The organism is Vibrio splendidus 12E03, assembly GCF_000272105.2.
Lineage (GTDB): Bacteria > Pseudomonadota > Gammaproteobacteria > Enterobacterales > Vibrionaceae > Vibrio > Vibrio splendidus_I.
The window spans coordinates 1-57,671 of the sequence record NZ_AJZD02000354.1 but is presented as its reverse complement, the minus strand read 5'-3'; the positions used below and the strand labels follow the sequence as shown (position 1 = coordinate 57,671).

Annotated in this window: 58 protein-coding genes and 1 pseudogene (1 of these 59 running past the window's edge); 39 read left to right on the top strand and 20 right to left on the bottom strand. The window is 45.6% G+C overall.

All coding sequences use genetic code 11. From position 1 onward, the window contains the following. The 3 genes from fadB to A142_RS23300 all read left to right on the top strand — a co-directional run. Positions 1 to 309, top strand: the 3' portion of a protein-coding gene (gene fadB, locus A142_RS23310) for a fatty acid oxidation complex subunit alpha FadB (protein WP_019825594.1). The gene continues 1,863 nt to the left of window position 1, outside the view; only the last 309 of its 2,172 coding nucleotides appear in the window; its start codon lies beyond the left edge, outside the window; it ends in the stop codon at positions 307 to 309. A 26-nt stretch (positions 310 to 335) separates the two neighbouring features. Then, positions 336 to 1,499, top strand: coding sequence for an acetyl-CoA C-acyltransferase FadA (fadA, locus tag A142_RS23305; protein ID WP_019825592.1), 1,164 nt, complete (start codon positions 336 to 338; stop codon positions 1,497 to 1,499). A gap of 241 nt (positions 1,500 to 1,740) precedes the next feature. Beyond that, positions 1,741 to 2,721, top strand: coding sequence for an MDR family oxidoreductase (locus A142_RS23300; protein WP_019825590.1), 981 nt, complete (start codon positions 1,741 to 1,743; stop codon positions 2,719 to 2,721). 134 nt (positions 2,722 to 2,855) lie between these two features. On the opposite strand, the gene A142_RS23295 is transcribed toward A142_RS23300, so the two are convergent. Further along, a complete protein-coding gene (locus tag A142_RS23295) occupies positions 2,856 to 3,797 on the bottom strand; it encodes a LysR family transcriptional regulator (RefSeq protein WP_019825588.1) in 942 nt (313 codons plus the stop codon). A gap of 156 nt (positions 3,798 to 3,953) precedes the next feature. Then, entirely contained in the window at positions 3,954 to 4,139 is a 186-nt protein-coding gene (locus A142_RS23290; RefSeq protein WP_004736674.1) for a hypothetical protein, read from the bottom strand. Positions 4,140 to 4,288: 149 nt separating this feature from the next. On the opposite strand from A142_RS23290, the gene tusA reads away from it, so the two are divergent. Further along, entirely contained in the window at positions 4,289 to 4,540 is a 252-nt protein-coding gene (tusA, locus tag A142_RS23285; protein WP_004736675.1) for a sulfurtransferase TusA, read from the top strand. An 83-nt stretch (positions 4,541 to 4,623) separates the two neighbouring features. Here the strand turns inward: tusA and A142_RS23280 are convergent, their stop codons facing one another. Both A142_RS23280 and A142_RS23275 read right to left on the bottom strand, forming a co-directional pair. Continuing rightward, positions 4,624 to 4,878 carry a hypothetical protein gene (locus A142_RS23280; protein WP_017058818.1) on the bottom strand — a complete coding sequence of 85 codons (255 nt, stop codon included), beginning with the start codon at positions 4,876 to 4,878 and terminating at the stop codon, positions 4,624 to 4,626. Positions 4,879 to 5,029: 151 nt separating this feature from the next. Further along, entirely contained in the window at positions 5,030 to 5,584 is a 555-nt protein-coding gene (locus tag A142_RS23275) for a TMEM165/GDT1 family protein (RefSeq protein WP_019825585.1), read from the bottom strand. A gap of 421 nt (positions 5,585 to 6,005) precedes the next feature. Between A142_RS23275 and glyQ the strand changes: the two genes are divergently transcribed. From glyQ to A142_RS23255, 4 genes are all read left to right on the top strand, one after another. Then, complete coding sequence (gene glyQ, locus A142_RS23270; RefSeq protein WP_017632669.1) at positions 6,006 to 6,920, top strand: glycine--tRNA ligase subunit alpha; 915 nt, start codon at positions 6,006 to 6,008, stop codon at positions 6,918 to 6,920. A 2-nt stretch (positions 6,921 to 6,922) separates the two neighbouring features. Next, positions 6,923 to 8,989 carry a glycine--tRNA ligase subunit beta gene (gene glyS / locus A142_RS23265; protein WP_019825582.1) on the top strand — a complete coding sequence of 689 codons (2,067 nt, stop codon included), beginning with the start codon at positions 6,923 to 6,925 and terminating at the stop codon, positions 8,987 to 8,989. Positions 8,990 to 9,191: 202 nt separating this feature from the next. Then, complete coding sequence (locus A142_RS23260; RefSeq protein ID WP_019825579.1) at positions 9,192 to 11,279, top strand: alpha-amylase; 2,088 nt, start codon at positions 9,192 to 9,194, stop codon at positions 11,277 to 11,279. Between the two features lie 254 nt (positions 11,280 to 11,533). After that, positions 11,534 to 12,784, top strand: coding sequence for a valine--pyruvate transaminase (locus tag A142_RS23255; RefSeq protein ID WP_019825577.1), 1,251 nt, complete (start codon positions 11,534 to 11,536; stop codon positions 12,782 to 12,784). 230 nt (positions 12,785 to 13,014) lie between these two features. Here the strand turns inward: A142_RS23255 and A142_RS23250 are convergent, their stop codons facing one another. After that, complete coding sequence (locus tag A142_RS23250; RefSeq protein WP_019825575.1) at positions 13,015 to 13,449, bottom strand: Hsp20 family protein; 435 nt, start codon at positions 13,447 to 13,449, stop codon at positions 13,015 to 13,017. A gap of 142 nt (positions 13,450 to 13,591) precedes the next feature. On the opposite strand from A142_RS23250, the gene A142_RS25600 reads away from it, so the two are divergent. Beyond that, on the top strand, positions 13,592 to 13,714 hold the full coding sequence (locus A142_RS25600) for a hypothetical protein (protein WP_277815635.1): 123 nt from the start codon (positions 13,592 to 13,594) through the stop codon (positions 13,712 to 13,714). Positions 13,715 to 13,953: 239 nt separating this feature from the next. Here the strand turns inward: A142_RS25600 and gyrB are convergent, their stop codons facing one another. The 4 genes from gyrB to dnaA all read right to left on the bottom strand — a co-directional run bounded on the left by gyrB (position 13,954) and on the right by dnaA (position 20,125). Further along, a complete protein-coding gene (gyrB, locus tag A142_RS23245) occupies positions 13,954 to 16,371 on the bottom strand; it encodes a DNA topoisomerase (ATP-hydrolyzing) subunit B (RefSeq protein ID WP_019825573.1) in 2,418 nt (805 codons plus the stop codon). Between the two features lie 17 nt (positions 16,372 to 16,388). Continuing rightward, positions 16,389 to 17,468 carry a DNA replication/repair protein RecF gene (recF, locus tag A142_RS23240; protein ID WP_019825571.1) on the bottom strand — a complete coding sequence of 360 codons (1,080 nt, stop codon included), beginning with the start codon at positions 17,466 to 17,468 and terminating at the stop codon, positions 16,389 to 16,391. 53 nt (positions 17,469 to 17,521) lie between these two features. Continuing rightward, the gene (gene dnaN / locus A142_RS23235; RefSeq protein ID WP_017058809.1) at positions 17,522 to 18,622 is read right to left on the bottom strand and encodes a DNA polymerase III subunit beta; all 1,101 of its coding nucleotides are present in this window, start codon (positions 18,620 to 18,622) and stop codon (positions 17,522 to 17,524) included. 81 nt (positions 18,623 to 18,703) lie between these two features. After that, positions 18,704 to 20,125, bottom strand: coding sequence for a chromosomal replication initiator protein DnaA (dnaA, locus tag A142_RS23230; RefSeq protein WP_019825569.1), 1,422 nt, complete (start codon positions 20,123 to 20,125; stop codon positions 18,704 to 18,706). Positions 20,126 to 20,436: 311 nt separating this feature from the next. Between dnaA and A142_RS23225 the strand changes: the two genes are divergently transcribed. From A142_RS23225 to glmU, 23 genes are all read left to right on the top strand, one after another. Further along, positions 20,437 to 21,186 carry an amino acid ABC transporter substrate-binding protein gene (locus A142_RS23225; RefSeq protein ID WP_009848135.1) on the top strand — a complete coding sequence of 250 codons (750 nt, stop codon included), beginning with the start codon at positions 20,437 to 20,439 and terminating at the stop codon, positions 21,184 to 21,186. Between the two features lie 135 nt (positions 21,187 to 21,321). Continuing rightward, a complete protein-coding gene (locus A142_RS23220) occupies positions 21,322 to 21,993 on the top strand; it encodes an amino acid ABC transporter permease (RefSeq protein WP_009848134.1) in 672 nt (223 codons plus the stop codon). Further along, the gene (locus tag A142_RS23215) at positions 21,990 to 22,727 is read left to right on the top strand and encodes an amino acid ABC transporter ATP-binding protein (protein WP_019825565.1); all 738 of its coding nucleotides are present in this window, start codon (positions 21,990 to 21,992) and stop codon (positions 22,725 to 22,727) included. The genes A142_RS23220 and A142_RS23215 overlap by 4 nt, the downstream gene beginning before the upstream one ends. A gap of 206 nt (positions 22,728 to 22,933) precedes the next feature. Continuing rightward, on the top strand, positions 22,934 to 23,068 hold the full coding sequence (gene rpmH / locus A142_RS23210; RefSeq protein ID WP_004735800.1) for a 50S ribosomal protein L34: 135 nt from the start codon (positions 22,934 to 22,936) through the stop codon (positions 23,066 to 23,068). Positions 23,069 to 23,113: 45 nt separating this feature from the next. Beyond that, entirely contained in the window at positions 23,114 to 23,437 is a 324-nt protein-coding gene (gene rnpA, locus A142_RS23205) for a ribonuclease P protein component (RefSeq protein WP_017055478.1), read from the top strand. Next, a complete protein-coding gene (gene yidD, locus A142_RS24615) occupies positions 23,404 to 23,661 on the top strand; it encodes a membrane protein insertion efficiency factor YidD (RefSeq protein ID WP_004735802.1) in 258 nt (85 codons plus the stop codon). Before rnpA ends, yidD begins: the two co-directional genes overlap by 34 nt. 2 nt (positions 23,662 to 23,663) lie before the next feature. Further along, the gene (gene yidC, locus A142_RS23200; protein ID WP_017058806.1) at positions 23,664 to 25,286 is read left to right on the top strand and encodes a membrane protein insertase YidC; all 1,623 of its coding nucleotides are present in this window, start codon (positions 23,664 to 23,666) and stop codon (positions 25,284 to 25,286) included. Positions 25,287 to 25,416: 130 nt separating this feature from the next. Continuing rightward, complete coding sequence (gene mnmE, locus A142_RS23195; RefSeq protein ID WP_029405667.1) at positions 25,417 to 26,778, top strand: tRNA uridine-5-carboxymethylaminomethyl(34) synthesis GTPase MnmE; 1,362 nt, start codon at positions 25,417 to 25,419, stop codon at positions 26,776 to 26,778. 50 nt (positions 26,779 to 26,828) lie between these two features. Then, the gene (mioC, locus tag A142_RS23190) at positions 26,829 to 27,263 is read left to right on the top strand and encodes an FMN-binding protein MioC (RefSeq protein WP_029405666.1); all 435 of its coding nucleotides are present in this window, start codon (positions 26,829 to 26,831) and stop codon (positions 27,261 to 27,263) included. A 482-nt stretch (positions 27,264 to 27,745) separates the two neighbouring features. Then, positions 27,746 to 29,641, top strand: a complete 1,896-nt coding sequence (mnmG, locus tag A142_RS23185) for a tRNA uridine-5-carboxymethylaminomethyl(34) synthesis enzyme MnmG (protein WP_019825557.1) — start codon at positions 27,746 to 27,748, stop codon at positions 29,639 to 29,641. Continuing rightward, positions 29,641 to 30,273: a 16S rRNA (guanine(527)-N(7))-methyltransferase RsmG gene (gene rsmG, locus A142_RS23180; RefSeq protein WP_017058801.1), complete on the top strand. Its 633-nt coding sequence runs from the start codon at positions 29,641 to 29,643 to the stop codon at positions 30,271 to 30,273. Before mnmG ends, rsmG begins: the two co-directional genes overlap by 1 nt. A gap of 14 nt (positions 30,274 to 30,287) precedes the next feature. After that, on the top strand, positions 30,288 to 31,061 hold the full coding sequence (locus A142_RS23175; RefSeq protein ID WP_019825554.1) for a ParA family protein: 774 nt from the start codon (positions 30,288 to 30,290) through the stop codon (positions 31,059 to 31,061). A gap of 23 nt (positions 31,062 to 31,084) precedes the next feature. Further along, the gene (locus tag A142_RS23170) at positions 31,085 to 31,966 is read left to right on the top strand and encodes a ParB/RepB/Spo0J family partition protein (RefSeq protein ID WP_019825553.1); all 882 of its coding nucleotides are present in this window, start codon (positions 31,085 to 31,087) and stop codon (positions 31,964 to 31,966) included. A gap of 192 nt (positions 31,967 to 32,158) precedes the next feature. Beyond that, positions 32,159 to 32,548 (top strand): F0F1 ATP synthase subunit I, encoded by a 390-nt coding sequence (locus A142_RS23165; RefSeq protein ID WP_017058798.1) that lies wholly within the window; start codon positions 32,159 to 32,161, stop codon positions 32,546 to 32,548. An 8-nt stretch (positions 32,549 to 32,556) separates the two neighbouring features. Next, complete coding sequence (atpB, locus tag A142_RS23160; RefSeq protein ID WP_017632650.1) at positions 32,557 to 33,354, top strand: F0F1 ATP synthase subunit A; 798 nt, start codon at positions 32,557 to 32,559, stop codon at positions 33,352 to 33,354. Between the two features lie 50 nt (positions 33,355 to 33,404). After that, complete coding sequence (gene atpE / locus A142_RS23155; protein ID WP_004411110.1) at positions 33,405 to 33,662, top strand: F0F1 ATP synthase subunit C; 258 nt, start codon at positions 33,405 to 33,407, stop codon at positions 33,660 to 33,662. Between the two features lie 58 nt (positions 33,663 to 33,720). Beyond that, positions 33,721 to 34,191: a F0F1 ATP synthase subunit B gene (atpF, locus tag A142_RS23150; protein WP_010433231.1), complete on the top strand. Its 471-nt coding sequence runs from the start codon at positions 33,721 to 33,723 to the stop codon at positions 34,189 to 34,191. Positions 34,192 to 34,206: 15 nt separating this feature from the next. Beyond that, positions 34,207 to 34,740: a F0F1 ATP synthase subunit delta gene (gene atpH / locus A142_RS23145; protein ID WP_009848122.1), complete on the top strand. Its 534-nt coding sequence runs from the start codon at positions 34,207 to 34,209 to the stop codon at positions 34,738 to 34,740. A gap of 13 nt (positions 34,741 to 34,753) precedes the next feature. Then, positions 34,754 to 36,295, top strand: a complete 1,542-nt coding sequence (gene atpA, locus A142_RS23140) for a F0F1 ATP synthase subunit alpha (RefSeq protein WP_010433235.1) — start codon at positions 34,754 to 34,756, stop codon at positions 36,293 to 36,295. Positions 36,296 to 36,343: 48 nt separating this feature from the next. Further along, positions 36,344 to 37,210 carry a F0F1 ATP synthase subunit gamma gene (gene atpG / locus A142_RS23135; RefSeq protein ID WP_016794171.1) on the top strand — a complete coding sequence of 289 codons (867 nt, stop codon included), beginning with the start codon at positions 36,344 to 36,346 and terminating at the stop codon, positions 37,208 to 37,210. Between the two features lie 34 nt (positions 37,211 to 37,244). Further along, complete coding sequence (gene atpD, locus A142_RS23130; protein ID WP_019825544.1) at positions 37,245 to 38,648, top strand: F0F1 ATP synthase subunit beta; 1,404 nt, start codon at positions 37,245 to 37,247, stop codon at positions 38,646 to 38,648. Between the two features lie 18 nt (positions 38,649 to 38,666). Next, the gene (locus A142_RS23125; RefSeq protein WP_004735742.1) at positions 38,667 to 39,089 is read left to right on the top strand and encodes a F0F1 ATP synthase subunit epsilon; all 423 of its coding nucleotides are present in this window, start codon (positions 38,667 to 38,669) and stop codon (positions 39,087 to 39,089) included. 182 nt (positions 39,090 to 39,271) lie between these two features. Then, positions 39,272 to 40,633: a bifunctional UDP-N-acetylglucosamine diphosphorylase/glucosamine-1-phosphate N-acetyltransferase GlmU gene (gene glmU, locus A142_RS23120; RefSeq protein ID WP_029405665.1), complete on the top strand. Its 1,362-nt coding sequence runs from the start codon at positions 39,272 to 39,274 to the stop codon at positions 40,631 to 40,633. 124 nt (positions 40,634 to 40,757) lie between these two features. On the opposite strand, the gene punC is transcribed toward glmU, so the two are convergent. Beyond that, positions 40,758 to 41,969 (bottom strand): purine nucleoside transporter PunC, encoded by a 1,212-nt coding sequence (punC, locus tag A142_RS23115; protein ID WP_019825540.1) that lies wholly within the window; start codon positions 41,967 to 41,969, stop codon positions 40,758 to 40,760. A gap of 163 nt (positions 41,970 to 42,132) precedes the next feature. Here punC and punR point away from each other — a divergent pair, with 163 nt between their 5' ends. Then, positions 42,133 to 43,047 (top strand): DNA-binding transcriptional activator PunR, encoded by a 915-nt coding sequence (gene punR, locus A142_RS23110; RefSeq protein ID WP_019825538.1) that lies wholly within the window; start codon positions 42,133 to 42,135, stop codon positions 43,045 to 43,047. 97 nt (positions 43,048 to 43,144) lie between these two features. On the opposite strand, the gene ilvA is transcribed toward punR, so the two are convergent. From ilvA to ilvG, 5 genes are read right to left on the bottom strand one after another with little or no spacing between them, the layout of a single operon-like run. Beyond that, positions 43,145 to 44,689: a threonine ammonia-lyase, biosynthetic gene (ilvA, locus tag A142_RS23105; RefSeq protein ID WP_019825535.1), complete on the bottom strand. Its 1,545-nt coding sequence runs from the start codon at positions 44,687 to 44,689 to the stop codon at positions 43,145 to 43,147. Positions 44,690 to 44,691: 2 nt separating this feature from the next. Beyond that, positions 44,692 to 46,533, bottom strand: a complete 1,842-nt coding sequence (gene ilvD / locus A142_RS23100; RefSeq protein ID WP_019825534.1) for a dihydroxy-acid dehydratase — start codon at positions 46,531 to 46,533, stop codon at positions 44,692 to 44,694. A 33-nt stretch (positions 46,534 to 46,566) separates the two neighbouring features. Further along, positions 46,567 to 47,535: a branched-chain amino acid transaminase gene (locus A142_RS23095; protein WP_019825532.1), complete on the bottom strand. Its 969-nt coding sequence runs from the start codon at positions 47,533 to 47,535 to the stop codon at positions 46,567 to 46,569. Positions 47,536 to 47,547: 12 nt separating this feature from the next. Further along, positions 47,548 to 47,832: an acetolactate synthase 2 small subunit gene (ilvM, locus tag A142_RS23090; protein WP_017055442.1), complete on the bottom strand. Its 285-nt coding sequence runs from the start codon at positions 47,830 to 47,832 to the stop codon at positions 47,548 to 47,550. A gap of 1 nt (position 47,833) precedes the next feature. Continuing rightward, on the bottom strand, positions 47,834 to 49,480 hold the full coding sequence (ilvG, locus tag A142_RS23085; protein ID WP_019825528.1) for an acetolactate synthase 2 catalytic subunit: 1,647 nt from the start codon (positions 49,478 to 49,480) through the stop codon (positions 47,834 to 47,836). Between the two features lie 472 nt (positions 49,481 to 49,952). On the opposite strand from ilvG, the gene A142_RS23080 reads away from it, so the two are divergent. Continuing rightward, positions 49,953 to 51,476 (top strand): YifB family Mg chelatase-like AAA ATPase, encoded by a 1,524-nt coding sequence (locus A142_RS23080; protein WP_019825526.1) that lies wholly within the window; start codon positions 49,953 to 49,955, stop codon positions 51,474 to 51,476. A gap of 64 nt (positions 51,477 to 51,540) precedes the next feature. Here the strand turns inward: A142_RS23080 and A142_RS23075 are convergent, their stop codons facing one another. The 5 genes from A142_RS23075 to A142_RS23055 form a co-directional block, all read right to left on the bottom strand. Then, complete coding sequence (locus tag A142_RS23075; protein WP_019825524.1) at positions 51,541 to 52,494, bottom strand: DUF2860 domain-containing protein; 954 nt, start codon at positions 52,492 to 52,494, stop codon at positions 51,541 to 51,543. Positions 52,495 to 52,699: 205 nt separating this feature from the next. Next, positions 52,700 to 53,299, bottom strand: a complete 600-nt coding sequence (locus tag A142_RS23070; RefSeq protein ID WP_019825522.1) for a thiol:disulfide interchange protein DsbA/DsbL — start codon at positions 53,297 to 53,299, stop codon at positions 52,700 to 52,702. Positions 53,300 to 53,354: 55 nt separating this feature from the next. After that, positions 53,355 to 54,341, bottom strand: coding sequence for a serine/threonine protein kinase (locus A142_RS23065; protein ID WP_019825520.1), 987 nt, complete (start codon positions 54,339 to 54,341; stop codon positions 53,355 to 53,357). Positions 54,342 to 54,437: 96 nt separating this feature from the next. Then, a complete protein-coding gene (locus A142_RS23060; RefSeq protein WP_019825518.1) occupies positions 54,438 to 55,466 on the bottom strand; it encodes a phage integrase in 1,029 nt (342 codons plus the stop codon). Continuing rightward, complete coding sequence (locus A142_RS23055; protein WP_029405664.1) at positions 55,463 to 56,173, bottom strand: phage repressor protein; 711 nt, start codon at positions 56,171 to 56,173, stop codon at positions 55,463 to 55,465. Before A142_RS23055 ends, A142_RS23060 begins: the two co-directional genes overlap by 4 nt. A gap of 108 nt (positions 56,174 to 56,281) precedes the next feature. On the opposite strand from A142_RS23055, the gene A142_RS23050 reads away from it, so the two are divergent. From A142_RS23050 to A142_RS23045, 5 genes and pseudogenes are all read left to right on the top strand, one after another. After that, the gene (locus A142_RS23050; RefSeq protein WP_019825514.1) at positions 56,282 to 56,536 is read left to right on the top strand and encodes a hypothetical protein; all 255 of its coding nucleotides are present in this window, start codon (positions 56,282 to 56,284) and stop codon (positions 56,534 to 56,536) included. A 9-nt stretch (positions 56,537 to 56,545) separates the two neighbouring features. Then, positions 56,546 to 56,722, top strand: a complete 177-nt coding sequence (locus tag A142_RS25255) for a hypothetical protein (protein ID WP_019825512.1) — start codon at positions 56,546 to 56,548, stop codon at positions 56,720 to 56,722. Further along, a complete protein-coding gene (locus A142_RS25595) occupies positions 56,722 to 56,856 on the top strand; it encodes a hypothetical protein (protein WP_019825510.1) in 135 nt (44 codons plus the stop codon). Before A142_RS25255 ends, A142_RS25595 begins: the two co-directional genes overlap by 1 nt. Further along, positions 56,853 to 57,044 carry a hypothetical protein gene (locus tag A142_RS24605; protein WP_081324739.1) on the top strand — a complete coding sequence of 64 codons (192 nt, stop codon included), beginning with the start codon at positions 56,853 to 56,855 and terminating at the stop codon, positions 57,042 to 57,044. The genes A142_RS25595 and A142_RS24605 overlap by 4 nt, the downstream gene beginning before the upstream one ends. An 18-nt stretch (positions 57,045 to 57,062) precedes the next feature. Beyond that, positions 57,063 to 57,671 (top strand): annotated as a pseudogene (locus tag A142_RS23045) (hypothetical protein); the annotation flags it as partial.

The window sequence follows — 57,671 nt, the reverse complement described above, 5'->3', positions numbered from 1 at the left end:
GACTTTGATGACCAGACAATTATCCAACGTGTGATGATTCCAATGATCAACGAAGTAGTGCTTTGTCTAGAAGAAGGCATTATCGCAACACCGCAAGAAGCGGATATGGCACTGGTTTACGGTTTAGGCTTCCCTCCATTCAGAGGCGGCGTATTCCGCTACTTAGACAGTGTGGGCATTGGTAACTTCGTTGAAATGGCGAAAGGCTACCAAGACTTAGGTGCAATGTACCAAGTTCCTCAACTATTGCTTGATATGGCTGCGAAAGGCGAAAGCTTTTACGACGCTCAACAAGCCAGTTCTCTGTAACCCACATTTGGAAAAGGAATAGCAAAATGAAAAATGTAGTTGTTGTTGATTGCCTTCGTACCCCAATGGGACGTTCCAAAGGTGGAGCTTTCCGTCACACTCGCGCTGAAGATCTGTCGGCACATTTGATGAAAGGCATTTTAGAGCGCAACCCAGAAGTAAACCCTGTCGAAATTGAAGATATCTACTGGGGTTGTGTACAACAAACGCTAGAGCAAGGCTTCAACGTTGCACGTAACGCTGCTTTGCTTGCTGGTCTACCGATTGAGATTGGTGCGGTGACGGTCAACCGTTTATGTGGGTCATCTATGCAAGCTCTGCATGATGCAAGTCGCTCTATCATGGTTGGCGATGCTGAAATCTGCCTGATCGGTGGTGTGGAGCACATGGGCCACGTACCAATGAACCACGGTGTTGATTTTCACCCTGGCATGTCTAAACACGTAGCGAAAGCGGCGGGCATGATGGGCCTAACCGCTGAGATGCTAGGTAAAATGCACGGTATTAGCCGTGAAGACCAAGATGCATTCGCAGCACGCTCACATGCTCGTGCTCAGGCAGCAACAGTTGAAGGTCGTTTCAAGAATGAAATCCTGCCAACCGAAGCTCACGCTGCAGACGGTTCTCTGTTCACTCTGGATTACGATGAAGTGATTCGTCCAGAGACAACAGTTGAAGGCTTATCTCAGCTTCGTCCGGTATTTGATCCAGCAAATGGCACGGTAACAGCAGGTACTTCATCAGCCCTGTCTGATGGTGCTTCAGCAATGCTTATCATGAGCGAAGAGAAAGCCAACGCACTTGGCCTTAAAATTCGAGCTCGCGTGAAATCGATGGCTATCGCAGGTTGCGATCCTTCAATCATGGGTTACGGCCCAGTACCAGCAACCCAAAAAGCACTTAAACGTGCAGGGCTAACCATTGAAGATATGGGTGTCATTGAGTTAAATGAAGCGTTTGCTGCTCAATCTCTTCCATGTGCGAAAGACCTAGGTCTACTGGATGTGGTCGATGAGAAAGTAAACCTTAACGGCGGTGCGATTGCGCTTGGCCACCCACTAGGTTGTTCTGGTTCTCGTATCTCTACAACCCTAATTAACCTAATGGAAGCACAAGACGTGAAATACGGCTTAGCGACTATGTGTATTGGCTTAGGCCAAGGTATTGCAACGGTATTTGAACGCCCATAGCGATCACTGACTGTAATACTTGAAGGATAATCTTATGTGCAGCTATATTTATATAGCTGCATTTTTTATTACTCAACGTTCAACAATACGTCGATTCATTCAGCGAACTCAACGAAAGAGAAACCAGCACCAACATCTATGCACAAAACGCATAGATTCAATGTTGATGTTTCATTATTTTTTCTCGGATTATTCAACTAAAGTTACTTCAGTTTCCTAATATTCCTCCACGGAGCAGATCATGTTTAAAGCACTTGTACTAAACCAAGAAGACAAAAAAACTATCGCGTCAGTTTCTCAAATTGAAGAGTCTCAATTACCGGAAGGTAACGTGAAGATCGATGTTAGCTACTCTTCTTTGAACTACAAAGATGGTTTGGCGATTACAGGTAAAGGGCGCATTGTTCGTAACTTCCCAATGGTTCCTGGTATCGACCTTTCAGGTGTTGTTTCACAATCTGATGACCCTCGCTATAAAGCAGGCGACGAAGTTGTTCTAACTGGCTGGGGTGTTGGTGAAGGTCACTGGGGCGGCATGGCTGAAAAAGCGAGCCTAAACGGTGATTGGTTAGTGCCAATGCCAGCAGGTCTAGACGCTAAGAAAGTCATGGCGATCGGTACAGCTGGCTTCACAGCAATGCTTTGTGTGCAAGCTATCGTAGATGCAGGCATCAAACCAGAAGACGGTGAAATCCTAGTAACGGGTGCAAGTGGCGGCGTAGGTAGCGTATCTATCACTCTACTAAACCAACTGGGCTACAAAGTGGCAGCTGTGACTGGTCGTGCTTCTGTAAATGGTGAACTACTTAAATCACTAGGCGCGACACGTATTGTAGAGCGTGCTGAACTAGAAGAACCAGCAAAACCACTAGAAAAACAATTGTGGGCTGGCGCTATCGATACAGTAGGTAGCAAAGTACTTGCCAAAGTGTTGGCGCAAATTGATTACAACGGTGCAGTTGCGATGTGTGGTCTAGCAGGCGGTTTTGACTTACCAACAACAGTAATGCCATTCATTCTGCGTAACGTTCGCCTACAAGGTGTTGACTCGGTAATGTGCCCTCGTGAAAAACGTATTAAAGCATGGGAACAACTGGCTGAACTACTACCAGAATCTTTCTACGCTCAAGCAACCAAAGAAGTATCTTTAGACGGTGCAATTCAAGCAGCAGAAGACATCACTAACGGTCAAATCACTGGTCGCGTAGTCATTAAGCTATAGATTCTCAAACATAAAGTTATCAAACCTTAAGTAACTGCTTTAGGCTTGGATAACCCAAAACAACAAAGGGCTGATTTTTATCAGCCCTTTTGCGTTTTTGTCATTAGGGTCAGTGAACCCAGACTCAGTCCTAGTTAGCCCAAACCGACATCCGCAATACGCTTCTGAATCAACTCACCACACTCTTCTTTTACCACTCTTCTTAACCATTGTTGTGAAGCAGAAGAATCGCAACGCGAGTGCCAGATCAGTGAGTAATCAAACGGCATAAACTCGAATGGTAGCGGTTTAACGACTAAGTCATAACGCTCAGCCACCAAATAAGCCAAATCAGCAGGTACCGTAATCACTAATGGCATTCTATCGACAATCGCCAATGCAGCTTCAAGGTGATAAGCACGCAACACCATTTTACGAGGCTGTTGATTGGCTAATGCGTTGTCTAATAAAGCCTTAACACCATCACTGATCGCAATCATCGCATGCGGGAGTGAAACATAATCTTCAAGGCTTAAAGGTTGATCGGCTAATGGGTGGTTTTTAGATAACAGACACGACACACCAACCGGCCCCAATACTTCTTGATGAAGTGGTGTAATGCTGCCACTCGGACGACAGATCGCCATATCAACGCGTTCTGTGCTGAGTTGTTTAAACAAATGCTCATGCTGCAACGGAGCAAACTCCAAAGATATATTGGGTGCTTGTTCATAAATCTTCGGCAACGCATAAGGCAAGATGGTTTGCATCGCATAGTCGGTGGTTGCAATCAGAAAACGTTCGCTGCAATAGTAAGGATCAAAGTCACTCGGACTCAGCAATTGGCGAAAAGACTCCAAAGGCTGATCAATACGCTGACTGATCTCGAGTGCTTTCTTGGTAGGAATAAGGTGCTGACCTTGGCGTGTAAACAGCGGATCGTTTAGTAATTCTCTTAAACGCCCTAGTACTCGACTGGTTGCCGATTGGCTTAAGTTAAGACGAAGCGCGGCCTGGCTTACGCTGCCCTCTTCAATCAATACCTTTAAAGCGACCAATAAATTAAGGTCTCTACGATAGATGTCTTCTAATTCCACGCCACTTACCTAGCTGTCTACGATTGCCATTAGTCACTAAGTTGTTTATAGCATGCTTTAGATAAAAAAAATCCCGCAATTACGCGGGGAAGCCCAAGAAAATTTGGGGATAGTGTCGGAATGTTGTCGTATCGGAATTCGCTTGCTGTATTCGGGTTAGTGCTCTTGCTCTTCGGCTATGCCTTGCCAACGGCGCATCTCTACCCAAATACCAATAATCGTTGCTACTATGCCAAAAATAGGCATCAGTGAGGTCTCTGTCGATGAGCGTAGTACTAACGCACAAAAAGAAATAAAACAGAGAACCGAATAAATTGTTAATCTATCTAATCCTGTCAACATCGCCACTCCTTAGCTAGTTGCCTTTGCTTTAAGTTGTTATCAACTTGTTAACTAAGTTATAGGAAATGATTCTGTTTGCCAAGCACTTATTGCATATTTTTTCTGCAGACGTATTATTCACTCGTTAGATAGATATAGAGATACAAACCATGACATTCAAACCTGAACTGGCAACCCATACTTTAGAAGCTGAAGGCCTGCGTTGCCCGGAACCAGTAATGATGGTCAGGAAGACAATTAGAAACATGCAGGATGGCGATGTGTTACTGGTAAAAGCTGACGATCCTTCGACAACTCGAGATATTCCGAGCTTTTGTCGATTCATGGATCACCAGTTGGTAGGCCAAGCAACAGAAACCTTGCCTTACCAGTATTTGATCAGAAAGGGATTGGAAGCGTAACGCCCCACCGACTATCAAGTATCAAAAAAGCCGCTCGTACCTTATGTTCTTAAACAGAACTCAGAGTACGAGCGGCTTTTTGTTTATTCGCTTCTAGACTTGTTTTGCAGATGCTCCAGCTGATGCTGAATTTCTCGGATATCTTTGCGCATCGGAATAATATGCGCGACCCGAATCCAAGCCTCTACCGCAAGCGCAGTCATGATGATGGCACCCGCGACCATTGGCAGCCACATGTCCGTCAACACCATGCCTAATAGTGTAAGTGCAAGACCAAAGGTAAATAGATAGCTTTGGCTTTGTGGAGTAATACCCATATAACGCGTCAACATAATCATGCCCTCGTGTTCTTAACTCACAAGATTAAAATATCATGACAAGTATGACAGTTATATGTCCATTCGCTCGATAAACCCCACAATACTGTAAGAGTATGACCTACAACACATTACTCTACTGATTGAGTATAATAAGACTCAATACCACCTGTTAATAGAAAGCCGCAGCGATAGCTAAACCCACGAATAACAAGGCTGTGATCTTACGAATCAGATCAAGAGGCATCTTATCCGCAGACAGTTTACCGATGATCACCACAGGCACATTCGCCAGCAACATACCGATCGTAGTACCCAGAATCACCCACGTTAATGCATCAGAGTATTGAGCCCCTAGAATAGAGGTCGCAATCTGGGTTTTATCACCGATCTCAGCAATGAAGAAGGCGATGAAGCTAGCGACAAATGGGCCTCGGTTAGAGATCTGCTCATCGTCATCCAACTTATCCGGAATCAGAATCCAACCCGCCATAGCGATGAAACTAACCACCAGCACCCACTTTAATACTTCAGGTGAAAGATAGTCGGCGACCACAACCCCGAGCCATGCAGCAAGGGCATGATTGGCAATGGTGGCAAAGAAGATAGCCGTAATGATAGGTATCGGTTTTCGATATCGACTGGCTAATAAAAGGGATAGCAACTGGGTCTTATCACCGATCTCGGCTAAGGCGACAGTTGTAATTGAAATGGCTAAAACGCTCACGACATGCTCATTTGGGATGGAGATTATTATATTTAACCAAAGACAAACCTCGCGCCCCATCCCGGTTCACGATGCTTGTCTAAGGTCTTGCTAAGCGCCACCAAGGTGGTGGTTGCCTCGAACGCCATGATGATTTTGCATCAATTGTGTTGACGAACGAACTCATTCAATAGGGTATGAATAAGTAAGCTACTCCCCAAAGACCGCAAGATTTTAATCACCCACGCTTTCAAACACAAGTGTCAAACTTATCAAAATATCCACTTGTGCCAAAAAACAAACATTAAAGGCAAAAAAAATCCACTAAACGACATTTTAGACCACTAATTAAACAAGATTACCTCTACTCGCTTTACGAATATCTCGGTATACTCAGAGGTTATTTTTCTCATTCATTTAAAAGAATCGCGCGAACCTGACTATGCAAAAATACGATATCAAAACCTTCCAGGGAATGATCCTCGCGCTGCAGGATTACTGGGCTCAAAACGGTTGTACCATTGTTCAACCTCTAGATATGGAAGTAGGTGCAGGCACCTCTCACCCAATGACATGTCTACGAGCACTTGGCCCAGAGCCAATGTCTACAGCTTACGTTCAACCTTCTCGTCGTCCGACCGATGGCCGTTACGGTGAAAACCCTAACCGTCTGCAGCACTACTACCAATTCCAAGTAGCGCTAAAACCATCGCCAGACAATATCCAAGAGTTGTACCTAGGCTCCCTAGAGGTTCTTGGTGTTGACCCACTTGTTCACGACATTCGCTTCGTTGAAGATAACTGGGAAAACCCAACACTAGGCGCATGGGGCCTTGGTTGGGAAGTATGGCTAAACGGCATGGAAGTAACTCAGTTTACTTACTTCCAACAGGTTGGCGGCCTTGAGTGTAAGCCAGTAACTGGCGAGATCACTTACGGTATCGAGCGTCTAGCAATGTACATCCAGGAAGTAGATTCTGTTTACGACCTAGTATGGAACGTGGCACCAGACGGTTCTAACGTGACTTACGGTGACATCTTCCACCAAAACGAAGTTGAGCAATCAACATACAACTTCGAGCACGCAGACGTAGATTTCCTATTCACTTTCTTCGACCAGTGCGAGAAAGAGTGTAAAGAGCTACTTGAGCTTGAGAAGCCACTGCCGCTTCCAGCTTACGAGCGCATTCTAAAAGCAGGTCACGCATTCAACATCCTTGATGCGCGCAAAGCTATCTCTGTAACAGAGCGTCAACGTTACATCCTTCGTATCCGCAACCTGACTAAATCAGTTGCTGAGGCGTACTACGCGTCACGTGAAGCGCTTGGCTTCCCAATGTGTAAGAAGGACAAATAATCATGGCGAAGAATTTTCTAATTGAACTAGGTACGGAAGAGCTTCCACCAACAGCACTTCGTTCTCTAGCAGAAGCATTTGCTTCTAACTTTGAAGCGGGTCTTAAAACGGCTGAACTTTCTCACGAAGGCATCAAGTGGTACGCAGCACCTCGTCGTCTAGCACTTAAAGTAACTGCACTGGCTGAAGGCCAAGCAGACAAAGTGGTTGAGAAGCGTGGCCCTGCTGTTTCTGTTGCATTCGATGCTGAAGGCAACGCGACCAAAGCAGCACAAGGTTGGGCTCGTGGTAACGGTATTACTGTTGAGCAAGCTGACCGTCTGAAAACAGACAAAGGCGAGTGGCTTCTTTTCAAACAAGAAGTGGCTGGCAAACCAGTTCAAGAATTGGTGATGGACATCGCTGCGAAAGCACTGGCTGGCCTACCAATTCCTAAAGCAATGCGCTGGGGTAACTCAGACATTCAATTTATCCGTCCAGTGAAAACACTGACAGTACTGCTAGGCGATGAGCTTGTTGAAGGCGAAATCCTAGGTGTAGCATCTGCTCGTACTATCCGTGGCCACCGTTTCATGGGCGAACAAGAGTTCACAATCGATTCTGCTGACCAATACCCTGCGATCCTAGAAGAGCGCGGTAAAGTAATGGCAGATTACGAAGCGCGTAAAGCGATCATCCTTGCTGATTCGCAAAAAGCGGCAGCTGCGGTTGGCGGTACAGCTGACCTAGAAGATGACCTTGTTGAAGAAGTAACATCTCTGGTTGAATGGCCAGTAGTACTTACAGCGAAGTTCGAAGAAGAGTTCCTAAAAGTCCCTTCTGAAGCGTTGGTTTACACCATGAAAGGTGACCAAAAGTACTTCCCTGTTTACGATGACAACAAGAAGCTACTACCGAACTTCATCTTCGTATCAAACATCGAGTCTAAAGAGCCTCGCCACGTTATCGAAGGTAACGAGAAAGTGGTTCGCCCACGTCTTGCTGATGCTGAATTCTTCTTCAACACAGACCGTAAGCGTCCGCTGATCGACCGCCTGCCTGAGCTAGACCAAGCTATCTTCCAGAAGCAGCTTGGTACTATCAAAGACAAAACAGACCGCATCACAGAACTTGCTGGCTACATTGCTGAGCAAATCGATGCTGACGTTGAAAAGTCTAAGCGTGCTGGACTACTGGCTAAGTGTGACCTAATGACATCAATGGTATTCGAATTTACGGATACTCAAGGTGTAATGGGCATGCACTACGCAACTCACGATGGCGAAGACGAGCAAGTTGCACTAGCACTTTACGAGCAGTACATGCCTCGTTTCGCTGGTGACGACCTACCAAGCACTGGTATCTCTTCAGCAGTAGCAATGGCAGACAAGCTAGACACTATTGTAGGTATCTTCGGTATTGGCCAAGCACCAAAAGGTTCTGACCCATTCGCGCTACGTCGTGCATCATTAGGTGTGCTGCGTATCATCGTTGAAAACGGCTACAACCTAGACCTAACCGATTTGATCGGTAAAGCGAAAGAGCTACTAGGCGACAAGCTAACCAACGACAACGTAGAAGCTGACGTTATCGACTTCATGCTAGGTCGTTTCCGCGCATGGTACCAAGATGCTGGTTTCAGCGTTGATATCATCCAAGCGGTACTAGCACGTCGTCCAACTAAGCCAGCTGACTTTGACCAACGTGTTAAAGCGGTTTCTCACTTCCGTGAACTGGAAGCAGCAGAAGCACTAGCAGCAGCGAACAAGCGTGTAGGTAACATCCTTGCGAAATTCGATGGCGAGCTACCAGCTGAAATCGACCTAACGCTTCTTCAAGAAGACGCAGAGAAAGCACTGGCTGAAAACGTTGAAGTAATGACTGAAGCACTAGAACCAGCATTCGCAACAGGCAACTACCAAGAAGCCCTAAGCAAGCTGGCTGATCTACGTGAACCGGTTGATGCATTCTTCGATAACGTAATGGTTATGGCTGATGACGAAGCGCTTAAGAAGAACCGTCTAACGCTACTGAACAACCTACGTAACCTGTTCCTACAGATTGCTGACATCTCTCTACTGCAAAAATAAGCACAAGTGAGACAGTTACTCTAAGTCATACTCTGAGTAATTAACGGTAAACACCCAAAGGGAAGCGAAAGCTTCCCTTTTTGTTTTTGTGAACCAAGCATTTGTTTGTAGAGGTATTATTGATTAACTGAATGAAACAGCACTCAGACTGTAGAGGGCATTGTTTGCTATAAATAACCTGTTTATTCAGGGGAAGGGAACAATGAAAAAAACAGTACTCGCGCTTTCAATACTCGCACTCAGCGCATGCAGCCAAACCAGTGATGACAGCTTATTGCTGACGATTGATAACAACACTGTCGTATTTGAATCGACAGGAAAAGGCACTGTTATTGCTGAACAGGAACTCGCTAAAGGTAGCTATACCTTCTCTATCAGCGATACTCAAAATACCTGTGGCACCAACTATGCGCTGGCTGAAGAAAACCGCATCAAATTCAATAAACCCCTTCGCCTAGACGACTGTGCCGAGAAGTCTGAATTAGATATCAAGGTCTTTCGCGCTAACACCTATCAGTTTACGCTCAACCCACAGACCAATGAACTCACGGTTCAGATAAAACCGAAGCAACAACAAGTTCAAAGCTTTGCCTGTCCTGTACCCAGTGACCAACCAACCACCATCGATGTTACTCAAACCTTTGATGATGGCACCGTGGTAAGAGACGCTCTTTCAGGCAAACAAGTCACAGTAACTAATGGCAGTGTCACCATGCAGCCTGCAGAAAACAGCCAAGGTGTTCTGCTACTAGAGAAAGTAGAACCAGAAACCAAAGCTGGCTTTAGTTGGGATAACGCCACGGTTTACTTCGTAATGACTGACCGTTTCCATAACGGTAACCCTGATAACGACAACAGTTACGGGCGCAGCCAAGACGGACAAGATGAAATAGCCACCTTCCACGGTGGTGACTTAGCCGGTTTAACCGAAAAACTCGACTACATAGAATCACTCGGTGCTAATGCTATTTGGATAACGTCTCCGTTAGAACAGATCCACGGCTGGGTTGGCGGTGGTGACAGAGGTGATTTCAAGCATTATGGCTACCATGGTTACTACCACCAAGATTGGACCAAGCTTGATGACAACATGGGCACAGAAGACGAGCTGAAAACCTTCATCGATACCGCACACAGCAAAGGCATTCGTGTCGTCTGGGACGTGGTAATGAACCACACTGGTTACGCCACACTCGCCGACATGCAAGAGTTCGACTTTGGTAAGCTCAACCTCACCGATGAAGAAGCAACAAAAACACTTGGTGAAAACTGGACAGACTGGCAACCCACTAAAGGTCAGAACTGGCACTACTTCAATAACTACATCTCTTACAGCGATAAAGAAGCGTGGGAAAAATGGTGGGGTAAGGCATGGCTGCGCAGTGATATCGGCGCTTATGATTCACCGGGTTACAACAACCTCACCATGTCTTTGGCGCACCTGCCCGATTTCAAAACAGAATCGACAGAAACCACCGGGCTACCGAATTTCTATCGCAACAAATCCACCAGCGCGACCGATGAACTTAAAACACCTCGTGAACATCTGATCACTTGGTTGTCTGACTGGGTGCGTGAATACGGCGTTGATGGCTTTAGGGTCGATACCGCTAAGCACGTTGAACTGGAAGCGTGGGCAGAACTTAAAGAGAGCACTAACCAAGCACTCGCTGAGTGGAAACAGAACAACCCAGATAAAGCCTTAGATGACTTACCCTTCTGGATGACAGGAGAAGTGTGGGCGCACAGCGTGGTGAAATCAGACTACTTCGCTAACGGCTTTGATTCGATCATCAACTTTGAATTCCAGAGCGATATCGCACCAAAAGCGCTTAAATGCCTATCCGATCTCGATGCTGATTACCTTCGTTATGCAGAGAAGATCAACAACGACAGCGAATTCAACGTGTTGAGTTACCTATCGTCTCACGACACCTCACTATTCTGGACACAACACGGCAGCGACTTTGCGAAACAGACCAAGGCAGCAAACGCATTAATGCTTGCTCCGGGTGCAGTACAGATCTATTACGGCGACGAAATTGCACGAGACTTTGGCCCAACGGGTTCCGACCCTATGCAAGGCACACGCTCAGACATGCCTTGGGATCAAATCACTGGCGAACGTGCAGAGCTGCTAGAACACTGGCAAGCGCTTGGCCAATTCCGCCAACGTCACCCAGCGGTAGCCCAAGGTAAGCACATAATCCGTAACAGCAAGGGCTACTATGCGTTCGAACGCCAATACCAAGATGACAAAGTATTAATCGTTTATACCGGCTCGAACTAAACCTTCATTAACATAAACACCAGAAACTAAAGGGGAAGCTTAGGCTTCTCCTTTTTTTATCGCTAATGGTACGTTCAATAAGCAAGCTGTTACTCATTAACCAAACTTTATAGAAGTTTTTTACGTGTTAGAGCATTTGGCGCTATGCGTCGCAAAAACATTGCGGTATGTTCAAGGAATACACTGATGGCAGACATAAGGTCTGCCTTAATGACACGTAACAAGCAATCACAATGAATTAGGTAAAATTAGTAATGCAGTTCTCTAAGTTTGGCGAAAAGTTTAATCGATACTCTGGAATCACTCGTTTAATGGATGATTTGAATGATGGCCTGCGCACTCCAGGCGCAATCATGCTCGGTGGTGGTAACCCAGCCGCTATCCCAGCCATGCTCGATTACTTTAACCAAGCCAGTGCCGACATGCTCGCCAATGGAGAACTCATCGCCGCCCTCGCCAACTACGATGGCCCGCAGGGTAAAGACAGCTTCATTAAGTCATTAGCTGCAATGCTAAAAGAGACTTATGGCTGGGACATCAGCGAGAAGAACATCAGCCTAACTAACGGCAGTCAAAGCGGCTTCTTTTATCTATTCAACCTACTAGCAGGCCAACAACCTGACGGTTCGCACAAGAAGATTTTGTTACCGATCGCGCCGGAATACATCGGCTACGGCGATGCTGGCATTGATGACGACATCTTTATTTCTTACCACCCAGAGATCGAGCTGCTAGAAAACCGTCAGTTCAAATACCACGTCGATTTTGAACAACTAAAGGTTGATGACTCAGTCGCAGCTATCTGTGCATCTCGTCCAACCAACCCAACGGGTAACGTACTAACCGACGAAGAAGTACGTAAATTGGATAAGCTGGCGCGTGAAAACAACATCCCATTGCTGATCGACAATGCTTACGGCCTGCCGTTTCCAAACATCATCTTTGAAGATGTCGAACCGTTCTGGAATGAAAATACCATTCTGTGCATGAGTCTTTCTAAACTTGGTTTGCCGGGTGTGCGTTGCGGTATCGTGATTGCGAGTGAAGAAGTCACCCAAGCGCTAACCAACATGAATGGCATCATCAGCTTAGCGCCAAACAGTGTCGGCCCTGCGATTGCCAATCACATGATTGAAAAAGGCGATTTACTACACTTGAGCAGTGAGGTGATCAAACCTTTCTACAAAGATAAGTCACTACGTGCAGTTGAACTGTTACAAGACGCTATCGACGACCCTCGCTTCCGTATTCACAAGCCTGAAGGCGCTATCTTCTTATGGCTATGGTTTGATGAGTTGCCGATCACCACAATGGAACTGTACGACCGCCTTAAAACTCGCGGCGTGTTGATTGTTCCGGGTGAATACTTCTTTATCGGTCAAGAAGACGAGTGGGATCATGCTCACCAGTGCTTACGTATGAACTACGTGCAAGATGATGAAGCGATGCAGAAAGGCATAGCGATCATCGCTGAAGAAGTGAAAAAGGCTTACTCAGAGCAGTAATCAGGGCTTTTAGCTTACTGTAGACCAAATACAAAAAGAGCACCGACCTTCTTCAAGGTACTGGTGCTCTTTCACTTTTACTTCCCGATAGTTTTTGTCACTTGAATACCCTAAATAATTGGGGGTTCAGCTAGGCGACTAGAAAATTCAACCCTATGAGCATAGGGAACCTATGTGATTAGGGGGAATTTACGACGTCAACAACGCTGTAGCTTCAAGTATGACGGGTATTAGCCTTCGATTAGACCATTACCATTAATAGCAATCTTACGCGGTTGCATCGCTTCTGGGATTTCGCGTTCTAGGTCGATGTGAAGAAGACCATTTTCCATGCTTGCACCTACCACTTTTACGTAGTCAGCCAGTTGGAATTTACGCTCGAAATCGCGCTCTGCGATACCTTGGTATACGAAGGCTTTCTCTGCTTCAGCTTTACGCTCACCTTTCACAATTAGCATGTTCTCTTTCTGAGTTAGATCTAATTGGTCATCAGCAAAACCAGCAACTGCCATAGTAATACGGTAGTTGTTCTCGTCTTTTTGCTCGATGTTGTATGGAGGGTAACCGCCAGAAGAGTTCTTCGATGTGTTCGCTTCCATCATGTTGAATAGACGATCGAAGCCGATTGCGTTGCGGTAAAGTGGAGTGAAATCTACAGTTCTCATAATGCTATCCTTTTAGTAAGCAATAGTCTTAGCTGCGAATTTTACTGAGATCGAACCTGTGTGTGACCCAGTAAACAGCTAAGAGATTCAATTCGCATTCCTCGGGTTTCACCTCTATTGGCGACAACGCTGGGACATGGCAATGAATCAATTTTTAAGTTGTGTGCTGCCAAAGTTATCCTCTGTTGAGCGATACTTCGTCAGCGTTAATGAAGGTTCTGTTTCTTCTCTTGTAGAGCAAGACAGTCATCATCTTCACAAATAGATATATGGATTGAACAAAATAGTTTCAAGGGATTATTTTTAATTATTTTTGCAACTCAATATTTTTCAATACCTTACAAACATAAAAAAGCACCATCCAAAGGATAGTGCTTTAAAATGATTTTAGTTTTTTGAGACGAAGCTATTTGGCTTTAGTTCAGGGAACAGGCGCGGAGCATACGAATGTATGTGAGCACCTCTGACACAGAAATTAAGCGAAAGAGCGAAGTATCAAAGAGACTAAACGTCTAGGTTTGCTACTTTAAGTGCATTCTCTTCGATGAAGTTACGACGCGGTTCTACTTGGTCGCCCATCAACGTTGTAAACAACAGATCAGCACCAACAGCATCTTCAATCGTTACTTGCATCATACGACGAGTTTCAGGATCCATCGTTGTTTCCCAAAGCTGATCAGGGTTCATCTCACCTAGACCTTTGTATCGTTGTAGGCTCAGGCCACGACGAGACTCTTTCACTAACCAGTTCAGAGCTTCAACAAAGCTAGAAACCGCTTGAGTACGCTCACCACGCTTAATGTAAGCGCCTTCTTCAATCAAGCCATCAAGTGCTTCAGAAAGATCCGCTAGCTTACCAAACTCTTTAGAGTTAATAAGATCGATGCTCAGAAGATGCTCATGAGTCACACCATGAGTACGAACCACAATCTTAGGAACGCTTAAACCTAGCTCTTCGTGTTTTTCAACTTCAAGGCTGTATTGGCTCGCACCTACTTCTTTCGCGTTTAGCTGCTCAACAAGCTGCTTACCCCAAACTTCAACTGCCGCGTCATCATGACACTGCTCAGCCGTTAGACGAGGAACGTAAATCAGTTCGTGAACCAATGCGCGTGGGTAACGGCGGCTCATTCGATCAACAAGCTTGATGCCTGCATTGTATTGATGAACAAGCTTCTCTAAACCTTCACCTGCAAATGCTGGCGCTTCAGGGTTTACGTGCAGTTCTGCATTGTCTAAAGCCAAAGATACTTGATACTGGTTCATCGCATCTTCATCTTTAATGTACTGCTCTTGCTTACCTTTCTTCACTTTGTAAAGTGGCGGTTGAGCAATGTAGATGTAACCACGTTCAATCAGCTCTGGCATTTGACGGTAGAAGAACGTCAGTAGCAGAGTACGGATGTGAGAACCATCGACATCGGCATCGGTCATGATGATGATGTTGTGGTAACGCAGTTTATCTGGGTTGTATTCGTCACGGCCAATACCACAACCAAGAGCTGTGATTAGCGTTGCTACTTCTTGAGAAGACAGCATTTTATCGAAACGTGCTTTCTCTACGTTAAGGATTTTACCTTTCAGCGGTAGGATTGCTTGGTTCTTACGGTTACGCCCCTGCTTAGCTGAGCCGCCAGCAGAGTCTCCTTCCACAATGTATAGTTCAGACAGTGCAGGATCTTTTTCCTGACAGTCAGCAAGCTTACCTGGAAGACCCGCTAAATCTAATGCGCCTTTACGACGAGTCATTTCACGAGCTTTACGTGCTGCATCACGAGCTCGTGCTGCATCAATAATTTTAGAACAAACTGTTTTCGCTTCACCTGGGTTCTCAATCAGGAACTCAGACAACTTCTCACCCATTGTAGATTCAACGGCAGACTTCACTTCTGAAGAAACCAGCTTATCTTTAGTTTGGCTTGAGAACTTAGGATCAGGCACTTTAACAGAAACAATCGCTGTCAGACCTTCACGAGCATCATCACCAGAGGTCGCAGTCTTCGCTTTCTTAGAGAAGCCTTCCTTGTCCATAAAGCTGTTCAGAGTACGCGTTAGCGCCGCACGGAAACCTGCTAAGTGAGCACCACCATCGCGTTGAGGGATGTTGTTGGTGAAACAGTAGATGTTTTCTTGGTAGCCATCATTCCACTGCATCGCAACTTCAACGGTAATACCGTCTTCACGCTCAGAGTTAAAGTGGAAGATTTTTTGGATGATTGGCGTTTTGTTGGTATTAAGGTGTTCAACAAACGCTTGGATACCGCCTTCGTATTCGAAGTGATCCATTTTGTCTTCTTCGCGCTCGTCAATTAGCTTAATTGACACACCTGAGTTCAAAAACGATAGCTCACGTAAACGCTTAGCTAAAATGTCGTAATGGAACTCGATGTTAGTGAAGGTTTCTTCACTCGGCCAGAAACGAATCTCTGTACCTGTTTTATCCGTGTCACCAATAACCGCTAGTGGCGCTTGAGGCTCACCGTGGCTGTAGGTTTGAGTGTGGATTTTGCCACCACGGTGGATAGTAAGAGTAACTTGCTTAGAAAGTGCGTTAACTACTGAAACACCAACACCGTGCAGACCACCAGATACCTTGTACGAGTTATCATCGAACTTACCACCAGCGTGAAGAACCGTCATGATTACTTCTGCTGCTGATACGTTTTCTTCTGGGTGCAATTCTGTTGGAATACCACGGCCGTCATCGCTTACAGACACAGAACTATCTTCATGGATAGTTACAATGATGTCATTACAGTGACCAGCTAGCGCTTCATCAATAGAGTTATCTACCACCTCAAAAACCATGTGGTGCAGACCGGTACCATCATCCGTGTCGCCAATGTACATTCCAGGACGCTTACGTACCGCATCCAGACCCTTCAGTACTTTAATACTCGATGAATCGTAATTATCTGACATAGTTACTCTCTGACTAATTATCCTTGCTCTATTTTGCCATGTTCCACATGAAACATCCTGCTATTTTCGTCATGCATATCTGCAATCTGATCAGCGGTAATAGAGCTTACAAAAACTTGAGCCTGGGTCGCCTTCAAACACTCAGCAAGACGTGCTCGGCGTTGGCTATCTAATTCGGAAGCGAAGTCATCTATCAAATAGATGCACTGCTTACCTGTCATTTGAGTGAGGTGTTGCCCTTGTGCTACTCGTAGCGCGCACACCATCAACTTCAATTGACCTCGTGACAAGACATCTTCCACTGGAGTGCCGTTCACTTTTATCTTCAGATCCGCTTTGTTTGGCCCACTAAAGGTGTAACCAAGCTGCTGATCCCTTTCAAAATTCTTTTCTAATATCTCGGCGTACGGGGTGTCTTTGTCCCAGCCACGATAGTAGTTAATCTTTATCTCAAACTCAGGAAGGAAGGTCGCACAGATTTCTTCGGCGACTTCTTTGAGCTGATCAACGTAGGTGGCACGCCACTGACTGATGCTTTCAGCTAAACGGGCCAGTTCTTGGTCCCAATAGCTCAGCTCTCGATAGTGGGTTGCCGTTTTCAATAAGGCGTTTCGCTGCTTATTGAGGCGCTTTACCCTGCCCCACGCATCATAAAAGCCCGACTCACTGTGGAAGACTCCCCAATCAATGAATGCTCGGCGATGCTTAGGTCCATCGGTTAGTAAATCAAACCCTTCAGGGTGAATCAACTGCAAAGGTAAGACTTGAGCTAACTGAGCCAACTTTTGCCCAGTTTGACCGCTTATTTTAACCTCTGTCGTGCCATCGCGCTGCTTATTAATGCCAATTGGCAGCTCAAATTGATCCGAGGTCATAAAACGGCCATGTACAAACAGCTCACTACACTCGTTTTGTATGATACGACCGGTCAGTGAACTCTTGAATGAGCGACCGTGTCCGAGCAGATACACCGCTTCAAGGACACTGGTTTTGCCGCTTCCGTTAGCCCCTATAAGAAAGTTAAAGCCTGATGACGGTTGAATGTCACAGGCTTCAATATTTCTAAACTGCTTAACGATTAAGCGCGATAAAGGCATAACGTCTTCATATTAATCTTCAATCACGACTCGGTAGGTCAACATAGGGCAGCTTATAAGCGAATTGGCATAACAACGTACATCGCGCTGTCATCTTGCGCGTTCTCGATAAGAGCACTCGCATTGGCGTCTGACATTGAGATACGAACCTGTTCACAACGCAGTGTGTTCAGAACATCCAAGACGTAGCTTACGTTGAAGCCAATCTCTAGTGCGTCACCGTCGAAGTTAACATCGAGTACTTCTTCTGCTTCTTCTTGCTCTGGGTTGTTCGCGGTAATGCGCATCTCGCTATCCGCAAGGTTAACGCGAACACCACGGAATTTTTCATTCGATAGAATCGCAGCACGAGAAAATGCTGAACGTAATTCATCACAGCCAGCTTCAAGTGTCTTGGTGGTATTTTGCGGCATTACGCGGCGATAATCAGGGAAACGACCATCAACCAGTTTAGAAGTGAAGACATAGTTGTTTACTTCAGCTCGCACGTTAGAGTTACCAATTTGCAGTGTTACTGGCTGCTCAGGTGCATCCAATAGCTTCACTAGCTCTTGAACACCTTTACGAGGAACAATGATCTGCTTCTGAGCAAAATCCGCACCCAGTTGTGCTTGAGATACTGCCATACGGTGACCATCGGTCGCCACGCTGCGCAGGATAGAACCTTCAATCTCAAACAACATACCGTTGAGGTAGTAACGAACATCTTGGTTCGCCATTGAGAATTGTGTTTTCTCGATAAGACCGCGAAGTTCAGCTTGTGTCACTGACACTTCAACTTCACTGCTCCAGTCTTCAATATTTGGAAAATCTGCCGCAGGTAATGTTGCTAAAGAGAAGCGGCTACGACCAGAGCGAACCTGAATACGGTCACCATCCAATACCACAGTGATCACTGAGTTATCTGGCAATCCACGGCAGATATCTAGGAATTTACGTGAAGGTACGGTAATGCTGCCCGCTTCGAAATCACCTTCAAGCGTTACACGGCTGATCAGTTCAACTTCTAGATCCGTCGCTGTCATCGACAACACGTTATCTTCTACTTTAATTAGTAGGTTTCCTAGAATTGGAAGCGTTGGCCTGCCACCGAGTGCGCCAGATACTTGTTGTAATGGCTTAATCAGGTGACTACGTTCAATGGTAAATTTCATATCTTGCTCTTACGGTCTAAATGGCACTGCGTAATAGTACGTGGCCAAGATTCTGCTTATTAAGGTTAAGAATACTGTGTATTAAGAAGAAAGGGTACGAATCAAGTTCGAATAATCTTCTTTAATGTCGTGGCTCTCTTCACGCAGCTGAGCAATCTTACGACAAGCATGCAGTACCGTCGTGTGGTCACGACCACCGAATGCATCGCCAATCTCAGGCAAGCTGTGGTTTGTTAGCTCTTTCGCCAGTGCCATCGCCAATTGACGTGGACGAGCAACAGAACGAGAACGACGCTTAGACAATAGATCAGCGACTTTGATTTTGTAGTACTCAGCGACTGTCTTTTGAATGTTATCAATAGTGACCAGTTTTTCTTGCAGGGCAAGTAGGTCACGCAGTGCTTCACGCACGAAGTCGATCGTGATCGGGCGGCCAGTGAAGTTTGCATTCGCAATAACACGGTTCAATGCGCCTTCTAGCTCACGAACGTTAGAGCGCAGACGCTTCGCAATAAAGAACGCCACTTCATCTGCAAGGTGAATTTGGTGGTCTTCGGCTTTCTTCATCAAGATCGCAACACGCGTCTCAAGCTCTGGTGGCTCAATCGCTACCGTCAAACCCCAGCCAAAGCGAGATTTAAGACGATCTTCTACCCCGTTGATCTCTTTTGGATAACGGTCAGACGTTAGGATGATCTGTTGGTTGCCTTCAAGCAGCGCATTAAAGGTATGGAAGAACTCTTCTTGAGAACGCTCTTTATTAGCAAAGAATTGGATGTCATCGATGAGCAATGCATCAACACTACGGTAGTAGCGCTTAAATTCTTCGATCGCGTTGTTTTGTAGGGCTTTTACCATATCCTGAACAAAACGCTCTGAGTGCATGTAAACCACTTTCGCATTCGGCTTATTATCAACAATGGCGTTACCCACCGCATGCAACAAGTGCGTTTTACCTAAACCAGTGCCGCCGTATAGGAACAACGGGTTGTAGGCTGTACCTGGATTATCAGAAACCTGACGTGCCGCTGCCAAACCCAGTTGGTTCGACTTACCTTCAACAAAGTTATTGAACTTATGTTTTGGGTTCACGTTTGAGCGGTGATTCAAGTCAACCGCGACAGGCTCTTCATCACGCCAGATATTATGGACAGGCTTGCGAGCTTGTAATTGCGCAGGTGCTGATGACTCAGCGGCCACATCGGCTGCAGTACGAGTCTGAGTTGGTGCCGGTGTCGCTGGCTTTGGTGCAATCACACGCTTGCTTCCCACTTCAAAATGAAGATGTGGGATATCGTTACCGCAATATTCTTGCAGCAGACGGTTAATGCTATTTAGATACTTATCACGAACCCAATCGAGTACGAAACGGTTCGGTGCAAATAGAGTTAGAGTATTGTCATTGAGTTCCGCTTGTAACGGACGAACCCACATACTGAATTCTGTAGCTGGTAACTCTTCTTGAAGCTGTTGCAAACACTGCAACCAAAGCGAAGATGACACGGTGCCCTCACTCTATTTAAAGTAATATGAAATGACCGCTAATTTTACCTGTTGATAAGTCAGATCACCAGCAATTGATCACAGATCCAGTGAATAAGATCCAAGTTATTCACAATAAATTTGTAATTTATCGGTGGATCCACACATCTTGCCCCTAATTTACTCACACAATGATCCACTTATGCCCGGATCCTTGCTAGTTATCCCCAAATTGGGAATTCAATCTGGTTATGGTTAATAACATCTGGTTATTTATTCTAGTGAGCATTTTCCCAGTAACATCCAAACCCATAAATATAAGGAGTTACCAAATGAATAACTGGATTAAGGCTGCAATTGCGGCTATCGCACTCTCTGCTGCTACTGTTCAAGCTGCGACTGAAGTTAAAGTCGGCATGTCTGGTCGCTATTTCCCGTTTACGTTCGTTAAACAAGACCAACTACAGGGTTTTGAAGTGGATTTATGGGATGAGATCGGTAAGCGTAACGATTACAAGGTTGAATACGTAACGGCAAACTTCTCTGGTCTGTTTGGTCTTCTTGAAACGGGTCGCATCGATACCATTTCAAACCAAATTACAATGACGGATGCACGTAAAGCGAAATACCTATTCGCAGACCCATACGTAGTAGACGGCGCACAAATTACCGTTCGTAAAGGTAATGACAGCATTAAAGGTATCGAAGACCTTGATGGCAAGACAGTTGCGGTAAACCTAGGCTCAAATTTTGAACAACTGCTTCGCAGCTACGACAAAGATGGCAAGATCAATGTAAAAACCTATGATACGGGCATTGAACATGATGTGGCACTAGGCCGTGCGGATGCATTCGTAATGGATCGCCTATCAGCACTAGAGCTTATCAAGAAGACTGGTCTACCATTACAACTGGCGGGCCAGCCATTCGAAACAATTGAAAACGCTTGGCCTTTCGTCGACAACGATAACGGCAAAAAACTGCAAGCAGAAGTAAATGAAGCATTAGCAGCAATGCGCGCAGATGGTACGCTAGAAAGTATCTCTCAGAAGTGGTTTGGTGCGGACATTACTCAGAAGTAATTACTCACTTTCTCCATTCAAGGCCCACTGCTTTATACAGCGGTGGGCTTTTTGCTTTTGTGCACTGATTAAAAAACCTGATAGAACAGTACTTACATATAGAACAACACTGCCAATAAAAATACGAGATAGATTATGGGATTTGACTTTAATTACATGCTAGAGCTGTTGCCGATACTACTGAAGTATTTAGGCACCACGATGGAGATGGCGACTTGGGGCTTGTTCTTTGCTCTGATTCTGTCTCTGATACTGGCGAATATTCGTGTATTCAAAATCCCAGTACTCGACCAACTGAGCCAGCTGTACATTAGCTTCTTCCGAGGCACCCCACTGTTGGTGCAGCTGTTCCTCCTTTATTACGGCTTACCGCAAGTCTTCCCGTGGATGGTTGGGTTGGATGCCTTCAGCGCCGCTGTGATTGGCTTAACCCTGCACTTTGCCGCGTATATGGCAGAAAGTATTCGTGCCGCGATTATCGGTATTGACCGCAGCCAGATGGAAGCCAGCCTTTCGGTCGGTATGACAACCAGCCAAGCGATGCGCCGAGTGATCTTGCCGCAAGCAACTCGCGTGGCACTGCCGTCATTGATGAACTACTTCATCGACATGATCAAATCGACTTCACTTGCTTTCACCTTAGGTGTCGCCGAAATCATGGCTAAAGCTCAGATGGAGGCTTCTTCAAGTTTCCGCTTCTTCGAGGCTTTCTTAGCGGTAGCGCTGATTTACTGGGGCGTGGTGGTTATCCTCACTCGTATTCAAATTTGGGCCGAAGTGAAACTGAATAAGGCGTATGTACGATGATCAAATTACAAAATATCCACAAGCAGTTTGGTGACACCGAAGTTTTGAAAGGGATCGACCTAGAAATCAAACAAGGTGAGATAATTGTCATCATAGGTTCAAGTGGTACGGGTAAGTCTACCCTACTGCGTTGTGTGAATTTTCTAGAGCAAGCCGATCAAGGCACAATTTCGATTGATGATATCAAGGTTGATACTCAGAAACACACTAAGGCAGAGGTGCTTGCACTGCGTCGTAAAACCGGTTTTGTGTTCCAAAACTATGCACTGTTCGCTCACCAAACCGCGAGACAGAATATTGCTGAAGGTTTAATTACCGTTCGTGGTTGGAAAAAACAGCAAGCCCATGAAAAAGCACAACAAATACTTGATGATATTGGCTTAGGTGACAAAGGTGATAGCTACCCAGCCGCGCTCTCTGGTGGCCAGCAACAACGGGTGGGTATTGGCCGTGCAATGGCACTACAACCCGAGCTTTTACTGTTTGATGAGCCGACTTCAGCGCTAGATCCTGAGTGGGTTGGAGAAGTGCTTAACCTAATGAAAAAACTGGCAAATCAGCATCAAACCATGTTGGTGGTTACCCATGAAATGCAGTTCGCTAGAGAGGTCGCAGACCGAGTGATCTTCATGGCTGACGGCCATATTGTCGAGCAGGGATCTCCACAGGATATTTTTGGTAATCCACAGGATCCTAATTTAAAAAAATTCTTAAATAAGGTTGGGATCGACTAAGGATCCTTGTGATTTTAGTTATTCTACGTATAATCCCCCGACCGGAATTTTAGTTAACCCAATCATTGACACTTTTTGTGACAGTGATTACAATTCCGCCTCTTTGTTGAGAGGCGTCGGTTTTCCTTTCTTATATAAAGAAGAGAAAAAATGCCCACGCCGGGTTTAACAAAAACCTAAAACTACTGATCAGTAAGGTAATTACAATGAAACGCACTTTTCAACCTACAGTTCTAAAGCGTAAGCGTACTCACGGTTTCCGTGCTCGCATGGCTACTAAGAACGGTCGCGCAACAATCAATGCACGTCGTGCAAAAGGCCGTAAGCGTCTTTCTAAGTAATCTTTGATTATTTTGAATAAGCTAGCCTTCGGTCGGGAGTTACGCTTGTTAACTCCCGAACATTATCAAAATGTCTTCAAGCAAGCTCATCGAGCTGGCTCCCCTCATTTCACCATCATTGCCCGAAATAACTCTCTTTCAAATCCTCGCCTTGGATTAGCCGTTCCGAAAAAGCAGATTAAAACCGCCGTGGGTCGTAACCGATTCAAGCGTCTTACTCGTGAAAGCTTTCGTAACACTCAACACAAACTTCCTAACAAAGATTTTGTTGTAATCGCAAAGAAGAGCGCGCAAGATTTAAGCAATGAAGAAATGTTCAAGCTACTCGACAAATTATGGCTTCGCCTGTCTCGCCCTTCGCGTGGATAGCGCTAATACCCATCTATTTTTATAGATGGTTTATTAGTCCACTCATCGGCCCACGCTGCCGATTTACTCCAACCTGCTCTTTATATGCGATAGAAGCGTTGAAAGCTCACGGTTTTGTAAAAGGGTGTTGGTTATCAGGCAAACGTCTATTAAAATGCCATCCTTTGAACGAAGGGGGCTTTGACCCCGTTCCACCAGTCCAAAAACAAGACAGAGATAAATAACGATGGATTCTCAACGTAATATCCTGTTAATCGCATTGGCTTTGGTTTCTTTCCTACTTTTCCAACAATGGAACGTAGCTCAGAATCCAGCACCACAAGCGGTTGAGCAGGCACAATCTGGCAGCACCCTACCAGCGCCATCTTATGCAGATGATCTAGACCCGGCTCCTGGTCAAGTTGCTTCTTCTGCTAAAACTATCACAGTAACAACTGATGTACTGACTCTGTCAATTGATACGGTTGGTGGTGATGTCGTTAAAGCAAACCTAAACGATTACTCTGCTGAGTTCGATTCTGAAGATACGTTTGTTCTTCTTAAAAACGAACCAGGTCACCAATTTATCGCACAAAGCGGTCTAGTGGGTCCTCAAGGTATCGATTTAAGCAGCACAAACCGCCCAAGCTACACAGTTTCAGCAGACAGCTTCACGCTTGCTGATGGTCAGGATGAACTACGCATCCCGATGACTTACCAAGCGAACGGCCTTGATTACACGAAAACATTCATCCTTAAGCGCGGCAGCTACGCAATGGATGTTGAATACGATGTAGTCAACAACTCTGGTAACAACGCGACATTCGGCATGTACGCTCACCTACGTCAGAACGTAATGGATGACGGCGGTAGTCTAACAATGCCAACTTACCGTGGTGGTGCTTACTCTACGGAAGATACGCGTTACAAAAAATACAGCTTCGACGACATGCAAGATCGCAACCTGTCTCTTAACCTAGCAAACGGTCAAGGTTGGGCAGCGATGATTCAGCACTACTTTGCAAGTGCATGGATCCCACGCGACGAAGCAGGCAGCAACCTTTACACTCGTGTAATTGGTAACCTTGGCGACATCGGTGTTCGCATGCCGAACAAAACCATCGCTACTGGCGACGAAGCAAACTTCAAAGCAACGCTTTGGGTTGGTCCTAAACTTCAAGACCAAATGGCTGCTGTTGCACCAAACCTAGACCTAGTAGTTGACTACGGTTGGTTATGGTTCATTGCTAAACCACTTCATACTCTGCTTTCGTTCATTCAAGGCATCGTTGTGAACTGGGGTCTGGCAATCATCTGTCTAACTTTCATCGTTCGTGGTGCTATGTACCCACTAACGAAAGCTCAGTACACGTCTATGGCGAAAATGCGTATGCTTCAGCCTAAGCTGACTGCAATGCGTGAGCGTATTGGCGACGACCGCCAACGCATGAGCCAAGAAATGATGGAGCTTTACAAGAAAGAGAAAGTAAACCCACTAGGTGGCTGTTTACCTATCCTTCTGCAAATGCCTATCTTCATTTCGCTATACTGGGCACTAATGGAGTCTGTTGAACTGCGTCACTCACCGTTCTTCGGTTGGATTACTGACCTTTCAGCACAAGACCCATACTACATCTTGCCACTTCTGATGGGTGCTTCAATGTTCCTAATCCAGAAGATGAGCCCGACAACTGTAACGGATCCAATGCAGCAGAAGATCATGACCTTTATGCCGGTTATGTTCACATTCTTCTTCCTGTTCTTCCCTTCAGGTCTGGTTCTATACTGGCTAGTATCGAACATCGTAACTCTGATTCAGCAAACGCTTATCTACCGCGCGCTGGAAAAGAAAGGCTTACATTCTAAGTAAGCTCGATAATCGAAAGAGATAAAGAAAGGCGACCAAAAGGTCGCCTTTTTGTTTTTAGCTGATTACAATTCAGCTAATTGATTAATCGTGAGCGCCCCTTTTTGGCTTTCACATGCTAGCAGGCACAACTATGACTACAGATACGATTGTTGCTCAAGCGACTGCACCCGGCCGTGGCGGCGTCGGTATTATTCGCGTTTCAGGCCCACAAGCAGCCCAAGTTGCGCTTGAAGTTACCGGCAAAGTACTGAAACCACGTTACGCTGAGTACACCCCTTTTAAATCTCACGATGGTTTAGAGCTAGACCAAGGTATCGCGCTTTACTTTCCTAACCCGCACTCGTTTACCGGTGAAGACGTATTAGAGCTACAAGGCCACGGTGGTCCTGTGGTAATGGATATGCTCATCAAGCGCATCCTCGCGATTCCAGGGCTACGCGCAGCTCGCCCAGGTGAGTTCTCGGAGCGTGCCTTCTTGAACGACAAGATGGATTTAACCCAAGCAGAAGCAATTGCTGACCTCATTGATGCCAGTTCAGAAGAAGCGGCGAAATCAGCTCTGCAATCGTTGCAAGGTGAGTTTTCAAAACGCATTAATACGCTGGTGGACTCTCTGATTCACTTACGCATCTATGTTGAAGCCGCTATCGACTTCCCAGAAGAAGAGATTGATTTCCTTGCTGACGGTAAAGTAAGTGCTGACTTACAAGCTATCATCGACAACCTCGAAGCGGTTCGCCAAGAAGCCAATCAAGGTGCCATCATGCGTGAAGGCATGAAGGTGGTGATTGCAGGTCGTCCTAATGCCGGTAAGTCGAGCTTACTGAATGCATTATCGGGTAAAGACTCCGCGATTGTGACTGATATTGCTGGTACCACGCGTGATGTACTGCGTGAACATATCCATATTGATGGTATGCCATTGCACATTATTGATACCGCAGGCCTGCGTGAAGCCTCGGATGAAGTCGAAAAAATCGGTATTGAACGCGCTTGGGAAGAAATTGCTCAAGCCGATCGCGTTTTATTTATGGTCGATGGCACCACTACCGATGCAACCGACCCGAAAGATATCTGGCCAGATTTCGTTGATCGTCTGCCGAATAACATCGGAATGACCGTGATTCGTAACAAAGCCGATCAAACCGGTGAAAATCTCGGGATTTGCCATGTTAATGATCCAACTCTGATTCGACTATCAGCAAAGACGGGACAAGGCGTTGATGCGCTGCGTAATCATTTAAAAGATTGCATGGGCTTTGCTGGTGGTAATGAAGGTGGCTTCATGGCACGTCGTCGCCACTTAGATGCCCTAGAACGCGCATCTGAGCACTTAGATATTGGTCAGCAACAGCTCGAAGGCTATATGGCAGGGGAAATTTTGGCAGAAGAACTGCGTATAACGCAGCAACACCTTAACGAGATTACTGGTGAGTTCAGTTCCGATGACCTACTCGGCCGTATCTTCACCTCTTTCTGTATTGGTAAATAACCTTTAAAGGCCGGCTCATGCTGGCCTTTTTCTTTAGTAAGGACAGCTTAATGATCCACATTATTACAGGCAGCACCTTAGGTGGTGCAGAGTACGTTGGCGATCACCTTAATGATCTTCTTGAAGAGCAAGGCCACGAGATCACCCTTCATAATCAGCCTGAATTCGATGATATTCCCCAACAAGGCTTTTGGTTGCTGGTGACTTCAACTCATGGTGCGGGTGAATTTCCAGATAATATTAAGCCGTTTATCGACGCATTGACCCAGCAATCTCCAGATTTAAGCCAGGTTCGCTTTGCTGTCGTGGCGCTTGGTGATTCGAGTTACGATACCTTCTGTTTGGCGGGAAAATCAGTCCACAGCCAGATGAAAGAGCTCGGTGCTCAGCCTATTTCTGACTGTTTTACCATCGATGTATTGGAAACTCCGGTACCAGAAGACGCAGCAGAAGCTTGGTTTAACGATCATAGCGACCAGTTTTAACCTCTCTCCTCTCTCAAAAAGCGGCTTATGCCGCTTTTTTTGTCTCTGAACACCGAGATTGTGAATAACTTTTTTTCAAAAACATCGAAAATTAGCGATCTATTTTCAATTTCTGCTGTGGATAAGATCATACATATACGGTGATTAACCTATAGTTATCCAAATAACAAGTTTTAGGCTAATTTCCACCTGTGAATAAGTAGCCATTTTGATCCCAGCTAATCCTCATCCTGATCAAAGTTAGATCACATCATTTGATCCAAAAAAGATCCATGATCTCGTTGATCATTTTCGACTTATCCACAGACACCCTCGATCCTAATAATAGATCTAATAAAAGATCTCCTTAAAGATCTTATCTATATTAATTAAAAACAGCTTTTTCGAAAAATCCCAAAAACGTTTTCTCAGGCTATGAAAACAGGTAGAATATCGCTCCTTTTTATCAATCTAGAAAACGTTTGAATACCTGAGGTCGGTTCATGCTTTATCACGAAAAATTTGACGTCATCGTTGTTGGTGGTGGCCATGCAGGAACGGAAGCCGCACTCGCATCTGCACGTACTGGCCAAAGTACGTTATTACTTACTCATAATATCGATACGCTAGGACAAATGTCTTGTAACCCAGCCATTGGCGGGATCGGTAAGGGCCACTTGGTAAAAGAGGTCGATGCAATGGGTGGATTAATGGCGCAAGCTATTGATCATGCAGGTATTCAGTTCAGAACATTGAACGCATCAAAAGGCCCTGCGGTTCGTGCTACTCGAGCACAAGCTGACCGCGCACTGTACAAAGCCTTTGTTCGCAACGTTCTTGAAAACACGCCAAACCTGACTTTGTTCCAACAGTCGGTTGATGACTTGATCGTTGAACAGGATCAAGTGGTGGGTGTGGTAACACAGATGGGCCTTAAGTTCCGCGCAAGCGCTGTGGTTCTGACTGTGGGCACATTCCTAGGCGGTAAGATCCATATTGGTATGGAAAGTTCTTCAGGTGGCCGTGCTGGCGATCCACCATCGATCGCACTGGCTGACCGTCTTCGTGATCTTCCATTCCGAGTTGATCGCCTGAAAACAGGTACACCTCCTCGTATCGATGCACGTAGCGTTGATTTTTCTGAGCTTGAGGTTCAACACGGTGATAACCCGACGCCTGTTTTCTCGTTCATGGGCAGCCGAGCTCAACAACCTCGTCAAATTCCATGTTACATCACGCATACCAATGAAAATACGCATGACGTAATTCGTGCCAACCTTGATCGCAGCCCTATGTACGCGGGTGTGATTGAAGGCATTGGCCCTCGTTACTGTCCTTCGATTGAAGACAAAGTAATGCGTTTTGCAGACAAGAACAGTCACCAAATTTTTATTGAGCCTGAAGGTCTCACGACTCATGAGCTATACCCGAATGGTATATCTACCAGTCTACCGTTTGATGTACAGGTTCAAATTGTTCGTTCGATGAAGGGCTTTGAAAATGCTCATATCGTTCGCCCTGGCTATGCGATTGAGTACGATTTCTTTGATCCTCGCGACCTTAAGCTGACTTACGAAACTAAGTTTATTAAAGGTCTATTCTTTGCGGGTCAAATCAACGGTACCACTGGCTACGAAGAAGCGGCTGCACAAGGCTTGATGGCGGGTCTGAATGCAAGTTTGTTTACTCAAGGCAAAGAAGGCTGGAGTCCGCGTCGTGACCAAGCTTACATGGGTGTGCTTATTGACGACCTATCTACCATGGGTACCAAAGAACCTTACCGCATGTTTACGTCTCGTGCGGAATACCGTTTGCTGCTTCGTGAAGACAATGCCGATATCCGCTTGACTGAAAAGTCGCGTGAACTTGGCCTAGTCGACGATGCTCGTTGGGCTCGTTTCAACGAGAAGATGGAAAACATGGAGAAAGAGCGTCAACGTCTGAAAGAGACTTGGATTAACCCAAAATCTGAAGATATTGATCAACTGAACCAAATTCTTAAAACACCAATGTCTCGTGAAGCGAGCGGTGAAGATCTTCTTCGTCGTCCTGAAATGACTTATTCACAGTTAACTGCATTGGATCGTTTTGGTCCTGCACTGGAAGATCAACAAGCATCTGAGCAAGTTGAGATCCAAGTGAAGTACGATGGTTACATTCAGCGCCAACAAGACGAAATTGAAAAATCACTGCGTCATGAAAACACCAAACTGCCTGCTGATATCGATTACAGCAAGGTAAAAGGACTTTCTAACGAAGTGGTTCTTAAACTGACGATAGCTAAGCCTGACTCAATTGGTATTGCTTCGCGAATTTCAGGTATCACACCTGCAGCAATCTCAATTCTATTGGTTTACTTGAAAAAACACGGCCTGTTGAAAAAAGGTGAGGAAGCATAATGAGCGCATTACGCGAAAAACTGGATCACCTGATTGGCCAGACTGAACTTGAAGTATCTGAAAAGCAACGTGGCCAGTTAGTTGGCTACGTTGAGTTACTGAATAAGTGGAACAAAGCTTATAACCTAACGTCAGTTCGTGACCCGCAAGAAATGATGGTGAAACATATCTTAGATAGCATCATTGTTAGCACTCACTTACAAGGTAAGCGCTTTATCGATGTTGGCACGGGGCCTGGTCTTCCTGGGATTCCGCTCTCAATCATGAATCCAGACTGCGAGTTTTACTTGCTAGACAGCTTAGGTAAGCGTATTCGTTTTATCAAACAGGTGATTCATGAGCTGGGTATCGACAACGTGGTACCGGTTCAAAGTCGCGTTGAAGAATTTCAACCAGAAGAAAAGTTTGATGCAGTGCTCAGTCGTGCATTTGCGTCAATGACAGACATGGTAGAGTGGTGTCACCATTTACCTAAAGAGCAATCCGGTGTATTTTTGGCTCTTAAGGGACAACATCCTAGAGACGAAATCGACCTGTTACCTGAATGGTGTTCAGTGACAGACATTAAAGCTTTGCAAGTGCCAGAGCTTGATGGAGAGCGTCATCTAGTTACTTTATCGCGTCAGGGATAATCAGCGAGGCCATAGTGGGTAGAATCGTAGCAATTGCCAACCAAAAGGGCGGCGTAGGAAAAACAACAACTTGCATTAATTTAGCAGCATCAATGGCGGCAACAAAACGCAAGATATTGGTTGTTGACCTCGATCCTCAAGGTAATGCCACTATGGCGAGCGGTGTCGACAAGTATCAAGTTGAAGCAACTGCTTACGATTTGTTGGTTGAAGACACCCCATTTGATGAGGTAGTTTGCCGGAGTACATCTGGCAATTATGACCTCATCGCCGCTAACGGTGATGTTACTGCGGCAGAAATCAAGCTGATGGAAGTGTTTGCTCGTGAAGTTCGTTTAAAAAATGCACTCGAATCCATTCGCAATAACTATGATTTCATCTTTATTGATTGCCCACCATCATTAAACCTTCTTACAATCAACGCGATGGCTGCGGCCGACTCCGTATTGGTTCCTATGCAATGTGAATACTTTGCTTTGGAAGGTTTGACTGCATTGATGGATACCATCAGTAAGCTAGCGGCTGTTGTAAACGAGAACCTGAAGATCGAAGGTCTTCTGCGTACTATGTACGATCCTCGCAACCGCTTATCGAACGAAGTATCTGATCAACTCAAAAAACACTTTGGTAGCAAAGTCTACCGAACTGTGATCCCTAGAAATGTGCGTCTGGCAGAAGCCCCAAGTCACGGCAAGCCAGCAATGTACTACGACAAATATTCCGCAGGAGCTAAGGCTTATCTTGCTCTTGCAGGCGAAATGTTGCGTCGTGAAGAAGTCCCAGTATAGGTCCAATCAAAGGAATTCGCTCAATGTCTAAGCGTGGTTTAGGAAAAGGGCTAGATGCATTGCTTGCAACTAGCTCATTGGCTCGTGAAAAACAGCAAGTTGCTTCTCATAGTCAGGCGTTGTCGGCTGATGGTGAGCTTATCGAACTGGCTGTTGGTTGCTTGAAGCCTGGTGTATATCAACCGCGTAAGGATATTGCGCCTGAAGCGCTAGAAGAGCTGGCTGCATCAATTCAATCGCAAGGCATTATCCAACCGATCGTAGTTCGCCCATTGGCGCACGACCAGTTCGAGATTATTGCTGGTGAACGTCGTTGGAGAGCAGCTCGCCAAGCTGGCCTTAAACAAGTGCCATGTCTTATCAAGAGAGTCGAAGACAAAGCTGCGATCGCGATGGCATTGATTGAAAATATTCAGCGTGAAGACCTGAATGTTATCGAAGAAGCACAAGCGCTAGAGCGCTTACAGAATGAATTTGAACTGACACACCAACAAATCGCTGAAGTGATTGGTAAATCGAGAGCGACGGTGAGTAACTTATTACGTCTAAATCAATTAGAAAATGAAGTAAAAGGTTTAGTTTCCAATAAACAACTGGAAATGGGGCATGCTCGAGCATTGCTTGCGCTTGAAGGTGATACCCAGGTTGAAGCTGCAAATACTGCGGCAACCAAAAAAATGACCGTGCGTCAAACTGAGCAACTTGTCAAAAAGTGTTTAAAACCAGACGTTGAAGCTGAATCGAAGCCTGAAGACACAGAAGCTATCGAACTTTCACGAAGACTCACGGAAAAATTGCAAGCAAACGTTTCAGTTACTCGTTCTGTTAGTGGTAAGTCAAAAGTGACGATTACTCTTGATGAGCCTCACAAATTAGAGCAACTTATTGCTAAACTAGAGTACTAAATGAGATAATTGATTTAGGTCAATTATGTAATAAACAAGTAATTTCGTACAAAAGTTGTCGGTTTGTATGCAAAAATGTAAATGATTGCTGCGTTGTTATTGCAATCAATTTGGCTGAACGTATAATTTTCGCCAATTTCTCAGCACGCTTTTAAGCGAGTAGTAAAGAAGGCTTAAAAGAGGAACGAATACATGGTAGCGGCGTTAGCAAGACCAGGACGAGTGCTTGCAAAGCAAATGTTATTGATCGAGCTTAGCGCGGTTATATTAGTGGCGATAGGGTTAGGTTTAGCTGTTAATCCTGATTGGGGTTTTGCTGCATTAATCGGTGGCGGTATTTTTGTCATCGCAAATGCAGTTTTTTGTGTGTGTGCTTTCCTATTTAGTGGAGCTCGTGCAACTAAGTTAGTTGCGGCGTCGTTCTATGCAGGCGAAGCGCTAAAAATCCTTATCACAGTTTTACTATTCTCTATTGTCTACATGTATATGCAGGTGGAATTAGTTCCCCTCAAACTGACCTATTTACTGGTTCTAGGTATTAATATCTTTGCGCCAGTGCTTTTCATTAACAATAAAAAATAGGATGAGTTATGGCTGCGCCAACAGCATCCGGATACATTGAACACCACTTACAAAACCTTTCTTTAGCTAAGTTTGGTCTTGTAGAGGAGACAAGTTTCTGGAACGTACATATAGACAGTCTGTTTTTTTCGGTGTTGACAGGGATGTTATTCCTTTGGGTTTTTCGCTCAGTCGCTAAGAAAGCAACAGTAGGTGTACCTGGTAAGCTTCAGTGTTTTGTTGAAATGGTAGTGGAATTCGTTGGTGACAACGTTAAAGAAACTTTCCATGGCCGCAACCCTCTGATTGCCCCACTAGCACTGACTATATTCTGCTGGATTATCTTAATGAACTTGATGGACCTAGTGCCTATCGATTTCTTACCATATCCTGCAGAGCATTGGCTAGGTATCCCTTACTTGAAAGTGGTTCCTACAGCTGATGTAAATATAACAATGGCAATGGCTTTAGGTGTTTTTGCTCTGATGATCTACTACAGCATCAAAGTGAAAGGTCTAGGCGGATTTGCTAAAGAATTGGCACTGCATCCATTTAATCACCCAATCATGATTCCATTTAACTTGGTACTTGAGGTAATTTCGTTATTAGCGAAGCCACTATCTCTAGGTATGCGTTTATTTGGTAATATGTTTGCGGGTGAGGTGGTGTTTATTCTTATCGCGGCAATGCTACCGTGGTACTTACAATGGGTAGGTGCACTACCTTGGGCTATCTTCCATATCTTGGTTATTTTGATTCAAGCGTTTGTTTTCATGATGTTGACAATCGTTTACTTATCAATGGCTCATGAAGATAGTGATCACTAAAAAAATTTTTAAGCTTTATTCTAACTATTAATGTTAATCGGAGAACGTAAATGGAAACTGTACTAAGTTTTTCAGCAATCGCTGTTGCTATTATTGTTGGTCTTTGTGCCGTAGGTACTGCAATTGGTTTTGCTATTCTTGGTGGTAAATTCCTAGAAGGCGCTGCGCGTCAACCTGAAATGGCTCCAATGCTACAAGTTAAGATGTTCATCATCGCTGGTCTACTGGATGCTGTTCCAATGATCGGTATCGTAATCGCACTACTATTCACGTTTGCTAACCCATTTGTTGGTCAACTAGCAGGCTAATTAACTCTCAATAGTTAATTAAATTTTTGTAGTTGATTCTTAACGAGGGGTAGCTGTTGTGAATATGAACGCAACTCTGTTAGGTCAAGCAATTGCTTTTTCATTGTTTGTTTGGTTCTGCATGAAATATGTATGGCCACCAATCATGCAAGCAATTGAAGAACGTCAGAAAAAAATTGCTGACGGTCTAGTAGCCGCTGAACGCGCTGCTAAAGACTTGAACCTGGCACAAGCCAACGCTTCTGAGCAAATGAAAGAAGCAAAGCGCACTGCAACTGAGGTTATTGATCAGGCAAACAAACGTAAAGCTCAAATTATTGATGAAGCACGCGAAGAAGCTCAGGCAGAACGCCAGAAAATCTTAGCGCAAGCTGAAGCAGAAATTGAAGCAGAGCGTACACGTGCCCGTGATGACCTGCGCAAACAAGTCGCAACTCTGGCTATAGCTGGTGCTGAGAAAATCCTTGAGCGTACAATCGATAAAGATGTACACGATGATCTTCTTAACAACATTACTGCAAAACTTTAAAGCAAGGGGCTGTATATGTCTGATTTGACTACAATCGCACGCCCCTATGCTAAAGCAGCGTTTGACTTTGCGGTAGATAAAGGTGAGCTAGACCAATGGGGTCAGATGCTTACTTTTGCTGCCGAAGTGGCACAAAATGATGATGTTCATAATTTATTAAGCGGTTCTATGACTGCTGAAAAATTAGCTGAAGTATTCATTGTAATTTGTGGCGAACAATTTGATGAATTCGGTCAGAACTTAATTAAAGTGATGGCAGAGAATGGCCGATTAATGGCTTTTCCTGATGTTTGTAAAGAGTTCTTTATACTCAAAAAAGAGTATGAGAAAGAGATCGACGTTGAAGTAACTTCAGCGGTAGAACTTTCTGAAGAACAACGCGCAGAGATCAGCAGCAAATTGGAACAGCGCTTAGCGCGCAAAGTTCAGCTGAATTGCAGTATAGATGAGACTCTACTTAGTGGAGTTATTATTCGAGCCGGAGACCTAGTCATCGATAACTCAGCGCGCAGTCGTTTAGACCGCCTGAGCGATGCATTGCAGTCTTAATGGGGATTGGAGCATGCAACTTAATTCCACTGAAATTAGCGATCTAATTAAACAACGTATTGAATCTTTCGACGTTGTTAGTGAAGCTCGCAATGAAGGTACTATCGTTTCTGTAAGCGATGGCATCCTTAGCATCCACGGCCTAGCGGACGTGATGCAAGGTGAAATGATCGAACTACCGGGTGGCCGTTACGCTCTAGCACTAAACTTGAACCGTGATTCGGTTGGTGCTGTTGTAATGGGCCCGTATGCTGACCTACAGGAAGGCATGAAAGTTACAGGTACTGGTCGTATTCTAGAAGTACCAGTAGGTCCTGAAATGCTTGGTCGTGTTGTAAACACGCTAGGTGAGCCAATTGATGGTAAAGGTCCAATCGAAGCTAAATTGACTTCGCCTGTAGAAATTATCGCACCAGGTGTAATCGACCGTAAATCGGTAGATCAACCTGTTCAAACTGGTTACAAGTCTGTTGACTCAATGATCCCTATCGGTCGTGGTCAACGTGAACTAGTAATCGGTGACCGTCAGACTGGTAAAACAGCAATGGCGATCGATGCGATTATTAACCAAAAAGATTCTGGTATTTTCTCTATCTACGTAGCTATCGGCCAAAAAGCGTCGACTATTGCTAACGTAGTTCGCAAACTAGAAGAGCACGGCGCACTAGCAAACACTGTTGTTGTTGTTGCATCTGCTTCTGAATCTGCAGCGCTGCAATACCTTGCACCGTATGCTGGTTGTGCGATGGGCGAATACTTCCGTGATCGCGGTGAAGATGCACTGATTGTTTATGATGATCTATCTAAGCAAGCTGTAGCTTACCGTCAAATCTCGCTACTACTTAAGCGTCCACCAGGTCGTGAAGCGTTCCCAGGTGATGTTTTCTACCTTCACTCTCGTCTACTAGAGCGTGCTGCTCGTGTAAGCGAAGCATACGTAGAAAAATTCACTAACGGTGAAGTGACAGGCAAGACTGGTTCTTTAACTGCTCTACCTATCATCGAAACGCAAGCTGGTGACGTATCTGCATTCGTACCAACGAACGTAATCTCGATTACTGATGGTCAGATCTTCCTACAAACTGAGCTATTCAACGCGGGCGTACGTCCAGCTGTTGACCCAGGTATCTCAGTTTCTCGTGTAGGTGGTTCGGCGCAGACTAAAATCATCAAGAAGCTATCTGGCGGTATCCGTACTGCTCTAGCTCAATACCGTGAACTTGCAGCATTTGCTCAGTTCTCTTCGGATCTTGATGAAGCGACTAAGAAGCAGCTAGACCACGGTCAAAAAGTTACAGAACTGATGAAGCAGAAGCAATACGCTCCTATGTCTGTATTTGACCAAGCTTTAGTAATCTTCGCTGCAGAGCGTGGATACCTTCAAGACGTTGAACTTTCTAAAGTTCTAGACTTTGAAGCTGCTTTACTGTCGTTTGCTCGTGGTCAATATGCCGATCTAGCAACACAGATCGACACAACGGGTGCTTTCAATAAAGAAATCGAAGCTGAGCTGAAGAAGCTTGTTGACGATTTCAAGGCAACCCAGACCTGGTAATTGGTAGGTGGTCTTAGGGCCACCTCATACCATTAACGGAGAGTAACGATGGCCGGCGCAAAAGAGATACGTAATAAAATCGGTAGTGTTAAAAGCACACAGAAGATTACGAAAGCAATGGAAATGGTAGCAGCTTCAAAAATGCGTCGTTCTCAAGACGCAATGGAAGCTACTCGTCCATATGCAGAAACAATGCGTAAAGTGATCGGTCATTTGGCGAATGGTAGCCTCGAGTATAAGCATCCTTATCTTGAGGAACGTGAAGCCAAACGTGTTGGTTACATCATCGTTTCTACAGACCGTGGTCTTTGTGGTGGTTTGAACATTAACTTGTTCAAGAAAGCCATGAACGACATGAAAGATTGGTCTGAGAAAGGTGCTGACGTTGAACTTGCAATTGTAGGTTCAAAAGCGACAGCATTTTTTAATAACAGCGGCGCGAAAGTAGCAGCTCAAGTTTCTGGTCTGGGCGATCGTCCAAGCCTTGAAGACTTGATTGGCTCTGTAAGCGTTATGCTGAAGAAATATGATGAAGGCGAATTAGATCGCCTGTTCGTAGTGTTCAACAAGTTTGAAAACACTATGGTTCAAGAACCAACGATCGATCAATTACTTCCTTTGCCTAAATCAGACAGCGAAGAAATGAAACGCAGTCATTCTTGGGACTACATTTATGAGCCCGAGCCAAAACCACTACTAGATGCACTATTGGTTCGCTATGTCGAATCTCAAGTGTACCAAGGTGTGGTTGAGAACCTTGCTTGTGAGCAAGCGGCTCGAATGATTGCAATGAAATCAGCAACAGATAACGCTGGTGACATTATTGATGACTTAGAACTTGTGTATAACAAAGCGCGTCAAGCGGCGATTACACAAGAACTTTCTGAGATCGTTTCAGGCGCAGCTGCGGTTTAAGCTTAGGTAAAACTAAATAGTTAGAGGATTAACGATGGCTACAGGTAAGATCGTACAGATCATCGGTGCGGTAGTCGACGTAGAGTTCCCACAGGGTGAAGTACCTCGTGTATACGACGCTCTGAATGTTAATGAAGTACAAGAACGTCTAGTTCTTGAAGTTCAGCAACAACTTGGCGGTGGCGTAGTTCGCGCAATCGTAATGGGTAGCTCTGATGGTTTACGTCGTGGTTTGACAGTTGAAAATACTGGCGCTCCAATCTCAGTACCAGTAGGTACTAAGACATTGGGTCGTATCATGAACGTCCTAGGTGACGCGATTGATGAGTGTGGCGAGATTGGTGCTGAAGAGCATTACGCCATTCACCGTGAAGCTCCAAGCTACGAAGAGCAGTCTAACGAGACAGCTCTTCTAGAAACTGGTGTTAAAGTAATCGACTTGATTTGTCCATTCGCTAAGGGTGGTAAAATCGGTCTATTCGGTGGTGCTGGTGTAGGTAAGACCGTTAACATGATGGAACTTATCAACAACATCGCACTTCAACACTCAGGCCTATCTGTATTTGCAGGTGTAGGTGAGCGTACTCGTGAAGGTAACGATTTCTACTTTGAGATGCAGGAAGCTGGCGTTGTAAACGTTGAAAAACCTGAAGAATCAAAAGTAGCGATGGTTTACGGTCAGATGAACGAGCCACCAGGTAACCGTCTACGTGTTGCACTGACTGGTCTAACAATGGCAGAGCGCTTCCGTGACGAAGGTCGTGACGTTCTACTGTTCGTTGATAACATCTACCGTTACACACTAGCAGGTACTGAAGTATCAGCACTTCTAGGTCGTATGCCTTCTGCGGTAGGTTACCAACCTACACTAGCTGAAGAAATGGGTGTTCTACAAGAGCGTATCACGTCAACTAAATCTGGTTCTATCACGTCTGTACAGGCGGTATACGTACCAGCAGATGACTTGACTGACCCGTCTCCAGCAACAACGTTCGCTCACTTGGATGCAACGGTTGTACTTAACCGTAACATCGCATCTATGGGTCTATACCCAGCGATCGACCCGCTAGATTCTACTTCACGTCAACTGGATCCATTGGTAGTTGGACAAGAGCACTACGACATCGCTCGTGGCGTTCAGTCTACTCTTCAGCGCTATAAAGAGCTGAAAGATATCATTGCTATCCTAGGTATGGACGAGCTATCTGAAGAAGATAAGCAAGTTGTATCTCGTGCTCGTAAGATTGAGAAGTTCCTAACTCAGCCTTACCACGTAGCGGAAGTATTTACAGGTGACCCAGGCGTTTACGTACCTCTTAAAGAGACTCTACGTGGCTTCCAAGGTCTTCTATCTGGTGAATACGATGACATTCCAGAGCAAGCGTTCATGTACTGTGGTGCAATTGACGAAGCTATCGAGAATGCTAAGAAGCTATAAGGCTAACTAGGAGGCGATATGGCAGCAATAACCTTTCACCTAGACGTTGTAAGTGCAGAGAAACAAATTTTCTCAGGCCTTGTTGAGACGTTTCAGGTGACCGGTAGTGAGGGTGAGCTTGGTATTTTCCATGGTCATACTCCACTGCTGACCGCTATCAAGCCTGGTATGGTGCGTATTGTTAAGCAGCACGGCCACGAAGAAATTATTTATGTTTCTGGTGGTATGGTAGAAGTTCAGCCTGGTACAGCGACTGTACTGGCTGATACAGCTATCCGTGGTGAAGAGCTAGACGCAGCAAAGGCGGAAGAAGCTAAACGCAAGGCTGTGGAGAATATCCAAAATCAGCATGGCGACATAGACTTCGCACAAGCGGCCGGTGAACTGGCTAAAGCCATTGCTCAGTTACGAGTTATCGAACTGACAAAACAGCGTCGTTAATCTTTTTAAGGTTATAGACTCTGAGATAAAGGCGACCTAAGGGTCGCCTTTTTGCATTTTTAGATTCTCAAAAATGCTTCTTTTACGTATCACTACTGGTTAAATGGTTATTGCGATTTAATTTTTTGGCCAAAAACGGTTACAATATCGGCTTAATAAAAATAACGTTGGATAGGTTTACAATGAAGTTTAGCGCGGTAATTCTCGCGGCGGGCAAAGGCACTCGCATGTATTCAAACACACCAAAGGTTCTACACACGCTTGCAGGTAAGCCAATGGTGAAGCATGTTATCGATACATGTAATGGTCTTGGTGCTCAAAACATCAACTTGGTTTACGGTCACGGTGGTGATCAGATGAAGGCTACTTTAGCTGAAGAATCGGTAAACTGGGCACTGCAAGCTGAGCAGTTGGGTACTGGCCACGCTGTGGATCAGGCATCTGCACATTTCGCTGATGATGAAAAAGTATTGGTGCTCTACGGTGATGTTCCACTGATCTCACCTGAAACCATTGAAAACCTATTAGACGCCCAACCAAACGGTGGCATCGCGCTACTTACGGTCGTGTTAGACAACCCAATGGGCTACGGACGTATTATTCGTCGTAATGGCCCTGTTGTGGCTATCGTTGAGCAGAAAGATGCAACCGATGAGCAGAAGCTTATCAAAGAGATCAACACCGGCGTTATGGTTGCTACTGGTGGTGATCTGAAGCGTTGGTTGTCTGGCCTAAGTAACGACAACGCACAAGGCGAATACTACCTGACTGACGTTATTGCTGCGGCTCACGATGAAGGTCGTGCAGTTGAAGCTGTACACCCAGTAAGCCCAATTGAAGTGGAAGGCGTGAACGACCGCTCTCAACTTGCTCGTCTAGAGCGCGCTTACCAAGCTGAGCAAGCAGATAAGCTATTGAAGCAAGGCGTAATGCTTCGTGACCCAAGCCGTTTTGATCTGCGTGGTGAACTGCAGTGCGGTATGGATGTTGAGATTGATACTAATGTTATCATCGAAGGCAGCGTAAGCATTGGCGACAACGTGGTTATCGGCACCGGTTGTGTCTTGAAAGACTGTGAGATCGATGACAACACCATCGTGCGTCCATACAGCGTAATTGAAGGTGCAACGGTCGGTGAAGACTGTACGGTTGGTCCTTTTACTCGTCTACGTCCTGGCGCTGACATGCGTAATAACTCGCACGTCGGTAACTTCGTAGAAGTGAAAAATACTTGTCTTGGTGAGGGTTCGAAAGCGAACCACTTAACGTATCTAGGCGATGCTGAAATTGGCCAGCGTGTAAACGTGGGTGCGGGTGCAATTACTTGTAACTACGATGGCGCGAATAAGTTTAAGACCATCATTGGCGACGACGTATTCGTTGGTTCAGATAGCCAATTAATAGCGCCTGTTACGATTGGTAATGGTGCTACCGTTGGTGCTGGCTCTACAGTAACGCGCGATGTTTCTGAAAATGAGTTAGTTATCAGCCGTGCTAAAGAACGTAAGATTGCTGATTGGCAACGTCCGACTAAGAAAAAGTAGTCTCTTAATAAATAAGATGATTTAAATGAAAGCCAGTAGTACCGCTACTGGCTTTTTCTTATTTATCTAGATATAGAAAAAGAGCGAGTAATCTCGCTTTTTTTTGTTTTCGTTAACTTAGAAACTAGTCTTGTTTCTCGTCAGCGACCACTCGAGAGTTGTCTGGTGTCGCGAAATGTTCAGACAGCTCTTTGTTCGAAACAATATAGCCAACCCACAGTGCACCCAAACAAATCACAACCGCGATACCCGTTGCACTCAGTGCTTGGCTAGCCATTGCTGCGACTAATGCGCTTGATAGGCCACTGATACTGATTTGCAGGCTATTTTGTAGACCAGCCGCTGTTGCAGGGCTCTGTTTCGCGCTTGATAGAGCACGGTTTACTACGATTGGGTAAAGTGCGCCGTTTGCGACAGCAATCAAACAGAAAGGCGCAAGTAGAGGCCAGATTGACGTCAGTTCCCACTGTGATGCGATAAAGATAAGCATCGCCGCTACACTGAACAAACCGATAAGGTTTCTTAGTACAACGCCATCGCCATATTTCTTCACTGCTTGCTTACCGAAGTAACCACCCGCCATGAACGCGATTGTTTGTGGGATAAAGCTCAAACCGATGTCTTTTGCTTCATAACCTAGTTGAGCCATGATCTCTGGCATACCCGTTAGGTAAGCGAAGAACGCTGCAGATGCTGATGCAAACATTAAAACATTACCCATGTAAGGCTTTGATTTAAGCAACACTTTGATGTCTGTCTTAATCGATGTCTGTTTTACTTCAGGCGCTTCTTTTGGTTGAGCCATTGTTGTCGCCACTAGCAGTGCACCCATCAAGGTTAATGTGATGAAGATGCTGTGCCAGCCAAAGCTATCCGCCAGTAACACACCTAGCTGAGGTGCTAGTGCAGGAGATAGCGCAACCAAAGGCATGATGGTTGCAAAAATTTGCTGGCTACTGCTTTGCGAGTAACGCTTGATAACCATTGCTTGCCAGATTACCGCTGGAGCACATACACCGATCGCTTGAATGAAGCGCAGTGTCAGTAGGTGCCATACCTCGGTGCTGAATGCTAAGCCGAATGAAGCTGCGGTAAAGATAACAAGACCAACCGCCAACGTATTACGGTGACCATACTTGTCACTCGCCAGACCCCAAAGAAGCTGACCCATTGCCATACCGCCAAGGAATACCGTTAGAGACAAAGCAATCTGCTCTGGGCCGGTTGCGAAATCAACTTCCATTGCCTTAAATGCAGGAAGGTACATATCGGTCGCAATAAAGCCAAGCATTGAAAGAACTGCAAGGTAGACCAATTGAAATTTAGAAATATTCATAAGATGCCATTAAGCTAAAGGTAGTGATGTTTTTATCATCAAAAAAATTGTTTGATATACAGAAGTAAAAGCCCCTGTTTATTTATGCTGACATTCTATTTTTCAGACCTGATAAAATAAAACGCTAAAATATGTGGTTATCAATCAAAAAATTTGAAGGCTTATGTTCTCTAAATCCTCTTTAGAAATGCTCGATACGGTTGCTCGTTTAGGTAGCTTTACTGCGGCGGCAGAACAATTGCACAAAGTACCATCGGCGATCAGCTATGGGGTTAGGCAAGTAGAGCAAGAACTGGATGCTCTACTTTTCAGACGTTTACCGAGAAAAGTAGAGCTGACACCGGCAGGTGAATTGTTCATTGAAGAGGCACGTGCGTTACTGAGACAGATGGAAGAGGTCAGTGCTCAGACTCGCCGAGCAGCGCGTGGTTGGAAGAAAACCTTGCGTCTAACGCTCGATAACGTGGTTAAGCTCGACAAGATGAAGCCGATGATTGAAGAGTTCTACCAAACCTTTGAGTTTGCAGAGCTTCAGATCAACATGGAGGTGTTTAATGGCTCTTGGGAAGCGATTGCACAGGGCAGAGCGGATATTGTGATTGGTGCGACCTCGGCGATTCCGGTCGGTGGCGACTTTGAGGTTAAAGATATGGGACGCCTAGATTGGGCGTTTGTGATGTCGCCGAGTCATCCGTGTGTGCGAGAGCAAAACCTCAATGAAGAGTTTGTTAGCCAGTATCCCGCGATATGTTTGGACGATACCTCCAGCGTACTGCCTAAGCGACACACAGGCCACTACTCAAATCAAAGACGCCTGTTGTTACCCAATTGGTATAGCGCAATTGAATGCCTTAAAAATGGAGTAGGGGTGGGTTATATGCCGAGGCACATTGCCGCGCCAATTATCGAACAAGGCTTGCTGGTGGAAAAAATACTGCCTGAACCGAGTCCGCAGAGTCATTGTTGTTTGGTGTGGCGAAAAGACGATAACCATAAGTTGATCGAGTGGATGGTGAAATACCTAGGATCGAGTGAACAACTTCACCAAGATTGGTTGGATCATCGCAAGGCGGTCTAATGATCTTAGCGAGAAGATCCTTTTCAAGTTTGAGTTGAATCAACACCAATAAAAAGAGCGAGTAAATACTCGCTCTTTTTGATTCGGTCGTTAACTCTTAAGACAAGAAGAACTTATAGGAAGGGTTATCGGTTTCATCTTTACACTGATAGCCAAGTTCTCGTAGGTGTGTCGAGAACTGAGCTAAATCATCATCACCAAGTTCGAAGCCACACAATACGCGACCGTAATCGGCGCCGTGGTTACGATAATTGAACAGGCTGATATTCCAGTGAGTACCTAAGGTATCAAGGAATTTAATCAATGCACCTGGATATTCTGGAAACTCGAAGCTGTACAGACGTTCTTTCAGTGGTTTCGATGGTTTGCCGCCAATCATGTAGCGAATGTGCAGTTTTGCCATCTCATCATCAGAGAGATCGACAACTGGGTAGCCGCCCTCACGTAGGTCATTGATGATGTGTTCGAGCTCTTCTTGGCCACCTTGTAGACGTACACCAACGAAGATATTCGCGAGGCTTTCGTCGTTGTGGCGGTAGTTAAACTCAGTCACCGCTCGACCACCAATAATATTACAGAACTCTAGGAATGCCCCTTGTCGCTCTGGAATCGTCACCGCAAGTAGACCTTCTCGCTTCTCACCCAGCTCACAACGTTCAGAGACATAACGCAGACCGTGGAAGTTGGTGTTAGCACCAGACAGTACCGTTGCCAATTGCTTGCCTTGCAGTTGGTTCTGCTCAGCAAACTTCTTCAAGCCAGCCAGAGCAAGCGCTCCTGAAGGTTCAGCTATCGCACGAGTGTCTTCAAAGATATCTTTCACCGCAGAGCAGATCTCATCACTAGAGACTGCAATGTGACCGTCAATGTACTGTTGGCAAAGACGGAAGGTTTCTTCGCCAATGCGTTTAACCGCAACACCATCAGCAAACATGCTGACCTGATCCAGTACCACAGGTTCACCGGCATCGAGGGCCGCTTTTAAGCAAGACGAATCTTCTGGTTCTACTGCAATGACTTTAATCTCTGGCATCAGCTGTTTTACTAGCACAGCAACACCCGCAGCTAAGCCACCACCACCAACCGGCACAAAGATATAATCCATGTGACCGTTTTGCTGCAGCATCTCCATACCCATCGTGCCTTGTCCTGCAATCACCAGTGGATGATCGAAAGGAGGCACAAAGGTGAAGCCATGTTCAGCAGAAAGACGCTCGGCTTCTGCCTTGGCTTCATCAAAGTTGCTGCCGTGCAGAACCACGTTACCGCCAAATCCACGTACCGCATCAACCTTGATGTCTGGTGTGGTTTTTGGCATCACAATCGTAGTCTGAATACCCAACTTAGAGCCTGATAGCGCCATACCTTGAGCATGATTACCCGCCGATGCAGCAATCACACCTGCGGTTTTTTGCTGCTCAGAAAGGCTTGATACCATGTTGTAGGCACCACGTAGCTTGAACGAGTGCACCGGCTGGCGGTCTTCTCGCTTAAGCTGGACCTGATTTCCAATGCGCGCGCTTAAACGTGGCATATCCTGTAGAGGTGTCACGATTGCCGCTTCGTAAACCGGCGCTCTCAGGATCTGACGCAGATAATCTGCGCCAGTTTGTTTTTGGGGACTGGAGGTGTCATCACTCATAGTTAGCCCTCAAGCTTAGACTTATCACGCACGGCGCCTTTGTCGGCACTGGTTGCCATGCTCGCGTAAGCTTTCAGTGCGAAAGACACTTCACGCTGACGGTTTTCTGGTTTCCAGCCTAGTGCATCTTGCTTAACACGACGCGCTTCAAGCTCTGCTTCTGGCACATCAAGTGTGATTGAGCGGCTAGGGATGTCGATAGTAATGATATCGCCCGTGTTCACTAGACCAATCACACCGCCACTTGCAGCTTCTGGAGAAGCGTGACCGATAGACAAACCTGATGTACCACCAGAGAAACGTCCGTCAGTTAGAAGCGCACAAGATTTGCCTAGACCCATAGATTTTAGGTAAGTGGTTGGGTAGAGCATTTCTTGCATGCCCGGACCACCTTTAGGACCTTCGTAACGGATAACAACCACTTCGCCGGCTTTTACTTTACCCGCTAAGATGCCGTCTACTGCTGTGTCTTGGCTTTCGAACACGATTGCAGGGCCTTGGAACTTAAGGTTTTCTTCATCAACACCCGCGGTCTTAACGATACAACCATCAACCGCGATGTTACCTGAAAGTACTGCTAGGCCACCTTCTTGGCTGAATGCGTTCTCTTTGGTACGAATACAACCATCGACGCGGTCATCATCAAGGCGATCCCAACGACAATCTTGTGAGAAAGCTTTGGTGGTACGGATACCAGCAGGGCCAGCGCGGAAGAACTTAAGCACGGCTTCGTCTTCTGTCTGCATGATGTCGTATTGAGCTAGCTGCTCTTGCATGCTTAGACCAAGCACGGTGCGAGTTTGGTTGTTCAGTAGGCCAGCACGGTCTAGTTCACCTAGGATAGCCATTACGCCACCAGCACGGTGAACGTCTTCCATGTGGTATTTAGGTGTTGAAGGCGCAACCTTACATAGGTGTGGAACGCGGCGAGACATCTCGTCGATATCACCCATATCAAAATCAATCTCACCTTCTTGAGCTGAAGCCAATAGGTGAAGAACGGTGTTACTAGAACCGCCCATTGCGATATCCAGTGCCATCGCGTTTTCAAATGCTGCGCGGTTTGCGATGTTACGAGGCAGTGCTGATTCGTCATCTTGCTCGTAGTAACGCTTAGTGAGATCAACGATGCGCTTACCAGCATTGATGAATAGCTCTTCACGGTCTGCGTGGGTTGCTAGCATAGAACCGTTACCAGGCTGAGATAGACCAAGCGCTTCAGTTAGACAGTTCATTGAGTTAGCCGTGAACATACCTGAACAAGAACCACATGTTGGACATGCAGAACGTTCTACTTGCTCACTTTGCTCATCAGAAATCGTTGGATCGGCACCTTGGATCATCGCGTCAACAAGGTCTAGCTTGATGATCTGATCTGAAAGCTTGGTTTTACCTGCTTCCATTGGACCACCCGATACAAAGATCACTGGGATGTTTAGGCGCATAGCTGCCATCATCATTCCCGGAGTGATTTTGTCACAGTTAGAGATACACACCATCGCATCTGCACAGTGTGCATTGACCATGTACTCTACTGAGTCTGCGATAAGCTCACGTGATGGCAGTGAGTACAGCATGCCGCCGTGACCCATTGCGATACCATCATCAACCGCGATGGTGTTGAATTCTTTAGCGATACCCCCCGCTTTCTCGATTTCACCCGCAACCAGTTGACCCATGTCTTTAAGGTGAACGTGGCCTGGTACAAATTGAGTGAACGAGTTTACAACCGCGATGATTGGCTTACCGAAGTCATCATCTTTAACGCCAGTTGCACGCCATAAAGCGCGCGCACCAGCCATGTTGCGTCCGTGGGTAGTCGTTGCTGAACGATAGATTGGCATTGCTTAAATCCTTATAAAATATTTGGCTGTTGCTTACTTAGCTGTTTGCGTTTGATTTTCTGAAGTTTGGTCTGCTGGGTAAACGTAGTCTAACCAGCCCCACTTATCTTCAGTGGTTCCATTGAATAGGCCAAAGTAAGCCGCTTGAACTTTTTCAGTGATAGGACCGCGTTTGCCTTCACCTACTGTAATTTTGTCTACGCTGCGAACCGGAACGATCTCGGCAGCTGTGCCTGTCATGAATACTTCATCGGCAAGGTATAGCGCTTCACGAGCAATGTTCTCTTCACGGATCTCATAACCCATGTCTTTTGCTAGTGTCATGATCGAATCACGAGTGATACCCGGCAGAATTGCGCTGGTCGCTGGCGGCGTTGATAGCACGCCGTTACGTACCACAAAGATGTTCTCACCAGCACCTTCAGAAAGGTAACCATCAACACTCAGTGCGATACCTTCATCGTAACCATGACGGCGAGCTTCGCCACCAACCAGTAGTGAAGATAGGTAGTTACCACCGGCTTTTGCTGCGGTTGGGATCGTGTTTGGAGCGGCACGGTTCCAGCTAGAAATCATCGCATCAACGCCGTTTTCTAGTGCTTCTTCGCCCAGGTAAGAACCCCAAGGGAAAGCAGCGATGATCAGCTCCATCTCGGTATTTTCTGGCGGGCAGACACCCAAACCAACGTTACCTACGAAACCTAGAGGGCGGATGTACGCTGACTCTAGCTTGTTTTGGCGTAGTGTTTCGCGAGTCGCTTCCATAATTTCTTCCTCACTGTAAGGAATAGGGAAGCGGTAGATTTTTGCTGAGTCTTTTAGGCGCTTAGCGTGTTCAGGGTGACGGAAGATAACCGGCCCTTTTGGTGTGTTGTAACAACGAACACCTTCAAACACAGAAGTACCGTAGTGCATTGCGTGAGTCAGGACGTGAACGTTCGCCTCTGCCCAAGGAACCATCTCACCGTTAAACCAAATATAGTCTGCTGTTTTAGCTGTCATGTTTGCGGTTCCTTATGCGTTTATCTTTTGTTGTAAGTTGTTGTTTGGCAGTTCATTACGGCTGATCGAGATAACGTCAACGGTACGCACATCCCACAGCTTTTCGATTTGGTTTACCAAGAAAGAGATCGGACGGTCACTGTCTACGATGATCTCAACACTCGCCACTTTGCTTTCGTGGTTTTGAGTGCCCGCAACTTGCTTAACAATGAAGCCACGGTGGCGGATAACACGAAGAACACGCTCTAGTAGTACAGGCTTATCATCGGCTTTGATGTCTAATAGGTATCTTTTCATGTTATGTGTTCTCCAACATCTCACTGTTTGAAGCACCTGGCGGTACTAGTGGCCATACGTTTTCTTCTTCATCGATAAGAACATGAAGTAGGTAAGCGGTTTTGCTCTCTAGCATCTCTTTCAATGCTGGTTCTACTTCTTCTTTACGAGTGATGGTTTTGCCCGGGATATCGAATGCTTTCGCGAGCATCACGAAATCAGGGTTGTCATCCAAGATAGTTTCACTGTGGCGGCCATCAAAGAACAGCGATTGCCATTGGCGAACCATGCCCAAGCGAGAGTTATTAAGCAGTACCATCTTCACTGGGATCTGACGACGCTTCAATGTGCCAAGCTCTTGAATGTTCATCATGAACGAGCCGTCACCAGAGATAAGTATAGATTGGTCATCAGGACGCCCAACCGATGCACCCATTGCAGCGGGCAAGCCAAAGCCCATGGTCCCTAAACCGGCAGAGGTAATGAAGTTCTGTGGATCGCGCGGCTGAATGTGCTGAGCTGCCCACATTTGGTGTTGGCCAACATCGGTCGAAACAATAGAGCTTGCTGGCATCATGTCTGACAGTTGCTTCAACAGTAGCGGAGCAAAGATCAGATCACCTGGGTGGTCGTAGCGCCATTTGAATGAGCTACGAAGTCCTTCAGAGTGGTGAACCCAAGATGAGATGTCTTGGCTTAGTTCCAACTGAGGCATGATCTTGTTGATGTCACCACGAATTGGCGCATTAGCAAGACGCAGTTTGCTGAACTCAGCGGCATCAATATCGATATGGATAACTTTCGCGTGTGGTGCAAAGGTATCAAGCTTACCGGTTACTCGGTCATCGAAACGAGCGCCAACAACAATCAGCAGGTCACTCTCTTGAACCACTAGGTTAGCGGCTTTGGTGCCGTGCATGCCCAACATGCCAAGGTAGTGTGGGTCGTCACGTTCGATAGTACCCAAGCCTTTCAATGTACTTACTGCAGGCATCGGGTTAAGGCGTAAGAACTCACGAACAGCATCGGTCGCTTTAGCGAGTTGAACACCACCACCTACGTATAAAACAGGGCGGGTAGCTTGAGACAAAAAGTACTGTGCCTGCTCAATAGCATCGGTTGTTGCAACAGGAATCGCTGGTGGAGTAAATTCTGGGAGAGTTTTAACAGGAGCTTCTGCTAGTTGAACATCTTTAGCAATATCGACGATAACTGGACCTGGGCGGCCAGACTTCGCTACTACAAAGGCTTCAGCTAGGGTTGGAGCCAATTCTTCAATGTCGGTAACTAGGTAACTGTGCTTGGTACATGACAGAGACATACCAATCACATCCATCTCTTGGAATGCATCGGTACCAATGTGGGAACTTGCAACCTGACCTGTGATAGCAACCAATGGGATTGAATCCATAAAGGCATCTGCAAGGCCAGTGACTAGGTTCGTTGCACCTGGTCCCGAGGTTGCCATACAAACAGCGACATCTTGTGTTGCACGAGCCATACCGATCGCGGCCATTGCAGCGCCTTGCTCATGACGACATAGGATATGCTCAACCCCGCCATCATAAAGTGCATCGTAGATTGGCATGATGGCACCGCCTGGGTAACCAAATACGGTCTCAATTCCTTGTTGCTTGAGTGCGGATACGACTAGTTCTGCGCCTTTCATCGGAATTCTCCCGTATTACCTTTATTTTGGTAACTGTTTCCTTTGTCTCTGCACATCTTGTGCTCCCATTCTTCCTGTAAATCGGCAAAGCCGAAAATGCTCAAAAATATAAAAATCGAATGTTTAAATTAGAAAAAACCCCCGGACTTGTCAGTGCGGGGGTTTTTTCTAATTCGTGGTTACTTTCTTCCCACTCGCCCCCGCGCAGTCTTAATAATGACTACGATAATCAGGTTAATCAGTGCGTAAATGCGAGCGTTAAAAATCATAATATTCGAGTTTTCTCGTTTATTGTCTTCAGTAAAAGTCTATATCTCTAGTGTTATCACACAAATCTGCCGCATGACAAGGAAAATGTCATTCTTTTTTCACATTAAAACACCATTCCATCAAGCTATATAACAACCTTATAGCTTTGGTGAGCAACGAATATCCAGAGCGAATACTTTTAAATCAAAGACAAAGGAAAGTTATGGGACTCGCGATAATTCATAGTCGAGCTAGTGTTGGTGTAGAGGCGCCAGAAGTGACTGTTGAGGTGCATATAAGCAATGGAATGCCTGGCTTTACGTTAGTGGGTCTACCTGAAACAACGGTTAAGGAATCTAAAGATCGAGTAAGAAGTGCGATCATCAATTCTCGCTTTGAATTTCCATCAAAAAGAATCACGGTCAACCTCGCTCCTGCCGATTTACCCAAAGAAGGAGGTCGTTTCGATTTGCCAATCGCGCTTGGGATTTTAGTGGCATCTGATCAGCTTCCGACATCAAAGATCGCACAGCATGAATTCATCGGTGAGTTGGCGTTGTCTGGAGAGCTGCGTTCAGTAAAGGGCGTGTTGCCTGCGACGTTAGCTGCCGATAGCGTCGAACGATGCTTAGTTGTTCCACACCATAACGGTGATCAGGCTGCGCTAGTGGGCAAGGGAGCCCATAAATCTGCGCAAACCTTGTTGGAGGTTTGTGCTGACATGTGTGGACAGACTCAGCTTGGCCTATATAGAACGGAACATCATCAGGCTGATGTTTCAGTGCTTCGCGACCTACAAGATATTATCGGCCAACAACAAGGCAAGCGAGCTCTGGAGATAGCAGCCGCTGGAAATCACAACTTACTTTTCCTTGGCCCTCCAGGAACTGGCAAGACTATGTTGGCGTCTCGTCTGCGTGATTTGTTACCTGAAATGAGTGATGACGAGGCGATGGAAACTGCATCGGTCGCTTCGTTAACGCAGCAAGAGATCAATCAGTACAACTGGAAGCAACGACCTTTTAGATCCCCTCACCATTCAAGCTCAATGGCGGCATTGGTGGGAGGAGGCTCAGTGCCTCGCCCCGGAGAGATCTCTTTGGCGCATAACGGCTTATTGTTCTTGGATGAGATGCCAGAGTTTGAGCGTAAGGTGCTCGATTCATTACGTGAGCCACTAGAGTCGGGCGAGATTATTATCTCCCGTGCAGCGGGCAAGACGCGTTTCCCTGCGCGCTTTCAGTTGGTCGGTGCACTCAACCCAAGTCCAACAGGTTACTACGAAGGTAATCAAGCGCGGGCTAACCCACAGATAATCTTGCGCTATCTCAACCGCTTATCTGGCCCCTTGCTAGATAGGTTCGATATGTCATTGGAGATACCTCTATTGCCCAAGGGAATGTTGGCCGAAGGAGGTGACCGAGGTGAAACCACCCAAGTCGTAAAGCACAGGGTCAAACAGGCTCGTCAAACCATGTTATCTCGCAACCATAAATCAAATGCTTTACTCGGCAGTCGAGAAATTGAGAAGTATTGCCCACTGCGACGTGAAGATGCGGAGTTTCTTGAGACAGCACTCCATCGATTGGGGCTGTCGATTCGTGCCTATCACCGAATCATTAAGGTAGCGCGAACCATTGCTGACCTTGACGGTAACGAGCAGATAGAAAAGAAACACCTATCGGAAGCGCTGGGCTATCGAGCGATGGACCGATTGTTGAAGCAACTCACGGCTCAAGCTGTGTAGTAGTAAATAGAAAGCCTGCTTGTGTGCAGGCTTTAGTTTGATAATTTATTGGCGCTGGCTGGAGTTAGAACTTGTAGTTCAGGCCGAGTGAGACGATGTATTGAGACTCATCATAGAAGGTAATGTTCGAGTCACTAGTACCGTAGCCTGCAAGAGAAACAAACGACCAGTTTTCCCAATCCATGAATTGATCATATTCATACGCGGCGAATAGATTGATGTTATCGTCACTGCGTTTCTTTTGGAAAGTAATGCTGCTCGCATCGTAAGAGCGTTGGTTGTAACCCGCCGTTAGTGCGTATTGATGACGTCCCATGCCGCCAAATAAGCTTACCTCACCGCCAAACTGTTCATAAGAGGCAGCTTTGCCATCTGCAGAACTTGATTGGTAGATCAGTGACGGTACTAACATCATGGTACGACTGATTGGCTGACGATATTGACCTTTCAGGTAGAAAGTATCGGCGTCGCGTTTTAGCGCGTCTTCAACTCGATCATCTTTCACATCTTTGGTGGCGTAGGCCATGTCTAAAGAGAAAGCAGAGCCAGCGATGCTCTCTAGTGTTAAACGAAAGGCATTACCCGTCTCGTCGGTTTTGCTGCGAGCTGACGTCGTGTTGTACGGATCGGCCCAAGTCTCGCCAGACATAATAGTTGGCAGAATCGAAGCATCGATGGTCATGCCTGACTCTAGTTGGTATTTATAACCAACCTCAAGCACAACAGTACCCGTCGCCACATCATCACGCGCGGTACCTGTGTAAACCTGATGGTTCAGCTTTTCACCAAAGGTGTAAGCAATGCTACCGAGAGGCGCAACTAAAAACGAGCTCTCAGACGAAGCTTTCTGGTTAGTCGATGAGATCTTACTGTCAGCGTCGGTATTAAAATTTGAGGTTGAAGAAGTGACACCGGCGTTGATAGATATCTCACCACTGAAACCTGGCTCATCAGCAAGCTTGGCTAACGCGGGCGCAGCGGCAACGCTTAACGCTAATAACGTATATTTGATTTTCATTCAGAGGCTCCTTGCCCCAGTGATTGGTAGCAATAAATAGCTGTTAATAAAAGGTTATAGAAAACAACAGAATATAAAGGTTAATTGGATAAATGGGAAACTGAACAGCATCCCAAGATAATATCTCTTGCAAGAGGTCATTAAAAAGCGTCAGGTACAAAAAAGGAAGCCGAAGCTCCCTTATTTTGTATTTTTGATTGTTTTTTTACTTTTTCAGTAAGAAGTTAACCAATTCAAAGTACTCGTCTAGGCTGCTGATGCCTTGCGCTTCTACTAAGTAATGGTTGTTAACTACAACAGCAGGTACACCAGAAAGGCCGCTGTCTTTGAATGCTTTGTCGAAGCGACGAACCATCGAATCTACTGCAAAGCCGTTGTATGCCGCATCGAATTTCTTAGCATCAACACCTTCGTCTAGGAAGATTTGACGCAGTTCTGCTTCATCACGTGGTGGCTTGTTCATGGTGTGGATGCGATTAAACATCACTGGCACCATTTTGTCTTCAACTTTCAGTGCAATCATGGTCGCGTAAGCTTTGCTCATTGGCAGCCCCATGTTGCCACCCATGAATGAAACATGGTTTTTCTGTAGCTTAGCGTCTTTAGGTAGCTGTTGTTTTAGCTGCTGGATGATTGGCTCAAAGCTATTACAGTGTGGGCAGTAGAAAGAGAAGAACTCTGTCACTACTGGTTTCTTTGATGCTTCTAGATCGAGAACTTTGTAGTGCTCACCTTCGTTAAATTTCGCAGCGTGAGCTGAAAGGCTCAACATGATCAATGAGAAAAATGCGAATAGCTTTTTCATTTATCCAATCTCCATTATGTTTGAATTTTTATCTAGTTGTATGTTGCGATTGCTGTTACCACTGAGGCATTAACGAAAGTGGTGGCTCTTGCAGGGTAGCAATTTGCTCTTTACAAGCAAGTACTTGTTGCTCCCAATATTTCGGATCATTAAACCACGGGAAGGCCAGAGGAAACGCAGGATCGTGCCATCGTTTCGCCAACCATGCCATGTAATGCACCATACGTAGACCGCGTAGTGGTTCGATTAGTTTCAGTTGTGCGGTATTAAAATCGCAAAACTCTTGATAACTCTCTAGCAAAATATCCAGTTGCATCAGCTTATCTTGGCGTTCGCCATTAAGCAGCATCCACAGATCTTGTATCGCAGGGCCGTTACGAGCGTCATCAAGGTCGACGAACATTGGCCCATCGCGCCACAGTATATTGCCTGGGTGGCAGTCACCATGCAGGCGGATATTCTCAATGTTGCTCGGCCACTGGCTCTCTAGCTCTTTGATCAGAAGGTCGACGTCATTGAAGAACGCGTTTTCTAGGTGCGTCGGGATAAACTGAGAATTCTCTAGAATCTTACGTGGCTGATAAAGGTATTCATCTAAGCTGATGGTCGGGCGATGTTGGAATGTTCTCCCTGCGCTGGCTTTATGAATACGGCCAAGAAAACGCCCTACGCCTTCCAGTTGGTCTAGGTTATCCACTTCATACTGTCTGCCACCGACACTTTCAAACAAGGTAAATAGGTAGCCTTGATATTCATGTAAGGTTGCACCGTTGATTCGCATTGGAGGCGCAACCGGCATCTCTTGTTCGATAAGCTCGAGTGCGAAGTCATGCTCTTCTTGGATCTGTGCTTTGTTCCAGCGTTGCGGGCGATAAAACTTAACGACGTAGCGCTTACGGTCTTCATCGGTGAACTGATAGACACGGTTTTCGTAACTGTTGAGAGCGAGAAGCCCGGATTCAGCACGAACCCCGATGCTCTCCAGTGCGTACCACATGAAGTCAGGAGTCAGGTTATCAAAGTTAAAGGCTTGCATCGTCATAGAATAAAAAAGGCTCATTACTGAGCGTTTCCCAAGTTGTTTAGTATGGGTGGTAATGGTTCATAGCCATTAAATACAATCACTTAACAATCCGTCTTATGTGGTAATAGGTCGCGTTGGGTCGTGAGTGTGGTCATTTTGTGGATCTCTTAACCTGCTTAGTGGGTTAAGTTTTACCGCGTCAATTAGGTGGTCTGGTGCTAAATGAGCATAAGCCATTGTTTGGGTAATACTAGCATGGCCTAGGATTTCTTTTAGCGTAAGAATGTTACCGCCGTTCATAATAAAGTGACTCGCGAAAGTGTGCCGTAATACGTGAACCTTTTGCCCTTTCGGTAAGTTGAACTCTAATGAATCCATAATCTCGTATAGCTCTTTTTGCGGGTCATATGAAAACAAGTTTCCGCTTACATTGGTTTGCAACTTTTTATATAACTCTTCACTAATAGGAACAGTTCGAGGCTTGCCTGTTTTTGTGTTGGTGAATCTAATCCTATAGGGGCTTAGGTTCATTGGCTTTAGAGTTACGGTTTCTCTCCACCGTGAACCAGTAGACAAACAAATGTCTACTATCTTGGATAGTTCAGGGTGCGATTGTACCGCTGATAACAACGCATCTATTTGGTAGGTTGTTAAATAAGTCATTTCAGACCGATTAGGGGCGGGTTGTTTGAGGTCTTTTAACGGGTGAGGTGCGTTGAAGTCACCCGTTTCAATCAGTACAGTAAAAACATTACTTAGACACGATGTTAATCGGCGGACTGTATTTGCGCTTTGCCCTTTAGACATTCTATTCAGTTGCCAATTGCTAACCATCGCATTATTGATTTTATTGACGGGTGGATTACCAAGCTCACGACATAACAGGTCTAACTTCTTTCTATAGTTGCTTGCCGTTCGTTTAAGTTGGCCTGACTTAATCCACCATATTTCGACTAACTCAGAGAGTAGCCGTTTGTCGTCGGGTAGACCTAACCACTCTTTATTGTGATGTGTCGAAAGTATGTGTTTCTCATAGGCTAAAGCCTCTGACTTTTTATCAAACTTACGTCTAAAACGCTTGCCGCTTCTTCCGGACGGCCTTAAATCAACGAGCCATTTTTCGCCGTCTTTCTTAACGCTCATATGATTTTCTTCATAACAGGGGCAACCGCTTTACCTATTATTTTGAAGTTTCGCCCATTCTGATGGTTGATACTAAAAGCAGGGTATCTCAGGTTGTCAGAGATTACTTTGTAGAGGCCGTTTTCTATATCCCACTGCAAGCGCTTCACGTAAACAGCCTCATCTATGCGAATCACATAAACGCCAGTTGCTACAGGATGTTGTTGCTCTCGAATATCAACAAGTAACCTGTCTTTGTGGCTTAACGTTGGCTCCATTGAATCACCATCGACAAAAATAATAGAGCTATAGCAAGGCTTAAGGCCGTATTCGTGTAGTAACTCAACGGGTAAGCTGAAAACCCCGATTTGATATTCTGATTCAATCAAGGCTCCTGCTCCTGCTGCTGCGTGTACATCATAAACAGGCAGCTTCGCCCAATCTTCAAAATCATCGAGTGGCCTTAAGCCATGCGCATTGCTTGGTGGTATCGTCCAGTCTTTTTTTAATAGCTTTTCACGCTCAAGAGGGTTTGTGACTAACTTCTCAATTATTTGCTTTTGTATGTCGGGATGAAAATTTGAAATGTGGTACTCAACAGCACGGGCGTGACCAATGGCTTTTCTTTTTAACCATTTGTTTCTTCTTGCCTTTTGTCCTATCCCCGTAATTGAGTTTGGCATCCCCTCTAGCTCAATTAATAAATCACTCATTATCCACTCTTTCATAATTACCCTTAAGAACCTTTGAAAACCAGAACAAATATGTTTAAATCCAATAGAACCTTAACGAACCACTTAATTGGTTCTTTAGCTAACTATTGGAGTGTTTAAGTCATGGTAGGTCATAAACAAACAGAAATGAATGAAGTTAACGGTTTTTATGGGTCTTTTGTGACACCTGAAAAGTATGCAGACCTAACAGGATTGTCTTTAAATGCTGTCCGAATGCAGGTTAAGCGCGGTCAGCTTCCACTTTTGAAGCGTGAAAGCTCAAGTGATGCACGTCGAGTGTTAATCAATATGCGAGCTATTGACCAGTTAGCAGAAGAACAGGCGTCTAAATACCAAGACTGGCGTGCAGCTATTTAAGGGGGATTTATGCCAACTGCAAAAGGGCTCGAAATTCTAGATAACCTAAAGGCTAAACATTTTCCTAATGGTTATAGCTCAAAATCGAAAAGCGGTAAGGACTACCGTTTTAGCCGTAAAGGTCAGATGGAATATAAACGCGCTGCAAGGCTACAGGTGCTTAAACATAGAGAGGCGATTTTGTAATGGATGCATCAATTTTTGTATTTGCTTCATTGGCATTTTCTTGCAGCTCTCAATCTAAGTTTGAAGTCGTTGCCCGCTCTGCCTTTGTTGCAGTGGTAGCAATAGGCTTTGCTCGTGCGGGGGTGTTTGCATGAGTCGCAATGCAAGATACGAAGCGGCTAAGAAAGCGCAAGGACTAAAAAAGGTCACTTTGTGGGTTCCAGAGGATAGAGAAAGCGAGTTTCACATGTTGGCAAAAGCATGTTGTGAATTTCGTCATTTAACCTTTAACACCCTGCGCGATACCAAGTCAGGTAGGTACGTTTCTTTAGAGCATTTATAACCCGTCACTGGTGACAAGATGAATTATTTGTATGAACCGCAAGGTGAGCGAGAAATCACTAATATTTTGAGTCCGCATGATGTGGGCTATGTCACTGCCTTAGCGCAAGACGTTGCGACAACTGAAAAAAATATAGCCGCTATCGAGAGCGGTTTTTTTAGTGCTCAAAATTCTGATTGGATGGAAAGTGAGCAAAGTAAGTTACATGCAATGGAGCAAGTCCACTTTCACAACACCAAGGAATCAGCGGAAATTTGGCAATTAGTTCAGGATAAAAAACTTACGTTAATCACTCCTGAATATTTCACCAATTCTCGGCGCGGAGCGCACGGCGGAGCCGTGGAGACACTAGGCTTGTCAAAGGGCGGCAAAGTCCGACACGAAAAAAGACGCCATTTAGACCGCTTTATCACCCGCTCACGCCGTCTAAAACCGCGCTCAAAAACACAAAGTGTTCATGTGGAGTCACAGCACTACGGAACTGAACAAAACGCGCCACAAGTCGGATGGGTGCGAGATAAAGAACGCAATCGCCTTGATTACATCCCTAAAGGACAGAGTCGCGCCTATTTGCTCAAAAGAGAGTGGGCTCAACAAGTGAAATTGCAAGTCACTTACCACCCAAGC

Bases quoted from the DNA above. Each gene is read 5' to 3' on its own strand.
- atpD (WP_019825544.1), top strand. From the start codon at position 37,245: ATGGCTACAGGTAAGATCGTACAGATCATCGGTGCGGTAGTCGACGTA.
- A142_RS23165 (WP_017058798.1), top strand. From the start codon at position 32,159: ATGGTAGCGGCGTTAGCAAGACCAGGACGAGTGCTTGCAAAGCAAATG.
- fadA (WP_019825592.1), top strand. From the start codon at position 336: ATGAAAAATGTAGTTGTTGTTGATTGCCTTCGTACCCCAATGGGACGT.
- dnaN (WP_017058809.1), bottom strand. From the start codon at position 18,622: ATGAAATTTACCATTGAACGTAGTCACCTGATTAAGCCATTACAACAA.
- A142_RS23075 (WP_019825524.1), bottom strand. From the start codon at position 52,494: ATGAAAATCAAATATACGTTATTAGCGTTAAGCGTTGCCGCTGCGCCC.
- A142_RS25255 (WP_019825512.1), top strand. From the start codon at position 56,546: ATGCCAACTGCAAAAGGGCTCGAAATTCTAGATAACCTAAAGGCTAAA.
- A142_RS23065 (WP_019825520.1), bottom strand. From the start codon at position 54,341: ATGACGATGCAAGCCTTTAACTTTGATAACCTGACTCCTGACTTCATG.
- ilvD (WP_019825534.1), bottom strand. From the start codon at position 46,533: ATGCCAATCTATCGTTCAGCAACGACTACCCACGGACGCAACATGGCT.
- yidD (WP_004735802.1), top strand. From the start codon at position 23,404: ATGGCTTCGCCTGTCTCGCCCTTCGCGTGGATAGCGCTAATACCCATC.
- A142_RS23250 (WP_019825575.1), bottom strand. From the start codon at position 13,449: ATGAGAACTGTAGATTTCACTCCACTTTACCGCAACGCAATCGGCTTC.
- A142_RS25595 (WP_019825510.1), top strand. From the start codon at position 56,722: ATGGATGCATCAATTTTTGTATTTGCTTCATTGGCATTTTCTTGCAGC.
- A142_RS23300 (WP_019825590.1), top strand. From the start codon at position 1,741: ATGTTTAAAGCACTTGTACTAAACCAAGAAGACAAAAAAACTATCGCG.
- punC (WP_019825540.1), bottom strand. From the start codon at position 41,969: ATGAATATTTCTAAATTTCAATTGGTCTACCTTGCAGTTCTTTCAATG.
- A142_RS23260 (WP_019825579.1), top strand. From the start codon at position 9,192: ATGAAAAAAACAGTACTCGCGCTTTCAATACTCGCACTCAGCGCATGC.
- ilvG (WP_019825528.1), bottom strand. From the start codon at position 49,480: ATGAAAGGCGCAGAACTAGTCGTATCCGCACTCAAGCAACAAGGAATT.
- gyrB (WP_019825573.1), bottom strand. From the start codon at position 16,371: ATGTCAGATAATTACGATTCATCGAGTATTAAAGTACTGAAGGGTCTG.
- atpG (WP_016794171.1), top strand. From the start codon at position 36,344: ATGGCCGGCGCAAAAGAGATACGTAATAAAATCGGTAGTGTTAAAAGC.
- A142_RS23220 (WP_009848134.1), top strand. From the start codon at position 21,322: ATGGGATTTGACTTTAATTACATGCTAGAGCTGTTGCCGATACTACTG.
- mnmE (WP_029405667.1), top strand. From the start codon at position 25,417: ATGACTACAGATACGATTGTTGCTCAAGCGACTGCACCCGGCCGTGGC.
- ilvA (WP_019825535.1), bottom strand. From the start codon at position 44,689: ATGAGTGATGACACCTCCAGTCCCCAAAAACAAACTGGCGCAGATTAT.
- mnmG (WP_019825557.1), top strand. From the start codon at position 27,746: ATGCTTTATCACGAAAAATTTGACGTCATCGTTGTTGGTGGTGGCCAT.
- A142_RS23080 (WP_019825526.1), top strand. From the start codon at position 49,953: ATGGGACTCGCGATAATTCATAGTCGAGCTAGTGTTGGTGTAGAGGCG.
- glyQ (WP_017632669.1), top strand. From the start codon at position 6,006: ATGCAAAAATACGATATCAAAACCTTCCAGGGAATGATCCTCGCGCTG.
- A142_RS25600 (WP_277815635.1), top strand. From the start codon at position 13,592: ATGAATCAATTTTTAAGTTGTGTGCTGCCAAAGTTATCCTCTGTTGAG.
- A142_RS23125 (WP_004735742.1), top strand. From the start codon at position 38,667: ATGGCAGCAATAACCTTTCACCTAGACGTTGTAAGTGCAGAGAAACAA.
- atpH (WP_009848122.1), top strand. From the start codon at position 34,207: ATGTCTGATTTGACTACAATCGCACGCCCCTATGCTAAAGCAGCGTTT.
- ilvM (WP_017055442.1), bottom strand. From the start codon at position 47,832: ATGAAAAGATACCTATTAGACATCAAAGCCGATGATAAGCCTGTACTA.
- atpE (WP_004411110.1), top strand. From the start codon at position 33,405: ATGGAAACTGTACTAAGTTTTTCAGCAATCGCTGTTGCTATTATTGTT.
- rpmH (WP_004735800.1), top strand. From the start codon at position 22,934: ATGAAACGCACTTTTCAACCTACAGTTCTAAAGCGTAAGCGTACTCAC.
- tusA (WP_004736675.1), top strand. From the start codon at position 4,289: ATGACATTCAAACCTGAACTGGCAACCCATACTTTAGAAGCTGAAGGC.
- A142_RS23170 (WP_019825553.1), top strand. From the start codon at position 31,085: ATGTCTAAGCGTGGTTTAGGAAAAGGGCTAGATGCATTGCTTGCAACT.
- punR (WP_019825538.1), top strand. From the start codon at position 42,133: ATGTTCTCTAAATCCTCTTTAGAAATGCTCGATACGGTTGCTCGTTTA.
- recF (WP_019825571.1), bottom strand. From the start codon at position 17,468: ATGCCTTTATCGCGCTTAATCGTTAAGCAGTTTAGAAATATTGAAGCC.
- A142_RS23095 (WP_019825532.1), bottom strand. From the start codon at position 47,535: ATGACAGCTAAAACAGCAGACTATATTTGGTTTAACGGTGAGATGGTT.
- A142_RS23255 (WP_019825577.1), top strand. From the start codon at position 11,534: ATGCAGTTCTCTAAGTTTGGCGAAAAGTTTAATCGATACTCTGGAATC.
- rsmG (WP_017058801.1), top strand. From the start codon at position 29,641: ATGAGCGCATTACGCGAAAAACTGGATCACCTGATTGGCCAGACTGAA.
- atpA (WP_010433235.1), top strand. From the start codon at position 34,754: ATGCAACTTAATTCCACTGAAATTAGCGATCTAATTAAACAACGTATT.
- mioC (WP_029405666.1), top strand. From the start codon at position 26,829: ATGATCCACATTATTACAGGCAGCACCTTAGGTGGTGCAGAGTACGTT.
- glyS (WP_019825582.1), top strand. From the start codon at position 6,923: ATGGCGAAGAATTTTCTAATTGAACTAGGTACGGAAGAGCTTCCACCA.
- atpB (WP_017632650.1), top strand. From the start codon at position 32,557: ATGGCTGCGCCAACAGCATCCGGATACATTGAACACCACTTACAAAAC.
- A142_RS23280 (WP_017058818.1), bottom strand. From the start codon at position 4,878: ATGATTATGTTGACGCGTTATATGGGTATTACTCCACAAAGCCAAAGC.
- glmU (WP_029405665.1), top strand. From the start codon at position 39,272: ATGAAGTTTAGCGCGGTAATTCTCGCGGCGGGCAAAGGCACTCGCATG.
- A142_RS24605 (WP_081324739.1), top strand. From the start codon at position 56,853: ATGAGTCGCAATGCAAGATACGAAGCGGCTAAGAAAGCGCAAGGACTA.
- A142_RS23290 (WP_004736674.1), bottom strand. From the start codon at position 4,139: ATGTTGACAGGATTAGATAGATTAACAATTTATTCGGTTCTCTGTTTT.
- yidC (WP_017058806.1), top strand. From the start codon at position 23,664: ATGGATTCTCAACGTAATATCCTGTTAATCGCATTGGCTTTGGTTTCT.
- A142_RS23055 (WP_029405664.1), bottom strand. From the start codon at position 56,173: ATGAAAGAGTGGATAATGAGTGATTTATTAATTGAGCTAGAGGGGATG.
- A142_RS23070 (WP_019825522.1), bottom strand. From the start codon at position 53,299: ATGAAAAAGCTATTCGCATTTTTCTCATTGATCATGTTGAGCCTTTCA.
- A142_RS23215 (WP_019825565.1), top strand. From the start codon at position 21,990: ATGATCAAATTACAAAATATCCACAAGCAGTTTGGTGACACCGAAGTT.
- A142_RS23050 (WP_019825514.1), top strand. From the start codon at position 56,282: ATGGTAGGTCATAAACAAACAGAAATGAATGAAGTTAACGGTTTTTAT.
- A142_RS23225 (WP_009848135.1), top strand. From the start codon at position 20,437: ATGAATAACTGGATTAAGGCTGCAATTGCGGCTATCGCACTCTCTGCT.
- A142_RS23060 (WP_019825518.1), bottom strand. From the start codon at position 55,466: ATGAGCGTTAAGAAAGACGGCGAAAAATGGCTCGTTGATTTAAGGCCG.